Source organism: Marinobacter sp., from assembly GCF_014859525.1.
Classification (GTDB): Bacteria; Pseudomonadota; Gammaproteobacteria; order Pseudomonadales; family Oleiphilaceae; genus Marinobacter.
The window spans coordinates 1-56,838 of sequence record NZ_JACUUB010000002.1 but is presented as its reverse complement, the minus strand read 5'-3'; the positions used below and the strand labels follow the sequence as shown (position 1 = coordinate 56,838).

At 58.3% G+C, this 56,838-nt stretch carries 54 protein-coding genes and 1 pseudogene (1 of these 55 only partly in view); 29 read left to right on the top strand and 26 right to left on the bottom strand.

The window, feature by feature from the left end; all coding sequences use genetic code 11:
- The 5 genes from metW to IBX51_RS01035 all read left to right on the top strand — a co-directional run.
- A protein-coding gene (metW, locus tag IBX51_RS01055) for a methionine biosynthesis protein MetW (RefSeq protein WP_291827759.1) crosses the window boundary here: on the top strand, positions 1-470 show its 3' portion. It extends 136 nt beyond the left edge of the window; 470 of the gene's 606 nt are visible here — the last part of the coding sequence; the start codon falls outside the window, past its left edge; it ends in the stop codon at positions 468-470.
- Positions 467-913, top strand: a complete 447-nt coding sequence (locus IBX51_RS01050; RefSeq protein ID WP_291827756.1) for a DUF4426 domain-containing protein — start codon at positions 467-469, stop codon at positions 911-913. The genes metW and IBX51_RS01050 overlap by 4 nt, the downstream gene beginning before the upstream one ends.
- Positions 914-917: 4 nt before the next feature.
- Positions 918-1,517 (top strand): RdgB/HAM1 family non-canonical purine NTP pyrophosphatase, encoded by a 600-nt coding sequence (gene rdgB / locus IBX51_RS01045; RefSeq protein ID WP_291827753.1) that lies wholly within the window; start codon positions 918-920, stop codon positions 1,515-1,517.
- Positions 1,518-1,521: 4 nt separating this feature from the next.
- Positions 1,522-2,670: a radical SAM family heme chaperone HemW gene (gene hemW / locus IBX51_RS01040; RefSeq protein ID WP_291827751.1), complete on the top strand. Its 1,149-nt coding sequence runs from the start codon at positions 1,522-1,524 to the stop codon at positions 2,668-2,670.
- A gap of 77 nt (positions 2,671-2,747) precedes the next feature.
- The gene (locus IBX51_RS01035) at positions 2,748-3,221 is read left to right on the top strand and encodes a hypothetical protein (RefSeq protein ID WP_367166328.1); all 474 of its coding nucleotides are present in this window, start codon (positions 2,748-2,750) and stop codon (positions 3,219-3,221) included.
- A 21-nt stretch (positions 3,222-3,242) separates the two neighbouring features.
- Here the strand turns inward: IBX51_RS01035 and trmB are convergent, their stop codons facing one another.
- The 3 genes from trmB to IBX51_RS01020 all read right to left on the bottom strand — a co-directional run bounded on the left by trmB (position 3,243) and on the right by IBX51_RS01020 (position 5,896).
- Complete coding sequence (trmB, locus tag IBX51_RS01030; RefSeq protein WP_291827748.1) at positions 3,243-3,968, bottom strand: tRNA (guanosine(46)-N7)-methyltransferase TrmB; 726 nt, start codon at positions 3,966-3,968, stop codon at positions 3,243-3,245.
- Between the two features lie 72 nt (positions 3,969-4,040).
- Positions 4,041-5,573 carry a YifB family Mg chelatase-like AAA ATPase gene (locus IBX51_RS01025; protein WP_291827745.1) on the bottom strand — a complete coding sequence of 511 codons (1,533 nt, stop codon included), beginning with the start codon at positions 5,571-5,573 and terminating at the stop codon, positions 4,041-4,043.
- A gap of 71 nt (positions 5,574-5,644) precedes the next feature.
- Positions 5,645-5,896: an accessory factor UbiK family protein gene (locus IBX51_RS01020; protein ID WP_291827744.1), complete on the bottom strand. Its 252-nt coding sequence runs from the start codon at positions 5,894-5,896 to the stop codon at positions 5,645-5,647.
- 385 nt (positions 5,897-6,281) lie between these two features.
- On the opposite strand from IBX51_RS01020, the gene glnK reads away from it, so the two are divergent.
- Together glnK and IBX51_RS01010 are read left to right on the top strand one after the other, a co-directional pair.
- Positions 6,282-6,620 (top strand): P-II family nitrogen regulator, encoded by a 339-nt coding sequence (gene glnK, locus IBX51_RS01015; protein WP_004578958.1) that lies wholly within the window; start codon positions 6,282-6,284, stop codon positions 6,618-6,620.
- A 71-nt stretch (positions 6,621-6,691) separates the two neighbouring features.
- Entirely contained in the window at positions 6,692-7,939 is a 1,248-nt protein-coding gene (locus IBX51_RS01010; protein ID WP_291827719.1) for an ammonium transporter, read from the top strand.
- Between the two features lie 143 nt (positions 7,940-8,082).
- On the opposite strand, the gene speE is transcribed toward IBX51_RS01010, so the two are convergent.
- Positions 8,083-8,964: a polyamine aminopropyltransferase gene (speE, locus tag IBX51_RS01005; protein WP_291827716.1), complete on the bottom strand. Its 882-nt coding sequence runs from the start codon at positions 8,962-8,964 to the stop codon at positions 8,083-8,085.
- A gap of 139 nt (positions 8,965-9,103) precedes the next feature.
- Here speE and speA point away from each other — a divergent pair, with 139 nt between their 5' ends.
- Positions 9,104-11,014 (top strand): biosynthetic arginine decarboxylase, encoded by a 1,911-nt coding sequence (gene speA, locus IBX51_RS01000; RefSeq protein ID WP_291827714.1) that lies wholly within the window; start codon positions 9,104-9,106, stop codon positions 11,012-11,014.
- 3 nt (positions 11,015-11,017) lie between these two features.
- Here the strand turns inward: speA and IBX51_RS00995 are convergent, their stop codons facing one another.
- On the bottom strand, positions 11,018-11,239 hold the full coding sequence (locus IBX51_RS00995) for a helix-turn-helix domain-containing protein (protein WP_291827712.1): 222 nt from the start codon (positions 11,237-11,239) through the stop codon (positions 11,018-11,020).
- A gap of 236 nt (positions 11,240-11,475) precedes the next feature.
- Between IBX51_RS00995 and IBX51_RS00990 the strand changes: the two genes are divergently transcribed.
- Both IBX51_RS00990 and IBX51_RS00985 read left to right on the top strand, forming a co-directional pair.
- Positions 11,476-12,075, top strand: coding sequence for a sigma-70 family RNA polymerase sigma factor (locus tag IBX51_RS00990; RefSeq protein ID WP_291827710.1), 600 nt, complete (start codon positions 11,476-11,478; stop codon positions 12,073-12,075).
- Positions 12,072-12,710, top strand: coding sequence for a ChrR family anti-sigma-E factor (locus IBX51_RS00985; protein WP_291827708.1), 639 nt, complete (start codon positions 12,072-12,074; stop codon positions 12,708-12,710). Before IBX51_RS00990 ends, IBX51_RS00985 begins: the two co-directional genes overlap by 4 nt.
- A 54-nt stretch (positions 12,711-12,764) precedes the next feature.
- On the opposite strand, the gene IBX51_RS00980 is transcribed toward IBX51_RS00985, so the two are convergent.
- Positions 12,765-13,502, bottom strand: a complete 738-nt coding sequence (locus tag IBX51_RS00980) for an SDR family NAD(P)-dependent oxidoreductase (RefSeq protein ID WP_291827704.1) — start codon at positions 13,500-13,502, stop codon at positions 12,765-12,767.
- Between the two features lie 190 nt (positions 13,503-13,692).
- On the opposite strand from IBX51_RS00980, the gene IBX51_RS00975 reads away from it, so the two are divergent.
- Both IBX51_RS00975 and tcdA read left to right on the top strand, forming a co-directional pair.
- The gene (locus tag IBX51_RS00975; RefSeq protein WP_291827701.1) at positions 13,693-15,468 is read left to right on the top strand and encodes an acyl-CoA dehydrogenase C-terminal domain-containing protein; all 1,776 of its coding nucleotides are present in this window, start codon (positions 13,693-13,695) and stop codon (positions 15,466-15,468) included.
- Between the two features lie 246 nt (positions 15,469-15,714).
- The gene (gene tcdA / locus IBX51_RS00970; RefSeq protein WP_291827698.1) at positions 15,715-16,512 is read left to right on the top strand and encodes a tRNA cyclic N6-threonylcarbamoyladenosine(37) synthase TcdA; all 798 of its coding nucleotides are present in this window, start codon (positions 15,715-15,717) and stop codon (positions 16,510-16,512) included.
- On the opposite strand, the gene IBX51_RS00965 is transcribed toward tcdA, so the two are convergent.
- From IBX51_RS00965 to IBX51_RS00950, 4 genes are all read right to left on the bottom strand, one after another.
- Entirely contained in the window at positions 16,509-17,489 is a 981-nt protein-coding gene (locus tag IBX51_RS00965; RefSeq protein ID WP_291827695.1) for an NADP-dependent oxidoreductase, read from the bottom strand. The two genes, tcdA and IBX51_RS00965, sit on opposite strands and share 4 nt — an antisense overlap.
- A 78-nt stretch (positions 17,490-17,567) precedes the next feature.
- Positions 17,568-18,038 (bottom strand): thioesterase family protein, encoded by a 471-nt coding sequence (locus IBX51_RS00960; protein ID WP_291827692.1) that lies wholly within the window; start codon positions 18,036-18,038, stop codon positions 17,568-17,570.
- Complete coding sequence (locus IBX51_RS00955; RefSeq protein WP_291827909.1) at positions 18,031-19,122, bottom strand: SMP-30/gluconolactonase/LRE family protein; 1,092 nt, start codon at positions 19,120-19,122, stop codon at positions 18,031-18,033. The genes IBX51_RS00960 and IBX51_RS00955 overlap by 8 nt, the downstream gene beginning before the upstream one ends.
- 108 nt (positions 19,123-19,230) lie before the next feature.
- Entirely contained in the window at positions 19,231-20,022 is a 792-nt protein-coding gene (locus IBX51_RS00950; RefSeq protein ID WP_291827689.1) for an alpha/beta fold hydrolase, read from the bottom strand.
- A gap of 386 nt (positions 20,023-20,408) precedes the next feature.
- On the opposite strand from IBX51_RS00950, the gene IBX51_RS00945 reads away from it, so the two are divergent.
- Genes IBX51_RS00945 through IBX51_RS00935 form a run of 3 tightly spaced genes read left to right on the top strand, consistent with a single transcriptional unit; the run spans position 20,409 to position 22,185 of the window.
- Entirely contained in the window at positions 20,409-20,597 is a 189-nt protein-coding gene (locus IBX51_RS00945; protein WP_291827686.1) for a hypothetical protein, read from the top strand.
- A complete protein-coding gene (gene cls / locus IBX51_RS00940; protein ID WP_291827684.1) occupies positions 20,594-22,030 on the top strand; it encodes a cardiolipin synthase in 1,437 nt (478 codons plus the stop codon). The genes IBX51_RS00945 and cls overlap by 4 nt, the downstream gene beginning before the upstream one ends.
- Before the next feature lie 20 nt (positions 22,031-22,050).
- Positions 22,051-22,185: a hypothetical protein gene (locus IBX51_RS00935; RefSeq protein ID WP_291827681.1), complete on the top strand. Its 135-nt coding sequence runs from the start codon at positions 22,051-22,053 to the stop codon at positions 22,183-22,185.
- Here the strand turns inward: IBX51_RS00935 and IBX51_RS00930 are convergent.
- Entirely contained in the window at positions 22,182-24,359 is a 2,178-nt protein-coding gene (locus tag IBX51_RS00930; RefSeq protein WP_291827678.1) for a patatin-like phospholipase family protein, read from the bottom strand. The two genes, IBX51_RS00935 and IBX51_RS00930, sit on opposite strands and share 4 nt — an antisense overlap.
- Positions 24,360-24,399: 40 nt before the next feature.
- On the bottom strand, positions 24,400-25,002 hold the full coding sequence (locus IBX51_RS00925; protein WP_291827675.1) for a hypothetical protein: 603 nt from the start codon (positions 25,000-25,002) through the stop codon (positions 24,400-24,402).
- Positions 25,003-25,237: 235 nt separating this feature from the next.
- On the opposite strand from IBX51_RS00925, the gene IBX51_RS00920 reads away from it, so the two are divergent.
- On the top strand, positions 25,238-25,600 hold the full coding sequence (locus IBX51_RS00920; RefSeq protein WP_291827672.1) for a hypothetical protein: 363 nt from the start codon (positions 25,238-25,240) through the stop codon (positions 25,598-25,600).
- An 18-nt stretch (positions 25,601-25,618) separates the two neighbouring features.
- Here IBX51_RS00920 and IBX51_RS00915 read toward each other — a convergent pair whose 3' ends face one another.
- Positions 25,619-28,387 carry a transporter substrate-binding domain-containing protein gene (locus tag IBX51_RS00915; RefSeq protein ID WP_291827670.1) on the bottom strand — a complete coding sequence of 923 codons (2,769 nt, stop codon included), beginning with the start codon at positions 28,385-28,387 and terminating at the stop codon, positions 25,619-25,621.
- A 96-nt stretch (positions 28,388-28,483) separates the two neighbouring features.
- On the opposite strand from IBX51_RS00915, the gene IBX51_RS00910 reads away from it, so the two are divergent.
- Complete coding sequence (locus IBX51_RS00910) at positions 28,484-28,717, top strand: DUF2789 domain-containing protein (protein ID WP_291827668.1); 234 nt, start codon at positions 28,484-28,486, stop codon at positions 28,715-28,717.
- A 9-nt stretch (positions 28,718-28,726) separates the two neighbouring features.
- Here IBX51_RS00910 and IBX51_RS00905 read toward each other — a convergent pair whose 3' ends face one another.
- The 7 genes from IBX51_RS00905 to IBX51_RS00875 all read right to left on the bottom strand — a co-directional run bounded on the left by IBX51_RS00905 (position 28,727) and on the right by IBX51_RS00875 (position 37,217).
- On the bottom strand, positions 28,727-30,124 hold the full coding sequence (locus tag IBX51_RS00905) for a GGDEF domain-containing protein (protein ID WP_291827666.1): 1,398 nt from the start codon (positions 30,122-30,124) through the stop codon (positions 28,727-28,729).
- 11 nt (positions 30,125-30,135) lie between these two features.
- Entirely contained in the window at positions 30,136-31,107 is a 972-nt protein-coding gene (gene xerC, locus IBX51_RS00900; RefSeq protein ID WP_291827663.1) for a tyrosine recombinase XerC, read from the bottom strand.
- Positions 31,104-31,856, bottom strand: a complete 753-nt coding sequence (locus IBX51_RS00895) for a DUF484 family protein (protein WP_291827659.1) — start codon at positions 31,854-31,856, stop codon at positions 31,104-31,106. The genes xerC and IBX51_RS00895 overlap by 4 nt, the downstream gene beginning before the upstream one ends.
- Positions 31,857-31,873: 17 nt before the next feature.
- Positions 31,874-32,788, bottom strand: coding sequence for a diaminopimelate epimerase (gene dapF, locus IBX51_RS00890; RefSeq protein WP_291827656.1), 915 nt, complete (start codon positions 32,786-32,788; stop codon positions 31,874-31,876).
- 14 nt (positions 32,789-32,802) lie between these two features.
- Positions 32,803-34,053 carry a diaminopimelate decarboxylase gene (gene lysA / locus IBX51_RS00885; RefSeq protein WP_291827653.1) on the bottom strand — a complete coding sequence of 417 codons (1,251 nt, stop codon included), beginning with the start codon at positions 34,051-34,053 and terminating at the stop codon, positions 32,803-32,805.
- Between the two features lie 50 nt (positions 34,054-34,103).
- A complete protein-coding gene (locus tag IBX51_RS00880) occupies positions 34,104-34,295 on the bottom strand; it encodes a lipoprotein (RefSeq protein ID WP_291827651.1) in 192 nt (63 codons plus the stop codon).
- Between the two features lie 72 nt (positions 34,296-34,367).
- The gene (locus IBX51_RS00875) at positions 34,368-37,217 is read right to left on the bottom strand and encodes a class I adenylate cyclase (RefSeq protein WP_291827648.1); all 2,850 of its coding nucleotides are present in this window, start codon (positions 37,215-37,217) and stop codon (positions 34,368-34,370) included.
- Positions 37,218-37,347: 130 nt separating this feature from the next.
- Here IBX51_RS00875 and IBX51_RS00870 point away from each other — a divergent pair, with 130 nt between their 5' ends.
- A complete protein-coding gene (locus IBX51_RS00870; protein WP_291827645.1) occupies positions 37,348-39,801 on the top strand; it encodes an EAL domain-containing protein in 2,454 nt (817 codons plus the stop codon).
- A gap of 65 nt (positions 39,802-39,866) precedes the next feature.
- Here the strand turns inward: IBX51_RS00870 and argH are convergent, their stop codons facing one another.
- Complete coding sequence (gene argH / locus IBX51_RS00865) at positions 39,867-41,276, bottom strand: argininosuccinate lyase (protein ID WP_291827643.1); 1,410 nt, start codon at positions 41,274-41,276, stop codon at positions 39,867-39,869.
- A 101-nt stretch (positions 41,277-41,377) separates the two neighbouring features.
- On the opposite strand from argH, the gene IBX51_RS00860 reads away from it, so the two are divergent.
- The 6 genes from IBX51_RS00860 (at position 41,378) to IBX51_RS00835 (ending at position 47,401) form a co-directional block, all read left to right on the top strand.
- Complete coding sequence (locus tag IBX51_RS00860) at positions 41,378-42,448, top strand: sensor histidine kinase (protein ID WP_291827906.1); 1,071 nt, start codon at positions 41,378-41,380, stop codon at positions 42,446-42,448.
- A gap of 10 nt (positions 42,449-42,458) precedes the next feature.
- A complete protein-coding gene (locus tag IBX51_RS00855; RefSeq protein ID WP_291827641.1) occupies positions 42,459-43,214 on the top strand; it encodes a LytTR family DNA-binding domain-containing protein in 756 nt (251 codons plus the stop codon).
- Between the two features lie 85 nt (positions 43,215-43,299).
- Positions 43,300-44,244 (top strand): hydroxymethylbilane synthase, encoded by a 945-nt coding sequence (hemC, locus tag IBX51_RS00850; RefSeq protein WP_291827638.1) that lies wholly within the window; start codon positions 43,300-43,302, stop codon positions 44,242-44,244.
- Positions 44,225-45,064 carry a uroporphyrinogen-III synthase gene (locus IBX51_RS00845; RefSeq protein ID WP_291827636.1) on the top strand — a complete coding sequence of 280 codons (840 nt, stop codon included), beginning with the start codon at positions 44,225-44,227 and terminating at the stop codon, positions 45,062-45,064. Before hemC ends, IBX51_RS00845 begins: the two co-directional genes overlap by 20 nt.
- Positions 45,051-46,163 (top strand): uroporphyrinogen-III C-methyltransferase, encoded by a 1,113-nt coding sequence (locus IBX51_RS00840; protein WP_291827634.1) that lies wholly within the window; start codon positions 45,051-45,053, stop codon positions 46,161-46,163. Before IBX51_RS00845 ends, IBX51_RS00840 begins: the two co-directional genes overlap by 14 nt.
- The gene (locus IBX51_RS00835; protein WP_291827632.1) at positions 46,160-47,401 is read left to right on the top strand and encodes a heme biosynthesis HemY N-terminal domain-containing protein; all 1,242 of its coding nucleotides are present in this window, start codon (positions 46,160-46,162) and stop codon (positions 47,399-47,401) included. Before IBX51_RS00840 ends, IBX51_RS00835 begins: the two co-directional genes overlap by 4 nt.
- A gap of 18 nt (positions 47,402-47,419) precedes the next feature.
- Here the strand turns inward: IBX51_RS00835 and IBX51_RS00830 are convergent, their stop codons facing one another.
- The 3 genes from IBX51_RS00830 to rho all read right to left on the bottom strand — a co-directional run bounded on the left by IBX51_RS00830 (position 47,420) and on the right by rho (position 51,435).
- Complete coding sequence (locus IBX51_RS00830) at positions 47,420-48,412, bottom strand: 2Fe-2S iron-sulfur cluster-binding protein (RefSeq protein ID WP_291827630.1); 993 nt, start codon at positions 48,410-48,412, stop codon at positions 47,420-47,422.
- Positions 48,413-48,425: 13 nt separating this feature from the next.
- Entirely contained in the window at positions 48,426-49,913 is a 1,488-nt protein-coding gene (ubiD, locus tag IBX51_RS00825; RefSeq protein WP_291827628.1) for a 4-hydroxy-3-polyprenylbenzoate decarboxylase, read from the bottom strand.
- A gap of 259 nt (positions 49,914-50,172) precedes the next feature.
- Positions 50,173-51,435 (bottom strand): transcription termination factor Rho, encoded by a 1,263-nt coding sequence (rho, locus tag IBX51_RS00820; RefSeq protein ID WP_291827626.1) that lies wholly within the window; start codon positions 51,433-51,435, stop codon positions 50,173-50,175.
- Positions 51,436-51,799: 364 nt separating this feature from the next.
- Between rho and moaB the strand changes: the two genes are divergently transcribed.
- Genes moaB through IBX51_RS00800 form a run of 4 tightly spaced genes read left to right on the top strand, consistent with a single transcriptional unit; the run spans position 51,800 to position 54,311 of the window.
- Entirely contained in the window at positions 51,800-52,372 is a 573-nt protein-coding gene (moaB, locus tag IBX51_RS00815; protein WP_291827623.1) for a molybdenum cofactor biosynthesis protein B, read from the top strand.
- A 13-nt stretch (positions 52,373-52,385) separates the two neighbouring features.
- Entirely contained in the window at positions 52,386-53,600 is a 1,215-nt protein-coding gene (gene glp / locus IBX51_RS00810; RefSeq protein WP_291827621.1) for a gephyrin-like molybdotransferase Glp, read from the top strand.
- Positions 53,601-53,602: 2 nt separating this feature from the next.
- Entirely contained in the window at positions 53,603-53,863 is a 261-nt protein-coding gene (gene moaD, locus IBX51_RS00805; protein ID WP_291827619.1) for a molybdopterin converting factor subunit 1, read from the top strand.
- A gap of 1 nt (position 53,864) precedes the next feature.
- A complete protein-coding gene (locus IBX51_RS00800) occupies positions 53,865-54,311 on the top strand; it encodes a molybdenum cofactor biosynthesis protein MoaE (protein ID WP_291827616.1) in 447 nt (148 codons plus the stop codon).
- Between the two features lie 126 nt (positions 54,312-54,437).
- On the opposite strand, the gene trxA is transcribed toward IBX51_RS00800, so the two are convergent.
- Positions 54,438-54,764: a thioredoxin TrxA gene (trxA, locus tag IBX51_RS00795; protein ID WP_011784020.1), complete on the bottom strand. Its 327-nt coding sequence runs from the start codon at positions 54,762-54,764 to the stop codon at positions 54,438-54,440.
- 333 nt (positions 54,765-55,097) lie between these two features.
- Between trxA and ppx the strand changes: the two genes are divergently transcribed.
- The gene (ppx, locus tag IBX51_RS00790) at positions 55,098-56,585 is read left to right on the top strand and encodes an exopolyphosphatase (RefSeq protein WP_291827904.1); all 1,488 of its coding nucleotides are present in this window, start codon (positions 55,098-55,100) and stop codon (positions 56,583-56,585) included.
- Positions 56,586-56,588: 3 nt separating this feature from the next.
- Here ppx and IBX51_RS00785 read toward each other — a convergent pair.
- Positions 56,589-56,838 (bottom strand): annotated as a pseudogene (locus IBX51_RS00785) (ABC transporter ATP-binding protein); the annotation flags it as partial.

The window sequence follows — 56,838 nt, the reverse complement described above, 5'->3', positions numbered from 1 at the left end:
ACCCGGACCACATCACCACCTGCATGAGCCGCGGCGTCAGCGTTATCGAACAGAACCTGGACACCCAGGGTCTGGACAACTTTGACGATGGCATGTTCGACGTTGTCCTGATGACCCAAGCCCTGCAAGCCGTTCGTCGTCCGGATAAAGTGATTGAAGAAATGCTTCGGGTCGGTCGCGAGGGCATTGTCACCTTTCCCAACTTTGCCCATTGGCGCTTACGTTGGGGACTGACCCTGAAAGGCCGTATGCCCGAATCCGACGCACTTCCGTATAAATGGTACAACACCCCCAACATCCGGTTGTGTACCTTTAAGGATTTTGAGGCCCTGTGCCGGCAAAAAGGTATTCAGGTTAAAAGCCGGAGGGTGGTAGACGGTCAGCACCAGAACAGCTGGCTGGCTCGACTGTGGCCCAATTTGCTGGGGGAAATCGCTATCTATCGCATCACACGGGAGCAATCAAAATGATCACTCACCTCATAACACGGTTTTTGATCCTGACCTTTGGAATTTTCATGCTGGCCCAGGCTCATGCTGGCCAGGAAGATTTTGGCGAATATCAAGTACACTGGAGTGTCTTTCCCAGTACGTTCCTGACCCCTGAGGTTGCCAGAGACAACAACCTCCAGCGCAGCCGGAGCATAGGGACCATCAACATCTCCATCATGACCGAAGGTGAACACGGCCAGATTCGCACCGTTGGCGGGCAAATGGAAGGCCAGGTTGCCAACGATATTCAACAAGTGAACTTTCTGGCGTTCCGCCGTATCCAGGAAGGCGACTCCGTTTATTTCATTGCCCAGTACCAGCATCGCCCCGGCGATCTGATGACCTTTAATATAAAAGCCCGCCCCAGCGGCCATAATCGCGATCTTCAGGTTCGCTTTTCACACACCCTGTTTAATGACTAACGCCATGAACCAGACACTCGTCATCGCCAGCAACAACAAAGGCAAGATCACCGAGCTGAGCGACTTGCTCAGCCCCTTGGGCCTGCAACCGGTGGCGCAAGGCGAACTGGGCGTCAGCGAAGCTGAAGAGCCCGCCGTTACCTTTGTTGAAAATGCCATCCTCAAGGCTCGCCACGCTGCGAGAGTCACGGGGCTGCCGGCGCTGGCAGATGACAGCGGGCTGTCTGTGGATGCGCTGAATGGCCAGCCCGGCGTCCGCTCAGCCCGCTATGCCGGCGACAACGCCACCGATGCCGACAACGTTCAAGCTCTGTTGACCGCCATGCAGCAGGTGCCCGAAGGCCAGCGCAGTGCGCAGTTCCACTGCGTGCTGGTCTACCTGCGGCACGCCGATGACCCGACACCGATCATTTGCCATGGCCGCTGGCCGGGGCAAATTCTGACCAGTCCCCGGGGCGACGGCGGCTTCGGCTACGACCCGGTGTTTCTGGCACCGGAACACAACTGCAGTGCCGCCGAGTTGACCCGCCAGCAAAAGGGCAGCATCAGCCATCGCGGCCGGGCCTTGGCCAGCCTGCTGGCTCAGCTTCAGACGGAGACCTGACGGCATGACAGCCACTGCGCCTGCGGTGGTCTCTCCGCCACTGAGCCTCTACATCCATGTACCCTGGTGCGTTCGCAAGTGCCCCTATTGCGACTTTAACTCCCACGCCCTTCAGGGTGCGATTCCGGAAACCTCCTATCTCGACGCGATTCTGGAAGACCTGGACCAGGACCTCCAGTTTGTTCGGGCCCGCTCCATCGAAAGCGTGTTTATTGGTGGCGGAACGCCCTCGCTCATGAGTGGAGAGTTTTATCAGACACTGTTTAAGAGACTGCGCCAGCGGCTGACCTTTTCAGCAGACGCCGAGATCACACTCGAGGCCAACCCCGGCACACTCGAAGCCGGTCGTTTCGAGCACTTTCGCGAGGCGGGCATCAATCGCTTGTCGATCGGAGTACAAAGCTTTCAACCCGAACATCTCAAGGCGCTTGGCCGGATTCACGATCAGACCATGGCACATCAGGCGATTGCGACTGCCCGATCGGCCGGTTTTGATAACGTCAACATTGACCTTATGCATGGATTGCCTGGCCAGACGCCAGAGCAGGCTTTAACCGACCTGCGTGCGGCGCTCGCCCATCAGCCCACCCACCTGTCCTGGTACCAGTTAACCATTGAGCCGAATACCGAATTTTTCTCGCGCCCACCGGAGCTGCCGAATGATGATCGGCTTTGGGATATCTACCAGCAGGGCGCTGCCTTACTACACGAGGCAGGGTTCACCGATTACGAGGTATCAGCCTGGAGCCGGCCGGGATCAGAGAGCCGCCACAATCTGAACTATTGGACGTTCGGCGACTATCTGGCCTTGGGTGCGGGCGGCCATGGCAAGGTTAGCCTGGCCGACGGTCGTATTCTGCGTTACTGGAAAACCCGACAGCCAGACGCCTACCTGAACCGCATTGGTTCCCGAACCGCCGGCAGCGAAGCCATCGAACCCGAGGACCGGGCGCTGGAATTTATGATGAACGCGTTACGGCTAAAACAGGGGGTCACGGAGGATGTGTATTTTGCTCGTACAGGTTTACCCTTGTCGTCTGTTGCGGTACAACTTGACCATCTACGAAAACAACAACTGCTGACCGCCGATCGCATTCAGGCGACGGAACATGGGCAGCGTTACCTGAACAGCTTGCTGGAATATTTTCTCTGATGGACACCACTCAGCACTCTTCTGACCCCCAACCCCGAGCTATGCGGCGGTCAATAAAAATCTCCATTGCAGTTGCCGTGACGCTGTTCCTGGTGCTTATGGCGATCAACCAGCCTCTGAAAACCGGGTCAGCCCCGCAGGGTATTGTGAGCTTTCAGCTGGCAGGCACTGCCGAGCAATCGTATGCCATTATCCGGAGCTGGCGAGACGGCAAACTGATGTGGGTACAACTGTCCCTGTGGCTGGACTTTGTATTTATCCTGGCCTATCTGGCTGCTTTGCTGCAGCTGACACGGCACTTAACGCGGGACCGGCCGGGCATCAGGGAGCGCATGGTTGCGCGCTGGGTGCGATTGCTGTTCGTGATTGCTGGCGTGAGCGATGTGGCAGAAAACATTGTCTTGCTGAATAACCTGAGCCCGCCAACCGACTCCATGAGCATGACGGCCACCATACTGGCCCTGATCAAGTTTACCGGGATTGTGCTGGGCATAGCAGGGCTGGTGATCATCCGGGCCGCCAGGCGGCACCCCCTCAGTCATTCATCCTGAGCGGGGAGCTCTGGCAGGGCGTTAATTGGTCCGGTAGAACAGCAAATCCCAAACACCATGCCCCAGTTTTTCGCCACGCTTTTCAAACTTGGTGACCGGGCGATCATCCGGGCGCGGTGAAAAGCCACCCTCTTCCTGAGTGTTGGCAAAGCCCTCAGAATCCGCCATTACTTCCATCATATGTTCCGCGTAATTCTCCCAATCCGTTGCCAGGTGAAGAATGCCACCTACCCGTAATTTGTGGCGGATTCGCTGAACAAATTCATGCTGGATCAAGCGCCGCTTGTTATGTTTCTTTTTGTGCCAGGGATCCGGGAAGAACACCATCACCCGATCCAGGCTGGCATCCGGCAGGCACAGATCAATGACGTCATTGGCATCAATACTGTATACACGGACGTTCTCCAGTCCCCGGTCTTCCACATCCTTCAGCAGAGCCCCGACACCGGGCAAGTGCACCTCAACACCAATAAAATCCTGTTCCGGGGCAGCTTCGGCCATGTCTGCCAGCGACCTGCCCATGCCAAAACCAATCTCCAGGTTCAGCATGTTGTCCCGGCCAAATACCTCCCGGGGATCTATCATTCCATTTTCCCGGCTCAGTCCGTATTTAGACCAGCTACGTTCGTAGGCTTTTTTCTGGCCTTCGGTCATCCGGCCCTGGCGCAGCACAAAACTACGCACTCCGCGGCGGGTCGTGACCGGATTATCTCCGGAGGCGTCGGGGGTCTCGTTCTGGTCTGTCATCTGTCATCCTCAACCGTCGGTATGGATCTGATTATCGGAAATTTACCCATCAGTTTACCAGAGTCTGCCGGCTCAGGAGGAGACAACCGAGCTGTGCCCATGTTGACGATCCAGCTGCCGATAGCCCAGCGCCTCAATCAGGTGCTTGCGCGAAAGCTCCGCCTGGCCCTCCAGATCGGCCAGGGTTCGGGCTACCCGCAAAATCCGATGCAAGGCCCGGGCAGACAAGCCCAGCTTTTCCATGGCACTGGATAACAACCGCTCGCTGTCGGCATCCAGGCGGCAGGCACGATCAAGCGCTCGACCCGCCAGCCCCGCATTAAGAGCACCCCGCTGTTCTTGCAGGGCCCTGGCCTGAAGCACCCGCTCCCTGACACAAGCGCTTGATTCGCCCGCCTCGCCGGAGCCCAACAGCACCTTCCCTGACTGAACGGGCACCTCAACATGAAGATCAAAGCGGTCCAGCAAGGGGCCGGAAATTTTCGATCGATAGCGCATAATCTGCGGCGGTGTACACTGACACTCAATCGTCGGATGGCCACTGTAGCCGCACGGGCAGGGATTCATCGCGGCAACCACCTGAAACCGTGCGGGAAAGGTGACCTGGCGAGCGGCACGACTGATGGCGATTTCGCCGGTTTCCATAGGCTCTCGCAACACCTCCAGAACCCGGCGCTCAAACTCCGGCAACTCATCCAGAAACAGAACCCCACGGTGAGCCAACGAGATTTCTCCTGGTCGTGGACTGCTACCGCCACCCACCAGCGCTACCGCAGAGGCAGTATGGTGGGGCGCCCGGAACGGCGGCTGGCGCCAGCCACCCGCCTTGAGGGGCAATCCGGCTACAGAATGTACGCTGGCCACCTCCATGGCTGACGCGTCGTCGAGGGCGGGCAGAATGCCCGGCAGCCGGCCGGCCAACATGCTTTTCCCCGTTCCCGGAGGTCCAAAAAACAACAGGTTATGCGCGCCGGCGGCGGCTACCTCCAACGCCCTGCGTGGCACCTGCTGGCCCCGCACATCGGCCAGATCCGCTGCATCGGCAGCGGCGCCGGCGTCAGCGCCGGAATCGCCACGCCCAAGCGGCACCAGCCGGGCCCGACCCGCCAGATGCTCACACACCATCAGAATGTGGCTGGCCGCCAACACGTCGCCATTACTGGCCAGAGCGGCCTCTTCGGCGTTGTCTTGGGGCAGCACAAGCGATCGCCCTGCCTCACGCGCCGCTAACACCGCTGGCAATACGCCTTTGAGAGGTCGTAGCGCGCCATCCAGAGAAAGCTCACCGATAAACTCGAGGTCTTTGAGGCTCTCGCCTGCAATCTGGCCAGAGGCAGCCAGAATGCCAAGGGCAATGGGCAAATCGAAACGACCGCCCTCTTTAGGCAAGTCGGCTGGAGCCAGGTTGATGGTAATTCGGCGAGCAGGGAACTCGAAGCCGGCATTCAGCAGCGCACTGCGCACCCGGTCTTTGCTCTCCCGTACACCGGTTTCAGGCAAGCCAACAATCGAAAGCGCAGGCAATCCACCGGACAGGTGCACCTCGACGGTAACCGCAGGAGCAGAAACGCCAATAATGGCGCGGGAATGGACAACAGCAAGCATGACAACCTTCCTTGGCAATGTTTAAATTCGAGGCCCAAATGCGCATCCTGCGCTCGGGCTCAATCAGCAAATCACGACTGGATCCGCTTCTCCAGATCGGCAACGCGCTTTTCGAGTGCTTCGACCTTTTCACGGGTTTTCATCAATACCGCTTGCTGGGCGTCGAATTCTTCACGGGTAACCAGCTCCAGCTTTGACAGAACGGTCATCACGGTTGCCCGAGCCTGAGCCTCAAAATCGTCTTTCGCAGCTCGCGCCATATCCGGAACAAACTGGCCAAACTGACCCTGCAACTGAGCAAAAAAATCTTGTGGGCCTTTCATGCGACACCTCTTCAATAATCAGTTTCCCGGCAATATCAGACCATTGGCCATGCCGCTTACGATGCTCACGGGAGTGTATCACACCGCTGCCCCTGCCATACTGTACCCCGTCGGCATTATAATAGTGGCGGCCAGAGACACCGGCAGTGCGCTGTTTTGAGACAATGGCGGGCACTACGCACTACATTGGTGCAGGTAATTGCGCTACTCTGGCGCAAGCAATACCTATATTATTGTTTCTGTTATATTTTTTTGCGTTGGCACACCCGATGCTATAGCTCTCGTACGCAATCCGCACAATTGACGTGCGAGGTGGCAGCATCCCGAACTCAACAACCGGCCGATGGGCCCTCACTGTTGGGACGGCTTTACCAAGGAGAAAGCAATGAAACTTGTGACAGCGATCATCAAGCCTTTCAAATTGGATGATGTCCGTGAGGCACTATCCGAGATTGGCGTACAAGGCGTAACCGTCACTGAAGTCAAAGGCTTCGGACGGCAAAAAGGCCACACGGAACTCTACCGTGGCGCGGAATACGTGGTGGATTTCCTGCCCAAGGTCAAGGTGGAAGTTGCCATTGGCGACAATCTGCTGGACCAGGTCATTGAATCCATTACCAAAGCAGCCAATACCGGAAAAATCGGTGACGGCAAGATCTTTGTGACCGAACTGGAACAGGCCATCCGGATCCGGACAGGCGAGACCGGGGAAGAGGCAGTCTGACACCGGACTGACCTGGCAACTAGCCAACGCAAAAAACTTATAACCTAAGAGCCTTGTGCGGAGGGCCTCCTATGGAAAGCACTGTCTTTGAGATACAGTTTGCACTAGACACATTCTATTTCCTCGTTTGTGGCGCATTGGTCATGTGGATGGCAGCTGGCTTTGCCATGCTCGAATCCGGCCTTGTACGCTCCAAAAACACTACTGAAATTCTGACCAAAAACGTCGCCCTGTACGCGGTTGCCTGCACCATGTACATGATCTGCGGCTACGCCATCATGTATGGCGGCGGTATCTTCCTCAGCGGCATCACTGACATGGGTGTTGAAGAAGGCTTTGTGTATGAGGCTGAAGCAACCTACGCCCCATCCGCGGACTTCTTCTTCCAGGTTGTGTTCGTAGCCACTGCCATGTCCATCGTATCCGGTGCCGTCGCTGAGCGCATGAAGCTGTGGGCATTCCTGGTCTTCGCGGTGGTCATGACCGGTTTCATCTACCCGATGGAAGGCGCATGGACCTGGGGCGAGGCGGACGTCTTCGGCCTTTACAACCTCGGCGATCTTGGATTTAGCGACTTTGCGGGTTCTGGCATCGTTCACATGGCTGGCGCAGCAGCCGCTTTGGCGGGTGTTCTGTTGCTGGGCGCCCGTAAAGGTAAATACGGTCCGAATGGTGAAATTCGCGCCATCCCTGGTGCTAACCTGCCGCTGGCCACACTGGGTACGTTCATCCTGTGGATGGGCTGGTTCGGCTTCAATGGTGGCTCAGTCCTGGCTACTGCGAGCGCAGAATCCGCTAACGACGTCGCCATTGTTTTCATGAACACCAACGCGGCAGCAGCTGGTGGCGGTCTGGCAGCCCTGATTCTTGCCCGTCTCATGTTCGGCAAAGCCGATCTGACCATGCTGTTGAACGGCTCGCTGGCTGGCCTGGTAACAATCACTGCCGGTCCGGACACACCTACTCCGCTGTTGGCGACCATTTTCGGTGCGTTTGGCGGTCTGCTGGTGGTCTTCAGCATCGTCACTTTGGACAAGCTGCGCATTGACGACCCCGTTGGTGCCATCTCTGTTCACGGTGTTTGCGGTCTGCTCGGCCTGCTGCTGGTGCCGATCACCAACGGCGACTCCAGCTTCAGCGGCCAGATCATCGGCGCCCTGACCATCTTCGTCTGGGTATTTGGTGCCAGCTTGATCGTCTGGGCCATCCTCAAGGCGGTCATGGGCATTCGGGTTTCCGAAGAGGACGAGTACGAAGGTGTGGACTACTCTGAATGCGGTATGGAAGCCTATCCGGAGTTTGGTGGCGGCAAGCAGTAATATTGCCATAACACTGCAAACAAGAAGGGCGCCAATTGGCGCCCTTCTTGTTTTATGGGAGGTCGACGTTATTCAGCAGCCTGATACAAAGCGTCGTCAGCGTGTCTAATTTAGCCAAACCTCAGGAGCTGTCCATTTTCTGATCAGACTTCTTCTGGACGAATCTCATCCTCCAGTGCATCGACCATGAACTGCGGCATGGCCAGTGCGCCGTGATGAACGCCAGCGTTGTAATAGCGGGTTACGAACGGGCGGTTATTGGCGTCGTCTTCCCGGAAATACTTCAGCGGGTTGGTTTTACTGGCCATGGTGCAGCTCCACCAGCCGGTGGGGTAGACCGGCTGCGGGAATGGCAGCGTCTGTACATGGCCGAAACCAGCTTTACGCATATCGTGGTGGATCGTTTTGATGATGGTCTCGGTGTGCAGCAGCGGCGATTCGCTCTGCTGAACAATAATACCGCCCTCCCGAAGCGCAGCCATGGCATCCCGATAGAAGTCCAGGGCAAACAGGCCTTCGGCCGGGCCAACCGGATCAGTGCTATCGATAATGATCAGGTCCACGCTGTTGGGCTCGACTTCCCGCATCCACTGGATACCGTCGCCAAAAAAGAAGTTGGCGCGGGGGTCGTCGTTGGCTTCGCACAGTTCGGGGAAGTATTTTTCTGACATACGGGTTACCCGCTCGTCGATTTCTACCTGCCAGGCCTCGTTTACGCCCGGGTGCTTCAGCACTTCTTTCAGCGTGCCGCAGTCACCCCCGCCGACAATGACCACCTTTTTCGGGTCTTTGTGGGTGAACAAGGCCGGGTGCGTCATCATCTCGTGATACAGAAAGTTGTCTCGGGTTGTGAGCATGACACAACCGTCGAGGACCATCAGGTGACCGAAGGTCTCGGTTTCATATATTTCCAGCTTCTGGAACGGGGTCTGCTCCTCGTGAAGCTTCGCCTTTACCTGCAGCGAAAAAGCCGTACCCTGATCCTGGAATACCTCGGTAAACCAGCCTTCGTTCAATGTTGTCATGTCTGTCTCCCACTGTGTGCCGCCGCAACATGCCCGGACATCTTGAAAGGGGCGTATTGTAGGGGCACCGGTCAACTCCTACAATGCAGCCTGTTACCGGCCTGCCGGCCGCCCCGGGTTCCCTGACAGGATAGCAATAATGGCTGAAACCACAGCATCACCTGCCCACAAGGTTTATAACATCGCGCACTGGAGTGACGGCTACATTACCGTCAATGGTCAGGGCGAGGTGGAAATGTGCCCGGATCGGGGTCGCACCGAAGCGCGAATCAACCTTCCGAACCTGACCCGGTCGCTGGCTGGCGCGGGCGTCGCCTTGCCCGTGCTGATCCGCTTTACCGACATTCTGCACGACCGGGTTAACAAGCTGTGCGATGCGTTCAATAAAGTCACCACCGAACAGGGCTTTCAAGGCCGCTACACGGCGGTCTATCCGATCAAAGTGAACCAACAGCGCCGGGTGGTAGAAGAACTTCTGGCCGCAGAACCGGCGGCATCCGCCGGTCAGGTAGGGCTGGAAGCCGGCAGCAAGCCGGAACTGATGGCGGTGCTGGCTCTGGCCCATCAACCTGGCTCGGTGATCGTCTGTAACGGGTATAAAGATCGGGAATACATTCGCCTGGCCCTGATCGGCCAGAAGCTGGGGCACCGGGTCTTTATTGTAGTCGAGAAACAGTCCGAACTGCCGCTGATCCTGGACGAAGCCAAGCACCTGGGCGTGTCGCCCCTGATCGGTGTGCGGGCTCGGCTGGCTACCATCGGCAAGGGCAACTGGCAGAACACCGGTGGCGAGAAATCCAAATTCGGTCTGTCCGCCAGTCAGGTCCTGGATGTGATCGACACCCTGAAGCAGGCGAATGCATTGGATACCCTGCAACTCCTGCATTTTCACCTGGGCTCCCAGATCGCCAACATTCGGGATATTCAGACCGGCCTGCGCGAATGCGCGCGCTTTTACAGCGAACTGCATCAACTGGGCGCACCCATCGGCACAGTCGACATCGGCGGAGGTCTGGGCGTCGACTACGAAGGCACCCGTTCGCGCAGCAGTTGCTCCATGAATTACAGCGTTTTTGAGTACGCCTACAATGTGGTGCATGTGCTGCAAGCCGAGTGCGACCGTCAGGGTATTCCCCATCCGGACCTGATCAGTGAATCCGGCCGCGCATTGACCGCCCACCATTCGGTACTGATCACCAACGTGATCGACCGGGAAGCGCCAGATCACCGGGAGCCCGTGGTGCCAGCCAAAGGCGCACCCGCTCCGCTGGCGGATCTGTGGCGCGACCTGGAAAGCCTGCAAGACGAACACTCACCGCGCTCGCTGGCGGAAATCTACCATGACGTACTGCACGCCATGACCGACGTGCACGCGCAATTTGCCCACGGTTTGCTCTCGCTGGTCGAACGGGCCCAGGCAGAAACTCTCTATACCTGCTGTTGTCGTCTGTTGAGGGACCAGCTGGACAGTGCCAATCGAGCACACCGGGAGATCATCGACGAACTCAACGAGAAACTCGCGGAAAAGTTATTCGTAAACTTTTCACTGTTCCAGTCACTGCCGGATGTCTGGGGCATCGACCAGATCTTCCCGGTCATGCCGATCAATGGCCTGAACCGGCCCCTGAACCGCCGGGCGGTGATTCAGGACATCACCTGCGACTCCGATGGCCGCATTGATCAGTACGTGGACGGCCAGGGCATTGAGACCACCCTGCCTCTGCCAGAGGAAGTCCCCGGTGAGCCTTTATTGATGGGGTTCTTCATGACCGGCGCCTATCAGGAAATTCTGGGCGACATGCACAACCTGTTCGGCGACACCCACTCGGTGGATGTTCGCCTGAATGCCCGGGGGGAATATGACATCGGCACGCCCATTACCGGCGACACAGTGGCCAAGGTACTGCGTTACGTAAACTTTGAGCCAGACAATTTACTTGCGGCCTATCAGGCCAAGTTTTTGGCCAGTGCACTGGACTCCGAAACCCAGTCTCAACTCATGGAGGAGCTCAGGGCGGGCCTGGAAGGCTACACCTATCTGGAAGAATAGCCTTTAATCTGCCCGATCTTGCAGTAGCCCGCGCCAGGCAGAGGGTGATATACCCTTCCACTTGCGAAAGGCCCGACCAAAATTGGACGGGTCGCTGTAGCCCAGGTGATTGGCGATTTCGTCGATGGCCATATGCGTGCTGAGCCTGAGCAAATCCAGCGCACGCTGGTGACGGACAGTTTCCTGAAGGGTCTGCAAGCGAGCCACCGGGTTCGACAGTGACATCGGCAACGCTGGTCGATGTCGATGTTGGTATGAACAGACAAGCGCCCGCCTGATAATCCAGCAATTACTTCACTGACACATCTTTTACAACAACTGAGCCAGAAACATTTTGTTGATCCTGGCAATCCGGTTTTTGCAATGGCGCGTACATAAGTCAACTGACAATTCGGCGACGAGTGCATAGAATGATGATGACGATAAAAAGCTCAAATCATGCGACTGTCAAGGAGCGCCCGGTGACAACACTGGAGCAGCAAAAAGCAAAGCCTGAGGGTCGTAAGGATCCCTGGGGGCCTCTGCTGGAAAAAGTAGGCAAAACTCAAGACAGAGCGGCTTATCATGCTCTGTTCGAGCACTTCGCCCCGCAGATCAAGTATTACGCGATCTCCAACGGTTTGGCGAGCCATGCCGAAGAGCTGGTGCAGGAAGTCTTTATTTCGATCTGGCGTCGTTCCTGTCTATACGACTGGCGCAAAGCGGCAGCATCGACCTGGATATTTACCATTGCCCGAAATCAGCGCATTGACATGCTGCGCAAGATGAAAAGAAGCAGCGCGGAAATGGCGATAGAAACAGAAGACCTCTGGCAAATTCCGGGCGATAACGAAGACGAACCAGTCACATCATTGCACCGATTGATGTCTGAGCGCCGAATCCGGGAATCTCTGAGCCTGTTGCCGGAAGAACAGATTACAGTGATCGCCAAAGTCTATATGGAGCACAAATCTCACCAGATGGTGGCGGACGAACTCGAGATCCCATTGGGAACGGTAAAGAGCCGGGTAAGACTGGCTTTGAACAAACTGAAAGTGATTTTGCAGGATCAGAACGTATGACACGGCATCATCCCGATAGCCTCAGCCTGATGGAATACAGCGCAGGCAACTTGAGCCAGCCTCATGCTTTGTGCATAAAGCTGCACCTGGACCAGTGTCCCCACTGCCGAAGCAGAGTCGACACCCTCGATAGCCTGGGTGCCGTTATGATGGATCAGCAACCCAAGGTGTCTGTATCTGATACAAGTTTCGAGCAACTGCTTGCGCGAATCGATTCGGTACCGGCGGAAGCCGCACCGGCAGCCAAGACACCTCGCCTGAGCCCGCTGCAGAAGCTGCTTGGAGAAGACATCAACCAGCTACCCTGGAAGCGTCAGCTGGGCGACGTCAGCGTACTGGACATTTCCGACAAATTCCCCGAGCAGAACGAGCGGGTGGTACTTCAAAAGCTGGTCGCCGGCGGCAAAGCCCCGGCACATACGCACCGAGGCAACGAAACCACCATCGTGCTACAGGGCGCATTCGCGGATCAGAAGGGCGTTTTCAATCAGTGGGACTTCGTGGTTCTGAATGAGCAAGACGAACACAAACCCGTTGCGGTTGGTTGTGAGGATTGCATCACCTTGTCGGTATTGAGTGCGCCTTTGAAGCTGACCGGCACCTTTACCCGAATGCTTAACCCGTTTATCCGCTAACAAACTATTGCGTTGCAGGCCTCTTGCCTGCAGCGCCTTTTTTCCTCGAATGCCTCACCACGGCAAATCCCTGCCATCCCAGCTGATAAAGCGACCATTGTCGGCCTCCGACAAAGATTGGATAACGCCAAACAGATTATCCGCCGTTTCTGAAGGCTCATGCACCATCAACTTTGCCAATGACTGACTGAAAGGCTCGCTTAATGCCGATCGCGTTGTACCCGGGTGCAGTGCCACGCAGGCAACCGGGGCATATCGTCTGGGCAGCTCCACCGACAGGTTCTTGACCATCATATTCAACGCCGCCTTTGAACACCGGTAGGCGTACCAGCCTCCCAGCTGGTTGTCGGTGATCGAGCCGACCTTGGCGGAAACCGCCACCACCCGTTTTAAATGCTTGCCCCGCAGGCCTCCAGCCAATGTCTTGACCAGCATCCCGAAACCGATGCAGTTGACTTCAAACGCGCGCGCCAGATTATCCGGATTCAACTCATCCAGACGTTTTTCCGGAAACAACCCATCGTCATGCAGCAGCCCGGCGGCATAGATCAAATCCTCAACACCACCGCCGGCGTCAAGCAATGCCTGAAGACCTTGCTCCATCAACACCTGTCCCTGCGAATCTGCACTCCACGCCAACAAGTGCACCCTGGAATCCTGTCGCAGTGCCTGCGGCACCCGCTCCGGATGCCGACACAGGCCAATCAGCGACTGCTCCGGCCGAGCCTCAAGATAACGCTGCGCCAGCGCACTGCCGATAGCGCCAGAAACACCTGCGATGACCGTCGCCATGCTTTATTCCCCCTGTATCAATGAATTCCACTCTGGTAATACGAAAAATCAATCCATTCAGGCTGTCTTTCGGAAAACCAAACTCTTCAAACGCCCGTATGAATCATCACCTTTCTTTTGCACAACAAACTCTGCACCGCAGAAATCAACAGGCAGTTAATGCCGAACCCGTATTAACAGGAGAGTGACCATGCAATACCAGGCGCCTGCAAACGACCTTCGCTTTTTGCTGTTTGATGTATTGGGAGCAGACAAACTGCACGAACTGGAAAAATACGCCGATGCCACGCCAGATCTGATCTCAGCGGTCATCGACGAAGCCGGCAAGCTGGCCGCGGAAGTCATCCAGCCCACCAATCAGGTCGGCGACCGACAGGGCTGTAGCTACGATCCACAAACCAAAGCCGTGAAAACGCCAGACGGTTTCAAAGAAGCCTACGACAAATTCGTGGAAGGCGGCTGGACCGCACTGGATGCCCCCATCGAATTTGGTGGTCAGGGCCTGCCTCACACCCTGAAATTTGTGGTGGATGAAATGGTCTGTTCCACCAACCTGTCACTGGGCATGTACCCCGGCCTTACCCACGGTGCGATCAGCGCCCTGTACGCCCACGGCTCCGATGAGCTGAAAAACACGTACCTGGAGAAGCTGATCTCTGGCGAGTGGACCGGCACCATGTGCCTGACCGAACCCCAGTGTGGTACCGACCTGGGCCTGATACGGACCAAGGCCACACCCAACGACGACGGCAGTTACGCCATCGAAGGCACCAAAATCTGGATTACCGGCGGTGAACACGATCTGGTCGACAACATTGTGCATCTGGTATTGGCAAAACTGCCTGGCGCGCCAGACACCACCAAAGGCATTTCGCTGTTTGTGGTACCCAAGGTCCTGCCGGATTCCGGCGAGCGCAACCCAGCCTTCTGTGGCGGCCTGGAGCACAAGATGGGTATCAAAGGCTCCGCCACTTGCGTAATGAACTTCGAGGGTGCCAAGGGCTGGCTGGTCGGCGAGCCCAACAAGGGCATGGCAGCGATGTTCACCATGATGAACGAGGCTCGCCTGATGGTCGGCATGCAAGGCCTTGGCCTGGCTGAGATGGCGTATCAGGAAAGCCTGGCCTTTGCCAAAGATCGCCTGCAAAGCCGTTCGCTGAGTGGTCCTAAAAACCCGGACGGCCCGGCTGACCCGATCATTGTGCACCCGGACGTTCGCCGCATGCTGATGCGCCAGAAGGTTCTTAATGAAGGTATGCGTGCCATGGCACTGTTTACCGGTCATCAGCTGGACCTGTCGGTGGCTCACGGCGACGAAAGCGTTCGTGAAAACGCCGATGATCTGGTGCAACTGCTGACGCCGGTGGTCAAGGCCTTCCTGACCGACGAAGGCTACAACAATGCCAACTGGGGCCAACAAGTGCTGGGCGGCTCCGGCTTTACCCAGGACTGGCCTCTGGAGCAGTTAGTGCGGGACGGCCGTATTGCCCGGATTTACGAAGGCACCAACGGCATCCAGGCCATGGACCTGGTCGGCCGAAAGCTTTCCCTGAAGGGCGGCCAGCTGGTGCGCGCACTGTTTACAGTGCTGACCGGATACCTGAAAGACAATCCGGATGCCCCGCACCGTGAGGAGCTCAAGGGCGCTATCAAGAATCTGGAGCAATCCACGATGTGGCTGGCCCAGAACGCTCCGAAAGATCCGGAGCAGGCCGGCGCCGCAGCAACGCCTTATCTGCGCGTGATGGCACTGACCGTCATCGGCTACTTGTGGTCTCGCATGGCCGGTGTAGCCAGCCGTCAGCTGGCCGCCGGGGAAGGCAACACGCCGTTGCTGGAAAGCAAGGTTGCCTCAGCCCGTTACTACTTTGAAAAGTTGCTGCCAGAAGTGGATTGGCTGGTTAAAGACATTGAGACTGGCAAAGACAGCCTGATGGCACTGAACGATGATCACTGGGTAGCTTAAACGGCGGCATTTCCGGTCAGGACAAGAGTTCTGGCCGGAAATGACCAACGATTGGCAAGTTTTGACCTTCATCAACACAGAGCAGGGCCTGATAATGGCCTGGATGATTAGTGTCTCTGAACTAGTCCAACCCGCCTCTTGTCGAGCCGGGTACCTTCTTGAAGCCACGCGTTTGCGTGGCTTTTTTTATGGTTCCGGCTGCGACAGGTTACAATGCCGCCTTTGGTTCACCCAACCGGAGGCTGAATGACCGCCGACGATTACGAATTCCGCTTTGGCGGCATAGAAAGGCTTTACGGCCGCCGCGCCCTGACCGCTTTTCGCAACTCACACATGGCTATTGTTGGTTTGGGCGGCGTGGGCTCCTGGGCCGCCGAGGCGTTGGCTCGCAGCGGCATTGGCACGCTCACCCTGATCGACATGGACGACATCTGCGTGTCCAATACCAACCGGCAATTGCATGCCCTGACCGGCCAGTACGGTCGCACCAAAACCGACGCCATGGCAGACCGGTTGCGGGCCATCAATCCCCATGCAGACATCCGCGTGCATTTTGGTTTTCTGACCACCGGGAACGTTCAGGAATTGATCACCGAAGACATCACCGGGGTGGTGGATGCCATCGACAGCGTCAAAGCCAAAGCGGCGCTGATTGCCCACTGTCAGCGACGCAAGATCCCCATCGTCTGCTCCGGTGGAGCCGGCGGCCAGATAGACCCAACCCAGATTCAGGTGGCCGATCTGAGCAAAACCACACAAGACCCACTATTGGCAAAGGTGCGCAACCTGTTGCGCCGGGAATACGGATTCTCCAGAAATCCGAAGCGGCGCTTCGGCATTGAGGCAGTGTACTCGCTGGAACAGTTAACCTACCCCGCTCCGGATGGTGAAGTCTGCTTGCAAAAGCCCGCCACCGAGGGTCCGGTCAGGCTGGACTGCGCCTCAGGATTCGGCGCCGCCAGCCCGGTAACGGCCAGCTTTGGTTTCTTCGCGGCGTCTCGCCTGCTCAACCGCATTGCCCGCAAGGCCAGCCAGACAGACTAGCGGCAATCGAGCACCAGCTTGCCCCTGACGTGCCCTGCTTCAAGCAAATCGTGCGCATCGCTGACCTGATCCAGAGCGAACACCCGGTCGAGATGAACTTTAACGTCGCCATCTTCGATTAACTCAGCGATCTCTTCCAGATGAAAGGCATCTGGACGAGATCTCATGCCGTGAGCCCGCACCCCCAACGCCTCTGCGGCACTGATTACTTCGTCTGCGGTATTGGTCGGAATGGTAACCAGCACACCGGATTCTGCCAACGTGTGCAACGCTCGTTTACCCGTGTCGCCACCGACCAGATCAAGCACCACGTCCAGTCCGTAGCATTCATCACCTATGTCGGTGGTGTGGTAATCAATCACCTCGTGCACGCCCAGGCCTGCCAAAAAATCCCGGTTGTGAGCAGAGGCCGTGGCAATCACGTGAGCGCCCCGCTCCAGCGCAAACTGCACCGCAAAGTGGCCAACGCCACCAGCGCCCGCAAGAATGAGAATTTTCTGGCCAGCTTCGAGGTGAGCCACTTCAAACAGTGCCTGCCAGGCGGTCAACGCAGCCAGCGGGACCGCAGCGGCGGCCATCAAGTCCAGCTCTTCCGGCACGATGGTCAAGTCTTCCACGTTGGCAACGGCATACTCAGCGTAGGCACCGCCTGAGGTGGGAAAACCAATCATTCCCATGACTCGATCACCCGGCACCAACGTGGTGACATCGTCTGCCACCGCAACCACCTCGCCTGCGGCGTCATAGCCCGGCGTCCACGGCAAGCTGTTTTCAATCTGGCTGGCCACAAAACCCAGACCCAGGCGGGTTTTCCAGTCAATCGGGTTAAGGCCCGCTCCGTGCACCCGGATAAGCACCTCGCCACCAGCCGGCACGGGCACAGGTGACTCACTCACCCGCAGCACATCACGCTCGCCAAAACGCTCGTAAACCACGTGGCGCATGGTACCGGATTCAGTCAGATCAGATGATTCCATGGGAGTCTCCAGACAACAGTAGAGCGGCGCCGTTCCCGGCTTCAGTTTCTAGACTAGCAGAATTCTGCCTGGCCGGCCTCAGCCACTCAGCCCCCGGCCACCAGCAACCAGTGCAGCGGATAACACATCCACAAACTCTTTGGGGGCTCGGGACGGCCGTTGCGACTTCATGTCGACACAGGCATGGGTAGACATAGCCCGCAGCAGCGTCTTGCCATCGGCCGGACGAATCAGCTGAAACTGCCGCGCAGACCGGAAGCGCCCGTCCCAGTCAGTAAGCCAGGTGCCCAGAACCAGCTCATCACCGGCATTGGCAGAGGCCAGGTAATCCAGCTCGGTGCGCGTTATGGCCATGGCTTTACCGGTTTCCTCGTGAACCGCCCAGGTCATACCCAGACTGTCGATATGAGCCCAGCTAACCTCTTCAAGCCAGCGCACGTAAACCACGTTATTGGCATGACCAAGCCGGTCGGTGTCTTCCGGGCGAACGGTGATGGCAAGGGTGAAAGGATCAGGCAGATCCCAGGCCAACGGGTGCCGCTCAGTCATGGTTGCTCTCTCCAAGGCCAGGAATGGCCTGCAACGGTAACCGGCCAATACGATCGTTGTGAAGTGAACCAAAGTATAGAACACCGTCGTGTGGGTTGACCGACGTAATCTCCTGCAGGTGACGACCACGGGTGTCGTGCAGGCTGACCAACATACGACCGCTGGCGTCAAACGCCACCACCAGACCGTATTCCTGAGGTTTTGGCTGGAAGCTCTCAGGCAATTTAGCTATCAGGTTCTTCAGCCAGGGCCTCAGGTGCATGCTGTCGACCTGGGCATTGCGGAGTGTTGGAAATGCCACCCAATAACGCCCCTCATCGTCCACCGCCAGGTTGTCAGGGAATCCTGGCAGATTGTCGGCAAACACCTCAGCCTGGCCGGCATTGGGGCCGGATATCCAGTATTTCAGAATGCGATACTTCCAGGTTTCGTTGACCAGAACGTAATCTCCGGCCGGCGACACCGCCACACCATTGGCAAAGTGCAGGTTGCCCAGCAACACCTCGGTTCTGCCTGTGCGAGGGTTATATCGAAGCAAGCGCCCGTGGGGCCGCATTTCGAGCAAGTCCAGAATGTAATCCGGCTGATGGAAACGGGAGCTGGCATCGGTAAAATAGAGGCGACCGTCCGGTGCAATGTCTACGTCATCGGTAAAACGGAAGGGCGTGCCCTCGGCCTCCCGGGTCAGCACCGTGATCTCGCCAGCCGGGGTGACCGATAGCAGACCTTTCCAGGCATCGGCGACGATCAGGTTTCCCTGCCCGTCAAACACCATGCCCAAGGGCCGACCGCCGGTGCTCAGCCAGTTCTCCACCCGACCATCCGGAAACACCCGCACGATCTTGCCGTCCTGGGTGCCTGTGTAGAGTACGCCGTGTGCATCGACCGTTGTGTCTTCCGGGCCATAAACTTCTCCCCTGGCCAGAAGATCCGCCAGCCTGAGGCGCTCGTTCGGCGCCAGTACACCGGTCATGGCCGGTGGCGAGGGCGCCTGCCATACCTTGCTGTCGATGGGCGACGGTGTCAGCAGAAAACTGCCCAGCAACAGAAAGGCGGCCAGCAAGGCGATCAACAACCATTTCATCATGAGTGCCCGATCCGTTTATCGTTCTGTCTTTGCCCGGAGGCGATGTCAAAGCTCCCTCACCTTAGCAGACATTGCCGGGTGTCTGACAACGCCGTGGCCGGGCCACTAGGACTCCAGAAAGTTCCGACACAGGGTGGCAAAGGTATCCGCTTTCTCGGCGTGCAACCAGTGACCCGTGCCTTCGATGATCTTCAGATCGGCAGCGGGAAACCGTTGACGAATAGTGTCCTGATGCTTGTCCTGAATATAGGCAGAATCGGCCCCCTTCAGGAACAACACCGGCCCGTCGTAGGAGCCCTCACCCTCAGGCGCCGCTGCAAGATTCTGATAGCAGGCATCGATCACTGGCAGGTTAATGCGCCAGCGAAAGATCTGTTCCTTATCGGTCACCTGATCCTGGGGGATACGCTCCAGGTTTTTCAGCAAAAACTGCCGAACACCGGGAATGTCGACGAACGCCTCAAGGCGCTTGTCGGCTTCCTGGCGCGTTGTGACACCTTTCAGATCCAGGCTCTTCATACCGTCCAGCACCGCATCATGGCGGGCCTTGTAGGTAACCGGCGCAATATCCGCAACAATGAGGGCCTTAACCCGGTCCGGGTAATTCAGTGCTACCTGCATCGCGACCTTGCCACCCATGGAATGGCCAAGCACAACCGCCTGATCGATACCTTGAGCATTCATATAGGCAATCACATCCGCCGCCATGGTCGGGTAATCCATGTCGTCAGTGTGCGGGGAGCTGCCGTGGTTACGCTGATCCAGCGCGTGAATCTGCCAGCCATCCTCCAGACGACGGGCAATACCGCCTAGGTTTTCAAGCGACCCGAACAGCCCATGCAACAAAATCAGAGGTTCGCCCTCACCGGAAATACGATTATTGAGTGTCACGGTCATACGTTGGCAGCCTCGGTTGTGGGATTAAACCGAATACACTACCACCGTCAGCACGACGGGCAAGGGGGAAATGAACGCGACGGATTTCAGACCGAAAAAGGCCGGGAAAACCCGGCCAGATGGTCACAGGCATTACGCCTGAAAAATCAGCAGTAGTAGATGCTGTTCAGGTACTCGGACAACGCAAGTACGTTTTTACGCTCAATTTCGCTATGGGGTACAAAGATTTCACGTGCCATAAAACACCTCCGGTTTTGTTTACTGGCTACTTCAACCTGATGTCACCATGCTATCGTTGAATCTGATACAAGCCGTTGACTGACCGTGCCAGTCGTTTGACATTTTGTACCAGGATGACCTTCACTCATCGGGAGCCAGATACCGGCATGCATGCCTCACCGGACCCAACAGACACACCGCAGGTAGCCGCCGCCAGCACGCTGGCTCTGGTGCATTACCTCAATACTCTTGGCGTGATGGATGATGCCCGGATTGAGGCGGTAACCGGCGTTACCCTGTGGACCGGCACTGCCCCGGCTCAGTTTCGGGCTAATCATCAGAGCCAGCGCCGATGACCGGAGACAACCTGTCACTACTCGCCATTCCTCTGGCCATTCTCTATTTGGCCGCGCTGGCGTGTATCTACCGGATACTGCTCAGCTACCGAACTGCCCAGGGGGCTATTGCCTGGATCATTGCGCTGATTGGCTTGCCCTACCTGGCGGTCCCTCTGTTTCTGCTGTTCGGCCGCAGTCGTTTTGGGGGCTATATCAAGGCCCGTCGCATGGGCGATCAAGCTCTGACCAGCCTGCTTGATCGTTTCGAGAAACAGACTACCTCAATATCCAACCCTGGCCATGAGCACTTCAGTGACGAATTGCAGGTGTTGTGCAAACTTAGCCGACAACCATTTACCAGCGGCAACCGGTGCACGCTGCTCCGGGATGGCGAGGCGACCTTTGAGGCACTGTTCGAAGCCATGGAAGACGCAACTCATTACATCCTCATGGAATTCTACATTGTACGTTCCGACAAGGTCGGCCAGCGCATCAAAGCAATCCTGGAACGCAAGCTGGCCCAGGGTGTGGAGGTCTGGTTTCTGTATGACGACATCGGTAGCGTATTTTTATCACGCCGATGGCTGAACGAACTGTCTGCAGCCGGTGCCCGGATTGCCGCCTTCGGTAACGGCAATGTGCGCCGACGACGGTTTCAGATCAATTTCCGAAATCACCGTAAGTTGCTGGTTTGTGATGGTCATGTAGGGTTTGTCGGCGGCATCAATCTGGGCGACGAGTACCTGGGCACGGTCATTGATCAGGAACCCTGGCGTGACACCCACTGCCGAATCGAGGGGCCAGCGGCTACCGGCTTGCAATTGGCGTGGCTGGAGGACTGGCATTGGGCCAGCAACATTCGCCCGGAGCTGAATTGGCACCCTGACATCAAAAATCATGGCGACCAGCAGGTGTTGGTGCTGCCGACTGGCCCTGCCGATACCTGGGAAACCTGCACGCTATTTTTTCTCAACAGCATCAATAACGCCCGCACCCGAATCTGGATCGCCTCACCTTATTTTGTGCCGGACTTTCAGATAATGAACGCCCTGCAACTGGCCGCCTTGAGAGGCGTCGACGTTCGCATTCTGATCCCTGAAAAATCTGACAGCAGGCTTATACGCCTGGCCGCGTACTCCTACCTGGTCCAGGCCAGCCAGGCAGGCATTGGCATTTACCAGTACCAGCCCGGCTTTATGCACCAGAAGGTGGTGTTGGTGGATGACCGCTACGCCGCTGTCGGGACAGCCAATCTCGACAACCGCTCCATGCGCCTGAACTTCGAGATCACTGCCATCAATACCAGCCAAGAGTTTGTTACCTCGATCGACAGCATGCTCAGGGAAGATCTGAAACACTGCCAGCGGATGACCGAGGGCGATTACCAGGATCGATCGATCCTGTTCCGACTCAGTTGCCGCGCCGTGCGCCTGCTGGCACCATTGCTGTAACGGACTGTCTGGCTCGCACCATGACATTTGCCGACAATTACTTTATTAATGCCGCTATTGATGATCTCTGGCCGTCGGCCAAACGCTGTGCGTTTGTTGCGTTCCGCCAAGGCGGAGCCCGGGTACTGCAAGACAATCTGGCCCATTACATCTAATAGAACAGCTGGGTAAACGAGAACCCGATATTGAGATAGGCGGCCCAGTCGTCTTCGTTGTTATAGGCAACCGACACCTGGACCGGTCCCAGCAGCGTGTCCACCCCGGCAAACAGGCTCCACGAACGAACCACTTGGCTCCAGCGAGCGTCACTCATGCTATCCCATGCGTTACCGGTCTCAAACCCAGCACCGGTAAACCAGGGCATCACCGGCCCACCGAATTCCCGGCGCGTATACACCGACGCCAGCAAGGCATCGTTCCCGGTGATCTCACCCGGGGCATAGGCAGACAGTTGCCGAAAACCGCCCAGACGGGCTGCATTTTCGATACCCGCATCTCCGCTGAGCACTTGCCGGGTATACAACAGGCCGGTCAGGTTGTAGCGCTCCCACGTACTGGTACCCAACAACATCGCGGTGACGCTGTCAAAGCGCCGATCCGAACCCAGGTCTTCCCTCTCAACTCTCACCCGGACACCGGCAAAAGCACCGGCTTTAGGAAAAAAGGCGTCGCTCAGCGAATCATGCACCAGTTGCAGACTGACACTGCCCTGATGAACATCACCCTCTGGTGCCACCGGAACACCGACCTCATCCTCCACCGTGGCATAACCACGCATATAGATCAGCCTGGCCTCAGCATCGCCACCCAATTCCATGCCCAGCGCCACATCCACCTGTCGAAACGTAACATCTACCTCAGAAATGCGCTGGCCCTGGTCATAAATACTGTAATCATCTCGCCGGTATTCCACGCCCAACACCGCAAACCGGTCGTAGCCAAAGGTCATCGGTTGATACCACTGACTGCGCACCCAGGGCTGGGTGCCCAACTGAACCCCCGTCATCCACTCTCCACCCAGCCGGTTCAGCTCGGTCATGCGCAGGCCAGCCGCCAGATTGAATCGGGTATTGCCCTCAAAGTTATCTTCGTAGTTAAGCCCGAAAGACAGATAGTTTGGACCCCAGCTTTTTTCCCGGGCCCGAATCACCAACACCGGTCCGTCGCTGGTTGGCCTCAAGGACCAAGCGACAGATTCGTAATAGCCCAACCCGTATATCCGCTTCAGGTCCGTCTCAAGTGCCTCGACGTCCAACGCCTCGCCCGGCTGCTGTCTGATTCGCTCACGCAGGAAGTCGGTGGCAAGGCGATCACCCTGGGCAATCTCAACCCCGGCAACTGGCCCAGGCACCCAGCCGCTGGCAGCCCGACGGGACTGGTAGGCGGCCCACGACGCTTCCGACACCACCAATCGGTTCAGGGCAACGGCATGATCTCTTGCGGCAGTGGCGCCCAACTCAAACAGCAGCAGTCCCTCATAGAAATCGGCAGACCCCAGCCCCTCAAGATTCGGACGTATCAGTACATCCTCTGACGTCAAAAGCGCCAACTGGGCATCGGTATTGGTTCGAGTCATCAGGGTTGTCAATTGGCCAACCACAGACAAAGCCTCACGCATTTGATCCGCGGTCATCAGTGGGTCGGTAATATCCACTGCAATAACGATCTCGGCGCCCATGTCACGGGCCACGCTAACCGGAAGGTTGTTGGCAACGCCACCATCCACCAGCAAGCGACCATCCCGCTGAACCGGCGCATACACTCCCGGGATACTCATGCTCGCGCGGATGGCCTCGGCCAGGTTGCCACCGGCAATTATGACCGGCTCGCCGGTTTCCAGATCGGTGGCGACAGCCCGGAACGGCACCGGCAACTGGTCAAAGTTCTCGACCAGCGCAGCATTACGGGTCAGCTCGTTCAGTATCAGCCCCAGATTCTGACCGGTCACCAAACCGCCCCCCAGATGCAGCCCTTCCGAGCTGACCCCCAGCCCCGGCACCAAGGGCAGGCGCCAATCATCCTGTTTTCGACGCACCGGCTTGTAAGCCCGGCCCGGGTCATCCCGAAAACTGGACAGCCAGTCCAGTTCAAGAAAACGACGCTCAATCTCATACACCGACATGCCGGAGGCATAGAGCGCAGCCACCGCAGCTCCGGCACTGGTACCCACCACCACATCCACTGGTACCCGCATTTCTTCCAGCACGCGCAACACACCGACATGGGCCATACCTTTGGCCCCACCGCCACTGAGCACCAGGCCCACCCTGGGTCGGTGTTCAGGCTCAGCGGATGCCACTGGCGCCCACAAAAGGGGCGCCAGCGCCATCACAACACACGTAAACAACCGTAAGCCGCGCAAGGAAGGATTACTTCTGACCAGAATGCTTGTCATCATCCGCCAGCGAAAGGTGAGACACGTCAGGGACTATGGGGGGCGGCAGATCTCGCTTCACCCCCAGGTCTGAGCCCTGCGGCGCCAATGACCAGTCATCAAGGTGCTCAAACATCGGAGTTTCTGCGTCCTGGTGCTCGGCCAGCGTTACGCCGACCGGGTCCAGAGTCAGGCCAGAACCCGCCAGAATATCGTCTACTTTGTCACCAGCCACGGGCAGGCGATCACCGGGCTCGGGCTCCGGCGCTTTGCCGCTGTGCGCCACACGCGCAGGCGCTGGTGAACGGGAGGTTTGGGGCTGAGGTGCGGGCGCCGGGCCGGGTTCCGATGGCGGCGTGCTGGCTTGTGCAGCGCCGGCCATCGGTTGCACATGCGCAACCATGCCGTGCTTTTTAAGCACCGCCAGATACTTCTCGGCCTGAACCTGTTCCAGCTTGTTCCGAATGACCACGGGTTGACCGCTAAACATCCGGTCCAGCTGCTCAACACTGGCCTTGAACAGGGTGCGCGCATTGTTACGGGCGGTTTCCAGGTCGGTACCCGGCGTGCACTCTCCTTTGAATACAAGCTGGAACATGGCTATCCCTCTCTATTACCGAATGGTTCTGGTTCCATCATAGCGGAATTCCCTCCTGGGGGCAGGCTGGCATGACTCCAACCAAGCCGACCGAGAAGAATAGTCGCCAGAATGCAAACAATTGAAAAATACCAGTCTCAACTGGCGAAAATTACGACACTTCCTGCAATAATCATGTAACCAATCTTTACAATTGGTTACATGGAATGTGTTTTATCAGTTTTGGGAGTGACCTATGCGCGCCAAACTCTATGCCCTACTACCTGCTGCCATCCTGGCGCTGGCTACACCAGCGCACGCAGAGAACCTCGATGTGCTTATGAGTCAGGTATTCCCAAACCATGAAGCCACCTACATCGGCTATGAAAGCGTGGAGCGGGAAGACATCCCTGAACTGGCGGCGGTTGACCGCAAGTACCTGATCGTAGACTTTCGCTTCACCGAGCCACAACCTGCCGTCGAGTATCTGCAAGCGGGGGTTCACAAAGTTTGCATGACACTGCTCAAAAATGAGGGCCTGGTGCGTTCTTTGTCCGATTCCGGTTACGACATGGTGTCGGTCGCCTTCGATCGCCAATCGCAATTCGACTGCCTTTGATCCGGCTGGCCGGTTCAATCAATTCTGGCCCAACAACCGCGGGAATGCGTCCAGTGCCGTGTTGACGGCATCCAGATTAAACGCATCCACATCCGCCAGCAGTTTTTCACCATAACGGGTCACCGATGGCGATCGATGGCGCTGGCCCCACTCAACCATCCTTGAGGCGAAGTCCTTCATCTGCTCCGGATCGCCGCTCTCGCGAACATCCTGCCACTCATGCCCGAAATCTTCGGCCAGTTTTTCCCGCAACCAGCCTCGTTCCTGCATGCTCATGGTCTGGGCCAGCAAGCGCTCGGCTTCCTCTGGCGCACCGTCATCTTCGGCCTGCTCTACCGTTGCCGCCACTTTTGGTAACACCAGAGTAAAAGTGGAGCCTGATTCCGGTTCGCTTTTCACAGTCAGTTCTCCGCCCATCATTTCCGCCAGTTTCCGGCTGATCGCCAGGCCAAGGCCGGTGCCACCATAGCGCCGAGAGCTCTGACCTTCCTGCTGCTCGAACGCATCAAAAATGCGGTCCTGCTGATCCGGTGCGATGCCAATGCCGGTGTCGGCGACGGTGACTTTCAAACGGTAGTAACGAACGTCGGAATCCTGATCGCCTGCGTCACTCAGTTCTTTTGCCACCGCTCGAACGGTTACTCCACCGTCATGGGTAAACTTGATGGCATTACCCACCAGGTTAAACAGCACCTGTCGTAACCGGGTTTCATCCAGCATCATCGCCGAAGGCATGCCTGAGCCAACACTCACCTCAAGGGTAATGCCCTGCTCCGTGGCTCGCAGATCGAAGATATGACGCACATCACTGAGCAGCCGGCGAACCGAAACCGGGCCAAAGTCCAGCCGCATTTTGCCGGCCTCAATTCGCGATAAATCCAGAATGTCGTTAATCAGCATCAGCAGGCTGCGACTGCCTGCGCGAATTGCATTCAGGTAGTTACGCTGCTGGGGATCGGTCACCGAGTTGTAGAGCAGGTCGCTGTAGCCGATTACCGCATTCATCGGCGTTCGAATTTCATGGGACATATTGGCCAGGAACTCACTTTTAGCCCGACTGGCCGTTTCCGCCTCCCGGGCCAACCGTTCGGCCTCCAGCTTGGCAGCCCGCAGGTCGTCTTCGCTGCGTCGAAGGGCGTTCTCGGAGCGAATTCGTTCATCCACTTCCAGTGACAGCTTCCGGTTCCAGTACAGGAAAATCAGCACCACGGCGATGGCGATCAGGATGATTCGTCGAATCACCGTGTAATCCGTCTCCTGCTCGATGTCGAGGTGGATCCAGCGATTGTAGACTGCCTCGGTTTCAGACGGCGGTAAACTGCTGAGAGCCTTGTTCAGGATGCGGTGCAGCACCGGGTTGTCTTTATCAACCGCGAGGCGCAAATCGTACTGATAGGGCGTGATACTGGTAATCCGGAGGTTGGACAACCCCAGCTTGGCAACGGTGTAGCTTACCGCCGGTATGTGAGTCACCATCACGTCCAGGTCACCGTTAGACAGGGCGATCAGCCCTTGTTCAACGTTTCTCTGGGGGTAGAGGTCAAGATTCGGGTGATTGATCAGCAAATAGTCGTGGCTGGCCTGACGATTGACCACACCGACACGCTCATCACGCAACTCCCTCAAATCACCAATGAAGCGCCCGGTATCGCGAATGGCCAGCGCCACCGGCACCGTCACATACGCCCGGGTAAACAGAAACTCACCTTCGGTTCTTGGAGTCCGGGACAAGCCGGGGAGTATATCCACCTCACCGCTTTTCAGCTTTTCCTCCGCTGTCAGCCGGGACGCCACCATCACCCGGTTGAACCGGACATCCAGATTTTCCTCCAGTCGCTTGACCAGATCAGAGGCCAGTCCGGCGGCCCGGCCATCCTGTTCAAATTCAAACGGCGGCCAGTCGCTACGCATACCTATCTTCAGCCCTGGATTGCGTTTCAGCCACTCCAGTTCGGTGGCTGTCAATGCAACACCGCGGCCCTCCAGCGCTGGCATTTCGGCCTGCAGCCAGGATTGGCGAATATCTCTGTGCTCATTGTGGCTAACGGCGGTGATGGCGCGATCAAACACCCGGAACAGCCTTTCGTTGCTCGTCGGCACCTGCAATACCACGTCGACAGGCCGCCCATCCAGCAACACCGCCAGACCGATGCCGTTGATCATGGCCGACTCCAGATAATCCGAAACCACCGGCACCGGGCCAAGAAAGGCATCGGCTTTGCCAGACAACACCAGACTGATGGCATCGCCCAGACTATCGGCCGAAACCGGAGAAAAGTTATCAATCGGGTCCAGTAACGGGAACTGATTCGGGTCTTCGCCAATGATCGCCACATTGGCCGATTCCAGATCCGACAAGGTCCGGTAAGCCGCATCGCCGGAATTAACGAAAATACCGTATGTCAGGGACATTAATGGCGAGGTGTGCCGAACACCAGGAATAACCGGGGATCCGGGGATCCGGGTGGTCAGGATCAGGTCTGCGTCGCCATTCCCGAGGCCTGCAGGGCCATTTATCATGAACGGCTCAATTGGCAGCTGAAGCTTTTCGGACAACCGGGCCAGGTAGTCAATCCAGATGCCCGCCAGGCGATCGTCACCGGTGTCAAAAACCAACGGAACCTGACTGTGCCGCACGCCCACCCGAAAGCTATTCTGCTGGTCCAGCCACTGTAAATCTTCAAGACCCAGCACCGGTGCCGGAGACGCCTGCGGCGGATCGGCCCAGACTACCCCATGAAACAGCAACAACAGGAGGCAATACGCTAACGGTGGAAGAGACTTCACTGGATATCCTCGGTGGTTCCACTACATTTCAGGGAACAATACCTGCAAATGTCGCAGATTTCATAGTGCCACACCGTTCACAGGAGAACTTCCATTATGGACACCAGTACCCACAGCATGCGCACCCTGTTTGAACAACTCGGCCTGCCCTCAGGGCATAAGGAGATTGAAGGTTTTGTTACCCGCTATTCGCCCTTGCCCTCAGAGATCGCCATTCAGGACGCGCCCTTTTGGTCGGCAAGCCAATCACAGTTTCTGGAAGAGGGGTTGGAGGAGGACAGCGACTGGGCGGAAACCATTGACGAACTGGATGCCCTGCTCCGACACTGAACCCGGCACTCAGGCAACCAGGACCTGATTACGGCCCGCGCCCTTGGCTTGATAAAGGGCGCGGTCTGCCCGATCAAATACTGCATCTTCGGCATCACCATCACGGAACTCGGAGACACCGGCAGAAAAGGTTATAGCAACCCGCTTTCCGCCAAAATGGAAGGGTAATTTGCCGACGTGCCCTCTGAACTCGTTCACGACGCTGCGAGCGTCTTCCAATCCGGTCTCCGGCAGTAACAACACAAACTCCTCACCGCCGAACCGGGCAATAAAATCGGTATTGCGCAAACGCGCCTTCATTTCACGGGCGACCAGCTGCAACACCCTGTCGCCGGCTTTGTGGCCATATGAATCGTTGACTCTCTTGAACAGATCGATGTCGATCACTGCCATACTCAAGGGGTGTCGATAACGTTGCCAACGATTATATTCAAACGCCAACCGCTCTTGCCAGGCTTCACGGTTAGGCAACTGGGTCAACAGATCGGTCAGGGCCCGCTCGCGTTCTCGGCGCACCTGTGCCTGCATCTGCTCGGAGTGGGCCTCCATGGCCGCGACTTTTTCTTGCATGGCCGCCAGCTGTTCAGCCAACATTGCTTCTCGCTTGGCATCCCGGGAACGGAACCGCTCAAGCACGCCACCGATGAATTCCAGGCGTTTGCTCACTGATTGCTTCAGACTCTGCAAGTCCTGGCCGCTGAGCAGCTCATCACTGACCCGGCCCAACTCCTCACGAATTTCCCGGTCCAGCGTGGCGGTGTCGTCTTGCCGGGTCAGCTGGGCGTCGGACTGCTGGGAAAAATGCTGACGCAGGGTTTCCAAACGCTCATCCAGGCGCTTAAGAAACACCTCAAACTCGCGCTGGCTGCGGGTGACCGCCTCAATCACTAGCTCGGCCACCTGATTGAGACCTTCCCGAAGGATGCTCCAGTCGTTGGTGGAAAGCAGCGTTTGCTGAAGCGTTCTGGCCTGAGATTCCACTTCGGCTTCCAACGTCACCTGATTGAGCAGCTGCCCCAGCAATTGCCCGACCCGGCGGGCAATCCGCAGGCGATGACCGTCCTCGGCAAGATCTGTGTCATCGCTGGACGGGGCGGGGGAAGTTGATATCTGATGCGGTGTGTCCGGGGTCGTTCTCTGGTCATGCTCATCGAGTTTGGTAATGGCCCGGTCGATCTGATCCTGCAGCGTTCGCCAGGCCTCAACATCGATCTTCTGCTTGCGTAAATCGGATCTGATGCGGGTGAGCAGACTGTCCAGTTCCGGCGTTTGTCCCTCAGACGCGAGACTGGTCCGCACCAGCATGCGCTCGAGTACGTTGCGCTCGGCCTGCCATTGCTTATCGCGCTGGTCTGCCTCGTCCAGTTCCCGAAGGTACTTCTCCTTCCAGGACTCTTCAGATGCCATGAAACGCTCCCCTAAGGTACGGTCTGATCGTGGTCATTGTTATCGTGATGCCTGCCCCGTCGTCGTTTTGCGCGCGGGTGGCTCTGATCGTAAATTCGTGCAAGGTGCTGAAAGTCAAGATGAGTATAGACCTGCGTGGTCGCAATGTCCGCATGACCAAGCAATTCCTGAACAGCCCGAAGATCGCCGCTGGACTCCAGCATATGGCTGGCAAAGGAGTGCCGGAGCAAGTGCGGATGCAGGCGCTGATCGGCGCCATGCAGCACACCCCAGCGGGCCAATCGAGCCTGAATACTGCGCCGGCTCAAACGATCCCCTCGCTGACTGACAAACACGGCAGGCTCAGCTTCGCGGGCAAGCGCTGGCCGCTGCGCCAGCCACAACGTAAGTGCCGAAACCGCTTTGCCGCCCACCGGCAAAATCCGCTCCTTGTTGCCTTTACCCAGCACCCGGATTTCGCGGGCACGCACATCGAGTGAGCTCAGATTCAGACCCGCCAGTTCCGCCAGCCGCAGGCCGGAGGAGTACAGCAGTTCAAACATGGCGAGATCCCGCACGTCCAGGGGGTTGTCCGGGTTAACGTCCAACAGTTGGCTGAGCTGATCGACATCCGCCACTTTCGGCAGGCGGCGGCCGCTTTTGGGGGCGCGGATATCAAGGGCCGGATTGTCCCGGGCCATACCCTCGCGCAATAGATATTGATAAAAGCGGCGAATGGCGGACAAATGCCTGGCAATGCTCCGACCACTCAGGCCGTCTCTGCTGAGTGTTGCCACATAGCGACGCATGTCATGGATTGACAAAGCGTTCCAGTCATCGGCACCGGTGGCCATAAACCAGGCCAGCAGGCGCTGAAGGTCTCGTTGATAGTGTTCACAGGTACGGGGAGAATGGCGTTTTTCAGACGCAAGATGCCGCGCAAAGCCGTCGAGGGGCGCCGTGAGCGCCTCTGGATGGCCGGCTGTTTTACCCTGAGCGGTCACCCCTGACCCGTCTCCACGGTAAGGTCGGAGACCGGTGTTCCAGACGCATAACGCTTAAGCATCGGAGGTAGCAGCCGGCTCAGGGTGTCGCTGATGTAGCTGAGAAATAACGACCCCATACTCTGATCAAAATAGCCCGGCTCACAGCTGCCGACCGCGAAGACGCCCACCAGACCTTCATGGCGCAACGGCACCAAAGCCACCGAGGCGATCGGTTCGTCCCGGTCCGGGAACAGGAACTGTCTTTCACTTTCCCGGAACTGACCGCATACAGCGCGATCACCTTCGAGCAAGGCACCCAGCCGTTTCTGGGCCTGGCCACGGTCAACGATGTGCAACGCGCCTTCGGCCTGAGCCGGCACTTCGGCATCGCTGAATAACAGCACCGTGGCCGCGTCCAGTCCGAAATCACCGCGAATGCTGTCATCGATGGCGGCGGCCATGTCATTGAGCGTTTTCGCCTCAATCACTTGCATCAGCAGGCGTTTGCTCTTCTCGAACAGACGGTCGTTGTGGCGGGCGATCGACACCAGTTCGACCAATTCACGCCGCAGAGTGTCGCGCTGCTCACGAAACAGATGAACCTGACGTTCAACCAGCGAGATGGCGCGACCACTGTCATGGGGCAAGGTCAAACTGCGCAGCAGTTCGTCCTGCTCAAGAAAAAAGTCAGGGTTCGCGCGCAGGTAGTCTGCAACCTGATCATCAGTAAGTTCGCCGGCCTTCTGGCGGGCCGTTTGTTCTGTCATCGTGTTCTCCTGAGCCGTCAGGATCGTGTTTTTGGCGTTCGCGGGCCCTTGCGGCGGCGCGCGGGCAGATCGCCCGGCAACCGCAACTGGCCTTCAAACACGGTTTTTGCGGGGCCTTCCATCATAACAGGGGTACCATTCCCCTGCCATTCGATCACCAGAGTGCCACCACGCAGTTCTACCTCGACCCGCGCATCCAGCAAGCCTCGTAACTGGCCGGCAACCACCGCAGCACAGGCACCGCTGCCACACGCCAGGGTTTCACCGGAGCCCCGCTCAAACACCCGCAAGCGGGCGTGACCGCGGTCAACTACCTGCAAAAACCCGATGTTGGCCTTGGCCGGGAAGCGTGGATGCTTTTCCAGCAGGGGGCCAAGCGTGGCCACCGGTGCGGTGTCTACATCGTCCACCAGCAAGACGCCGTGGGGATTGCCCATGGAGACCGCAGACAACTCCACCGTGTGACCGTTGGCATCAACGGTGTAGACCGTCTTCTGGCAGTCTGCAGCGAAAGGGATGGCCGGCGGATTCAGCTCCGGCACTCCCATATTCACCATCACCATGCCGTCTTTGCCCACTTTTAGCTCAATCACACCCTTGGCGGTCTGAACCCGAAGGATGCGCTTGTTGGTCAGGCGCTGGTCCCGCACAAACCGGGCAAAACATCGGGCGCCGTTACCACACTGCTCCACCTCCGAGCCGTCAGCATTGAAGATCCGGTAGCGGAAATCGACATCCGGCAGACCGGGCGGCTCAACCACTAACAGCTGATCGAACCCAACCCCCAAGTTACGGTCCGCCAGCTCCCGGATTGCTTCAGGCAACAAGCGAAAAGGCTGGCTGATGGCATCCACCACCATAAAATCATTGCCCAGCCCATGCATTTTTGTGAACCGAAGCAACGGGCCCGTGCCTCGTCTTTGTGAGTTCATCTCACGCTCCATACTCATTCCGGCAGACAACTTTCAGGGCCCAACTGATCTTCAAGCGTTTCCCGGCGGCGAACCACGTGCACCTGATCGCCATCCACCATCAATTCGGGCGGCCGGTTACGGGTGTTGTAATTGGACGCCATGACAAAACCATAAGCACCTGCCGAGCGAACCGCCAGTAAGTCCCCCGCTTTCAGGCGCAACCTTCGATCCTTGCCCAGAAAATCGCCGGTTTCACAGACCGGACCGACCAGATCCCACGATTTCTCGTCACTGTCCTGGTGAGGCTGCACCGGAATAATCGCCTGCCAGGCGCTGTATAGAGCCGGGCGAATCAGGTCATTCATCGCCGCATCAATGATCGCGAAGTTTCGGTGCTCGGTGCACTTGAGGAACTCCACCCGGGTCAACAGAATGCCCGCGTTGGCGGCGATTGAGCGGCCGGGCTCCAAGATCAGCTCCAGTTTACGATCGCCCAGCTTTTCAGCCACGGCTTTAACGTAGTCACAAGGTTGCGGCGGTTGCTCTTGATCGTAGGTCACGCCCAACCCGCCGCCCATATCCAGATGGCGGATATGAACGCCCTGCTGCGCCAACGTATCAATCAACGCGAGCACCCGTTCCAAAGCATCCAGAAACGGCGACACAGAAGTCAGCTGGGAACCGATGTGACAATCAACGCCGTGCACATCCAGATTGGGCAAACTGGCCGCGCGGGCGTATACCTGCGGCGCCTCGGCAATGTCGATGCCGAATTTGTTCTCTTTCAGTCCGGTGGAAATGTACGGATGGGTGCCGGCATCCACATCCGGATTCACTCGCAGCGACACCGGCGCCTTGACTCCCAGCTCGCCCGCGACGGCGTTGAGGCGATCCAGCTCGGTGTCAGACTCCACATTGAAGCACCGCACGCCAGCCTGCAGCGCACGCCTCATTTCCCACTCTTGCTTGCCCACGCCGGAGAACACCACTTTGCCCGGGTCACCACCGGCCCGCAGCACGCGCTCCAGCTCACCGGCAGAGACGATGTCGAAACCGGCCCCCAGGCGAGCCAGCACGTTCAGTACCGCCAGGTTACTGTTGGCTTTGACGGCATAGCACACCAGATGGGGGCGCCCGCTGAGCGCCTCATCGTAGGCGCGATAGTGGCGCTCAAGCGTGGCGCGGGAATACACGTAGGCCGGGGTACCAAAACGTTCGGCAATGTCGGCAACCGGCATATCTTCGGCGTACAACTCGCCATTACGGTAATTGAAGTGATCCATTTTGTTCCTGACTGTCTGGGCAAGGTTGTGAGCAGGTTCAACCACGACTCTCAGCGCTGAGCTGAGGCCTCATCGTCGGTCGATGTTCCGGCTTGACCAAACGGCGCCTCCACGCTGGCTGATCCGGCCTGCGGTGCCGCGTCGTCGCGATACAACGAGCCCTTCTGGCCACACCCGGAAACCATCAGAACAACCAGTAACAAAGCCGCAAACCGTGGCCGGCAACATGGTCCAACCTGCATACCCATACCCCTGAGTGAATAATGCCCGAAGTATACCCGACACCCGCCCTGCACCGCGAGAGAGGCGTAAACTCAGGGCAAGTAACTGTTCAGCGCATCCTCCAGCCTGGAGCGATAGTACAGGTATTGACCGGTCTGGATATCTCGCTGATAAAGGGTTGGCGCAAGGTCGTGGGGAAGGTGCAGGTCGGTCAGGTAAACCGGATAGGATTCGCCACCCGAGCGTAACGAGCGGATGTAGTGGGCCACCGCCGGGATAAGCCGGTCGCCGTACTCCTGAACACTGAACTCCTGATCATTACAGTAGATGTCGAACCTGAGGGTGCCATCGCCTTGTTGAATGCCGATGGCTTGCACTTCCAGACTCGACGCCGGCACCCTGGCGTCTTGCCGGGGCCGGAGCTCGGCCAGCCAACGGCCATCATGGCGAACCATTTCATAACAACGAATGTCACCGACCGCATCCAGATTGTCGGCCCGGCGCAACAGGCGCCGCTCGACCAGGTTGTCGAGAAAACGAAGCAGCGGTCCGAGCAGATGGTTGCGGTGGCCTGCCCGAACTGAACGCGTCCACAGACTGCCCTGTTCGTCCACCACCCAAAGCTGTCCTCTGTCACCCTGGAGCAACCAGAACACCTGAATGTTTTCAGCTTCCGAAGCCTGACAAACAACCCTCAACACCGGTTCATCCTGCAAGGCATGACGGTCTGGTACGGCTGGCAAGTACTGTTCCTGAGGCTGAAGCAACGCCTCCATCAGAGCCTGGCGATCGGCCAGCGCCACAAATCCGGGCTCCGCACCGCTGAACTGCAACAGAAAGTAGCGGCGGTCGATCTCGATGATGTAGCGCAACGGGTGCGGCCCTGTGCCGCCGGCAAAGAACTGGCGTACCACGTCGCCAAACAGCTCCCGTACCCGGCGCGCAATGGCCTGACCATGGCCGCGACTGGGCGCGGCAACCCGAATGTCCGGAAGTTGCGCTGGATGCAGCGCCACCGACGCCAGTACGTTCTTCAGGCACTGAATCAAGGTATCGCCTGCGGCATAATGCTGCAGACTGACTTCGTGCCAACTGTTCAGGTTGATCTGGTCGATGGTGATCACCAGATTGTCGCGACCACCACTGAACCCCAAGGAATCCGAACGAGCGCTGAGTTTGTGCAAGCCTCGCTCTGTCAGGTGCGACTGGGGATCAACGGCCACATTGATCAGTAACAGATTCTTCAAAGGACGAACGGCCCGGGACAGCGCTGCCCGGGGTGCAGGCGCCATCGGCAACGGCAAAAATCCCGACAACACGTCCAGAAGATCTTTCAGTTCAGCGACCGAAGCCACGCTTGTGCCTGAGCGAACATTGAGCCTGGTGGCCCGGCTCAGCAGTCCGTTACAGTAACTCCACACCAACAACTCGGCAAGATTGCCGGCACGGCGGATCACCGGTTGCCAGAAGGCGTCGGACGGGTCTTCAAGATCCCGATACAGAAGCCAGCCGTCGCCCGCGCCACCCTGTTCCGATTGGTGGTGAAAGGACAAATTCTCTTCCGCCAGCGAGGGCACCAGCCCGGGATTAACCAGCTCTACTTTTCCTGCCTTCCGCTGGAAAGCCGCATACAACTTCCGGCCCAGCAAATTGATGTCATTCGCAGTGATCGCGGCCTGGGCATGCTGCTCTCTGGCCAGCCGTGACAACAGGCGATAACTGTGGGTCAACTCCGCCACCACCTTTCGGCGCAGTCCGGTGACCTCCTCTGCCCGCCAGCGCTGGCGGTCGTCCAGTGACTGCACGCGGGCGTCTGACCAGCCCCAGTCCTGAACCAAATGACGCAGCAGTTCGATGCGCCACTGATCACCTGCCATACCCGCCCGGGTCAAGGGCAGCCCCGCCTTCAGGTACAAGCTGCGACGGACCAGATCCAGTCGCTCGGGTGTCTCGCTGTTCAGCAGCCACTGTTCAAGGCGCCGATACAACATAATGTAGGGGTCCAGAGCATCTGCACAAGTCTGGCCCTGATAGATGGCCTCTTTAAAGCTCGCCGACAACAGTGGCTGCGACTGATCCATGGCGTAGCATTCAATCAGTAACAACTTGAGAATGGCTTTCCAGGGCGCATCGATGCCCTTGTAAAGCTGCCAGATACCGGCACCCGGGAACTCTTCAGGCGGAATAGAGGGTACCGCACCGAAATCAATGAATTCGTTGGCTTTGATAAAGCGGCATTCCACCAGGCGCTGCCGGCAGTGTTCGTAATCAGCTTCGGCGCCCGCCGGTATCAACCACCACAGAGGAAATTGCCCGGCCAGATGAATACTGGTCCGATAGAACTCATCCAGCAACAGAAAGTGCTGGGCACTGCCGCAGTTTTCACCGGTCACCTCAGCCCGCTGCCGGCCCGCCCGCCAATCGGCCGCAGAGAACACAAACACGTGCAGCTCCACCCCCAATGTCAACGCCCATTGCGAGAGGCGTTCCGCCTTTCGCTCCAGACACCGAATACCGTGCTCAGGCAAATCTTGCCGATGACACAGCCAAACATCCAGGTCACTGGCCACCGAGTGGCCCAAGGTACCCGGGCTGCCCATCAGAAACAGGCTGTCCAGATCCGCCTTACGGCGCCCCTGATCGCGGTAACTGAAACTACGAGCGAAGCGACGGGCGGCGTCCAGCACCTCACGCTCCGGCGTGTAACCAGCAATACCCTGCGGGCAGTCACCATCCAGATAACCTGGCAAGGAAGGATGATTGAGGTGAAAAACAAGAGGCAACAGCTCCAGCACCACCCGCTGCCGATAGGTTAAAGCCGAACCGGCACGTTCCCAGCGCTGGCGGTTAACCAACAGAAACCGGTCCCGCAACCGTCGCAGGGTTTTGCGATCAATGCCGTCCTCGAAATCGAGAACGATGGGCGAGGCGTGAACGGTCAAGGCAGCTCCGGTGAATGGTTATTTTCAGCAAGATAGTCAGTATGATGACCGAATCGTGGCAAAACCGGTAAAAAAATAAAAGGATGACCGCTTTACGGCAACCGCCGCAAGCGGCTGATCCAGACGAGGCATGAGGGCTGTGAAAGAATTCCTGATTCAACGCTATCGACCGGACCCGGCCAGCCCGGTCATTCACCCTACCCTGCTGCGGGTGGACGACGACGGTTGCATTATTCAGACCGACCGTCATGCCGAATCCATGTTTGGCTACACCGCCGACGACCTCACCGGGCACCCGGTGCAGCGGGTGCTGGCATCCCGGCAGGACGACCCATTCGCGCCAGCGCACCGACATCATCTCGATAACGGCCAGACCGTGCTGGTGACCTTCCGCCACAAAGACGGTTTCTTTTTTACCGCCAGCCTCGGCCTGCGCATGGAAATGCGCGACTCCGACCGGGCCGCCAACGCGGCCATCGCATTCAAAGACAGCAGCGAGATGGACAGCCGCCTGCTCAAACTGGCGGAACAGGGCGCCGGCTTCGGACTGTGGGAACTGGACCTGCCCACCAACGAAATCAGCTGGTCGGACGGCATGTACCGGTTACTGGAACTGCGCCCCGGCACCGAGCTGACACCGGAGCAGGCACTGTTCTACTGCCAGGCCGGCCAGAACCGGGTGCGCGCGCTGTTCCGCCGCTGCATACGCACCGGGCAGTCGTTCAGCCTGGAGCTGGTCATGACCACCGGCCGGCAACGACTGCAACGGATAACCCTGGCCGGCCGCGCCCTGAAAAACGGCGGCCGGGTGCAGAAACTCGGCGGGGTAATGGTCAATCACAGCGAAGCCATGCGCCATGACCACGCCCGAGAACAGGCCCAGCGCATTCTGCAAGCCACCGCGAGCGCCACCCCCGATCTGGTGGTGGCGGTCGACAGCAGCCTCAACCTGCTGCATTTCAACACGCCCTGGGCCGCCCAGTTCAGCAGCGCATTCAGTCTGCAACCCAGGCCCGGAGACAACCTGACAACCCTGCTCAAGGAGTTTCCCAATGAGCGCCGGCTGATTGAGCGTCTGTGGCAACGGGCCTTTGACCGGGGGCACTTCATTGCCGAGATGCCGCTGAATCGTCAGGGCGAAGGGTTGCCGGTTTACGAATTCCACTTCCAGGATATCCGGGGCAGCCAAGGTGAGGTGATCGGCGCGGTGCACGTAGCCAAGGACATCAGTAAGCGCGTGCAGCACAGTGGCAGTGGCGACTACCGCATGCGCCACGATCCGATTACCGGCCTGATGAACCGGCGCTCTTTCGTCGAGCACCTGGAACGGGCCATGAAGCACAAGCTCAAACGCCAGTCCGTCGATGGCCTCCTGCTGGTCGACCTCGACAATTTCGAACACTTCAATGAAGACGCCGGCAGCGGCACCTGCGATCGGTATCTGCGCGAACTGGCTGGCCTTCTCGGTCTGCGGGTGCGCAACCGAGATGCCCTGGCGCGGTTGTCGGGCGACACCTTTGCCCTGTTCATCGAAAACTGCCCGGAACCCCGAGCCCGCAAACTGGCCGAAGAAATCCGCGAGCAGATCGCCCAGTTCCGGTTCGAATGGCAGGGCCGCCAGTTGCAGACCACCGCCAGTGGCGGCTTGCTGATTCTGAGCCAGGACGCACCCGATGCGCCCGAGCGGCTGCTGACGCAGGCGGCGGACCTGTGCCACACCGCGAAGACCTCCGGCCGAAACCGCATTCACACCGCCGCGGCGGTGACCGGCGAGCTGGCCAGTAGCGGCAGCGACCAGCAGCTTGAACAGTTACGGCAGGCACTGGATAACGGCGAGCTGATTCTCGAATTCCAGGACCTGAAGCCAGTCGCCAGTGTGACCTGGGGTGATCACATCGAGATCCTGTGCCGGGTTCCGGGGGCGGGCGCACAGGATGCGCCGCTGACGCCGGATCAGTTCCTGCCCATTGCCGAGCGCTTTGATCTGGCCAAGCGTCTGGACCGACAGGTCATCCGGCAGACGCTGGACTTTCTGGGCCAGTACCGCCTGCTCGAACCGCGCCTGAAATACTGTGGCTTTAATCTGTCGCTGGCGACCCTGCTGGATGACACCTTCGCCGACTTTATGGAACAGGTGCTGGCGCACTCGCCATTCCAGGCTCAGTGCTTCTGTCTGGAAATCCGCGAGTCGCACGCCAGCCAGTATCCGGATGAAGTGGCCGTGCTGTGCGATGCCCTGCACCAGGTCGGCTGCCGGGTGGCACTCGAAGGTGCCGGCGCCTCGGTGGAAAGCTACAGCCTGGCGGCCAACCTGCCGGTCGACATCATCAAGCTGGACCGGCGCATCATGAGCGATCTGGCCAGCGATCCGGTGCAACAGATCATGGTGGATGCCCTGCACCGGATTGCCGAGGCCGCCGGCAAGGAGACCGTGGCCACCTTTATCGAAAACGACGAAACCCTGAGGAAGGTGCGCACGCTGGGCATTCACTTTGGTCAGGGGTACCGGTTATCGCGGCCCCGGCCTCTGGCGGAACTGAAGCCTGCGGCGGTCAATCTCAGTACCGGGCGCATTGGCGGCTGAGCATCACCGGTGCGACACTAACCCGCGCCGGTGACCATTGCTTGCGGTTATGGCAGGGGCTCGGGTTATTTCAACGCCTGTCGGGCTCGGGCAACGGCAGCGCGCACCTGATTGGGTGCGGTCCCGCCCAGGTGGTCTCGGGCCTGCACCGAGCCTTCCAGGGTCAGCACATCAAACACATCCTCGCCGATCACCTCGGAGAACTGGCGCAGTTCGTCCAGCGTCATCTCGGACAGGTCACGGCTTTCGGCCACACCGAAGGCCACCGATTTACCGACAATTTCATGGGCATCGCGGAACGCCACACCCTTCTTGACCAGGTAATCCGCCAGGTCGGTCGCGGTCGAGAAGCCACGCTTGGCCGCCACTTTCATGTTATCGGCTTTTGCCCGGATCGCCGGAATCATATCAGCGTAGGCTCTTAAACAGCCCTTGATGGTATCAACGGTGTCGAACAGCGGCTCTTTGTCTTCCTGGTTGTCCTTGTTGTAGGCCAGCGGCTGGCTCTTCATCAGGGTCAGCAGGCTGATCAGGTGGCCGTTGACCCGGCCGGTCTTGCCGCGCACCAGTTCCGGCACATCCGGGTTCTTCTTCTGGGGCATGATCGAAGAGCCGGTGCAGAAACGATCTGGCAGATCGATGAAATCGAATTGAGCCGAGGTCCACAGCACCAGCTCTTCACTGAAGCGGGACATGTGGGTCATCAGCAGCGCGGCAAAGCTGCAGAACTCGATGGCGAAATCCCGGTCACTGACCGAATCCAGCGAGTTCTCGGAGGCCCGATCAAAGCCCAGCAGTTCGGCGGTCAGGTTACGGTCAATCGGGTAGGTGGTACCGGCCAGAGCGGCCGCGCCCAGGGGCATGATATTGACCCGCTTGCGGCAGTCCTGCAGGCGATCAGCATCGCGCACCAGCATCTCGTACCAGGCCAGCAGGTGGTGGCCAAAGGTGACCGGCTGAGCGGTCTGCAGATGGGTAAAGCCGGGCATGATGGTGTCGGCTTCGCGCTCGGCCAGATCCAGCAAACCCGCTTGCAGACGCTTCAGTTCCTCGGCGATGACGTCGATTTCATCGCGCAGATACAGGCGGATATCGGTGGCCACCTGATCGTTCCGGCTGCGGCCGGTGTGCAGCTTTTTACCGGTGATGCCGATGCGGTCGGTCAACCGGGCCTCGATGTTCATGTGCACGTCTTCCAGGCTCACCGACCACTCGAAGCGACCGGCTTCGATGTCATCCTTGACGCCGTTCAGACCCTCGATGATCTGGTCCCGCTCGGCGTCGGTCAGCACACCCACTTTCGCCAGCATGGTGGCATGGGCAATGGAGCCGGTAATATCATGGTGGTACAACCGCTGGTCAAAACCGACCGAGGCGGTAAAGCGCTCGACAAAGGCATCGGTGGGTTCGCTGAAACGGCCACCCCAGGGTTTTTCGGAGGATGTGGTCTGGTCAGACTTTTTCTGATCCGTCATGGTCTATCTTTCCTGCTAACGGCCCGGCATCATCACGCCGGCCATGGATAAGTGAAAATTTGCGGCAGTATAGCATTCCAGCCACGGTTAAGGAGACACCCCTGAACCCCGACAAAGGCATCACCAGAAAGCAGCCCGAAGACTTCTACGTTCCGGATCTGTGCCGGGTCCGGGCGGTGTTCCTGTTGCTGATCACCAGTGAGCTGCTGGTATTGGTACTGGCCATTGTTCAGGCCGAGCGCAGCTGGATTGACTGGAACTACTTCGGGTTGTTGTCTCTGTTTGTGCAGTGGACCACCCTCACCAGTGCCGCCTTGATTTGCCTGCTACGCCCCTGGCTGGCGCGGTTATCGGTTACCCGCGCCACTCTTGCGATTGTCGCCATCGTGCTACTGGACGTTCTGGCCTTCAGCCTGTTTGCCGACAGCGTGCTGCACCCGGAGCCTGGCATAGCCCTGTGGCAGGGTATTGCCAAAAAACTGTTGCTGGCTCTGCTTATTATTTTGATGGTGCTGCGCTATTTTTACCTGCAGCACCAGTGGCAGCAACAGCAGGAGGCGGAAATGCAGGCTCGCCTGACCTCGCTGCAGGCGCGGATTCAGCCCCACTTTCTGTTTAACAGCATGAACACCATCGCCAGTCTGATCGCCACCAATCCGGAGCAGGCTGAAGACGCCGTACTGGATTTGTCTGAGCTGTTCCGGGCCAGCCTGCGCACCGATGATCAACTGGTCCCACTGAGCCATGAGCTCGACCTGTGCCAACGCTATCTGACCATAGAAGCCTTGCGCCTCGGCGACCGATTAAACCTGGAGTGGGATATTCAGTCAGGCCTCGAACAGCAGGCCATACCGCCGCTAACATTGCAGCCGCTGGTTGAGAATGCCATTTACCACGGAATTCAGCCACGGCCAGAAGGCGGCACCGTTCGCATTGAAATTACCACCAAAGGTCATTTTGTTTATTTGATGGTGCAAAACCCGAAACCGGAACGCACTGGCCCACAACACCAGGGTAATCAGATCGCTCTGACCAATACCCAAGCCAGATTGCGGGCACTGTTTGGTGAACCGGCCGTGCTCAAGCACAGCCAGCAAAACAATATCTACACCGTGACACTGCGGCTGCCGAAACGAACCGTCAGTCAGTCGAACATTACGGCCCGACGATAGCAGGACAACCATGACCTCAATTGCGCAGCGTATTCTGATCGCAGACGACGAACCACTGGCCCGGCAACGCATCCAGCGGCTGCTGGACGCGTTGCCGGATTACACGGTCTGTGGCGAAGCCGTGGATGGCAACGACACCCTTCGCAAGGTCGCAGAACTGGAGCCCGACATTTTGCTGCTGGATATCCGCATGCCGGGCATGGACGGCATGGCAGCTGCAGAGCAACTGAGCCAGCTTAACAACCCGCCTGCGGTCATTTTCTGCACCGCTTACGATCACCATGCGATCAAAGCCTTTGAAGTGCGGGCAGTGGCGTATCTGCTGAAACCGGTGCGCCGCGAGGCGCTGACGGATGCGCTGGCCCGGGCCGGTAAAGTCAATCGTGTACAGCTTCAGGCGCTGACTCAGAGCGCCGATGCAGGGACCGAACAGCTGGCCGTTCGCACGTACCGGGGCACCGAATTGATCGATCTGGCCGATGTACGTTATTGCGAGGCCGATCAAAAATACGTCACGCTGCATCACAGCCGGGGCGAAACCGTCTGCGACTATACCTTGAAGGAGCTTGAGCAGGCGTATCCGGGCCAGCTACTGCGCATTCACCGGCACACACTGGTGGGCGTGCGCTTTATCCAGGCACTGCGCCGAAATACGGATGGCCAAAACCAGCTCATATTGAACGATTCCAGCACCTCTCTACTCGTGAGCCGGCGCCACGCCAGCCATGTCCGGCAATGGCTGCAGGAACACCAACCCTCCCCCTGACGGGGTAGACGCCCTGCCGCCGCGGGACTTTTTTGCTGCCACAAGGTAACCTTGGGGCACATTTTTCCCAACGACAGTGAGTGCCATGTCAACACGTACCCTTCGCATTGCAACCCGCAGCAGCGCCCTGGCGCTTTGGCAGGCGGAATTCATCAAAGCCGAACTGGAAAGGATGCACGATCACCTCACCGTGGAACTGGTGAAGATCAAAACCCAGGGCGACAAGATCCTGGATGTGCCCCTGGCCAAGGTTGGTGGCAAGGGGCTGTTCGTTAAAGAGCTGGAAGAAGCCATGCTGGATGGCCGTGCCGACCTGGCCGTGCACTCGATGAAAGACGTGCCCATGGAATTCCCCGAGGGCCTTGGCCTGGTCGCCATTTGCGAACGTGAAGACCCCACGGACGCCTTTGTCAGTAACCACTATGACAAACTTGAGGAGCTACCCCAGGGCGCTGTGGTGGGCACCTCCAGCCTGCGTCGGGAAACCCAGCTTCGGGCCAACCGTCCAGATCTGCAGATCAAAATGCTGCGCGGTAACGTTAACACCCGCCTGGCCAAGCTTGATGCGGGTGAATACGACGCCATCGTACTGGCCAGTTCCGGCCTTAAGCGCCTGGGCTTTCATGATCGTATCCGTTACGGCATGCCCGACACCGTGTCTTTGCCGGCCGTTGGCCAGGGTGCCCTGGGCATCGAATGCCGGCTGGCCGACAGCGAGCTGCAGCAACTGCTGGCGCCGCTGAACCACGCCGACACCGCTGACCGGGTCAAAGCCGAACGAGCACTGAACCGGCGCCTTGAAGGCGGTTGTCAGGTGCCGATCGCCGCCTACGCACTGCTGGAAGATAACGACACCACCGTATGGCTTCGAGGTCTGGTTGGCGCCGTTGATGGCAGCCAGATTTTCCGGGTTGAAGGCCGCGCTCCCCGAGCCGATGGCGAGCGCCTGGGCAGAGAGCTTGCCGAGCAACTGCTGGCACTGGGTGCCGACAAGGTACTGGCTGAGATCTATGGCCACACCCCACGCTGAGCCCGAGCAGCATGCACCATCATTAAAAAGCCGGAGAATACTGATCTGCCGGCCAGAACCGGAAGCTTCGCGCCTGGCGACCGCTTTTCTCGGCGCCGGAGCTGAGGTGCGGCTGATGCCGTTGGTCGCCAGAGAGCCTCTGCCGGAAACTCCGGAGCGTCGATCCCTGCTGCTGGAGCTCGACAGCTTCAGCCATATTATCGCTGTCAGTCCCTACGCAGCCAGATTGCTGCTCGACGAAATCGAACAATGGTGGCCACAGATGCCTATGGGAATTCAGTGGTATGGCGTTGGTGCAGGCACCGCTGCCGTCTTTTCTCAACATGGGATAAGGCCGCGCATGCCAGCCCATGGCTGGACCAGTGAGGCGCTTCTGGCGCTCCCGTCTTTACAACGACTCGAACACCAGAGGGTGCTGCTGGCCCGGGCCGAGCACGGGAGAGAGCTGATTCGCCAGACTCTTGAGCAGCGGGGTGCCCGGATAACGGTCTTGCCGCTGTACCGACGCTTCAGACCGTACTATCCTCCAGAACAGGTTCAAGACAATTTTGACGCCTTTGAGCCAGAGGTGATCATTGTGCTTTCAGGGGAAACCCTGAACAATCTTATCGAAACCGGCACTGATCACCCTCAGATGCTTGATAAGGCGCTGCTGGTTGTTCCGGCAGACCGTATAGCGGAACAGGCTCGTATCGCCGGCTTCAGCAACGTTCTGGTTCCTGAGGGCCTGACCGATCCGGAGCTGCTGGCCAGCGTGGCCGCCCGGCTGGCGCAGGGGGCCGCTGATAACGGAAAACCAAGTAAGGATGCCCGTGACTGAAACAACAAAACAACTGCCCGCACCCGTAAGCCCGAATAAAGCCGAGCGCTCGCGCCTTTGGCCAATCTGGGTAGTCGCGCTCATCGCCCTGGTTCTGGCGGTCACTCTTGCCGTGTGGAACTGGCAGCAGTGGCAAACCCATAAAGCCACCGTGCAGGTGATCCAGGACCTCCGGCAAGACACCGCGAGACTGGAAGACCGCTATGGCAGCCGAGGTAACGAACAATCCCAGCGCCTGCAGGCTGTAGAGGGCAAGCTGTCTGATCAGCGCGAGCTGATTGCCACCCAACAACGCCAGATTGATCACAATGCCCGCGAACTGCTTGAAGCAGGCAATCGAACGCGGACCGATTGGCTGCTGGCAGAGGCAGAATACCTGCTGCGAATCGGCAACCAGCGTCTGTTGATCGAAAAAGATATCCGGGGCGCCCTGGCTGCTCTGGAATCCGCCGATGAAGTGCTGCGAGAATCCGACGACATCGGGGTCTACCCAGTGCGCCAGCAACTGGCCCGCGAAATCCTGTCATTGCGCAGCATTCAGGGCGTTGATCGCACTGGTCTCTACCTGCAGCTGGAAGCTGCCATTGCCAGCATCCACGAACTCACCGATCAGGCGCTGATTCACGATCAGGCGCCGAGCTTTCGGATGAGCGAAGACTCCAATGCCCCGGCCGATGGCCGCAACATGTTTGTGCGGGGCTGGAACCGTTTTCTAGACACCCTGCAGCAGGTTGTGGTGGTGCGCCGCCTGGACGAACCCGTAAAGCCGCTATTGTCGCCAGACCAGAGCGCCTGGGCCCGCCTGAATCTGCAGCTGATGCTGGAAGAAGCCGAAATGGCCGTCCTGCGGGGCAACCAACCCCTGTACGAGCGCGCGCTGAGCAAGGCGATTAACACCGTCAACGACTGGTACGACAGCACCAATCCAGCCATCCGCGGGCTTTCCGACTCCCTGAATGAGCTGGCCAGCCACGATGTTGACCCAAAGCTGCCAGACATCAGTCAGTCTCTCGGGCTATTAAAAGAACGCCTGGCCGGCCGGCTTGCAACGGATAACGCAGACCGCTCCGGATCGGAACGCGGGGGCCAGGACTCATGATCCGATTGCTGGTTATCCTTCTGGTCGCACTGTTGATCGGTACCGCTCTGTCACTTGGACTAAGCTACGACCTCGGCTACATCCGGGTCAGCATTGGTCACTACCTGATTGAAACCAACTTCTGGGTCGGCCTGGGGTTGATCATTGTCCTGGTGGCGCTGTCGGTATTCTTCTTCAACACCCTTCGGCGTTTTCGCCACGGCACAGGTCTGGTGGCCAGTTGGGTTGCCCGCGGCAACGAACGCCGAGCCCGTCGGCGAACCACTCAAGGCCTGCTGGCTCTGGCTGAGGGCAATTGGCCCAGGGCCCGGAAACTACTCGCCAGTTCCGCCGACCGGGCTGACACCCCGCTGATCAACTACCTTGCAGCGGCCCAGGCGGCATTTGAATCAGGTGACCATGCCGCAGTGGACGATCTTCTGCGCAAAGCCTACGAGAGCACGCCCGGCTCCAGCATGGCGGTCGGCCTGACCCAGGCCCAGCTGCAACTGGCCGGCAACCGACTGGAGCAGGCGCTGGCCACACTGCTCAGGCTGCGCAAAGACTCGCCTCATCATCCGTTTGTCCTGAAGTTGCTGAAGAACACCTATTTACGACTGGAAGACTGGCGCGAGTTGTCAAAGCTGACGCCGGAGCTGCGCAAACGCAGCGTGTTACCCGAGAGTGAAATTGACAACCTGGAGCGGCTGGTCTGGCACAACCTTCTGGAGCAAGCCGCAGAAAGCACTGAACGCAAACTCAAAGACAACCCCACCGCATCACTGGAACCGTTAACCCGCCTGTGGGATGAACTACCGGGGTTTGTACGCCGAGACGAACTCACCATTCGGGACTACGCCAGACTGTTGGCGCGACTGGGCGATGAAGCACAGGCAGAAACCCTGTTGCGGAAAGTACTCAGAAATCATTGGAGTGACGAACTGATCAACCTTTACGGGCGGATCAAGGGCCACCAACCGGAAGAACAGTTGCTGATCGCCGAGCAATGGCTAAAGGATCGCCCCAACAACGCCGAACTTCTGCTGGCCTTGGGGCGGCTCAGCCTTCGCAACGAACTCTGGGGTAAAGCCAGGGAGTACTTCGAAACCAGCCTGAGGCTACGTCGCAGCCGGGAAACTTTGGCAGAACTGAGCCGGCTCAACGCCCATATGGGCGAAGAAGAAACCAGCGTTAAGTTACTGATGCAGGGATTGGCAACCGACCACGGCCTGCCAGAATTGCCCATGCCTCGGGCCTGAGACTCCAAGAACGCCGCCTCACCCCCGAGGCGCGTACTCGAGCACATCCGAGAAAAACGCCTGCTTGGGCAACCCTGCCGCCAGCAGCGCATCCATCAGGGTATACACCATGGCCGGCGAGCCACTGGCGTGTACTTCAACGTTTGTCCAGTCAAAGCCTGACGCCAGTACCGCACGCACCAGCTGATCGTGATGACCACCCCAGTCATTATCTTCATCATCGCCAACCACCGGCTGGAACGTAAACGGCGCCCAGTCAGTTTGCCACTGCTGAGCCAGCGAGCGCAGGTACATGTCTTCATGCTTGCGAACGCCCCAGAATAGCTTCACCGGATGGTTGAAGTCCGTCTCCTGGAGGTACTCCACCAGGCTTTTCATCTGCGCAAAGCCAGTACCCGCTGCCACCAACGCCATGGGTTTGGCAGGCGCCGCTGCGAGGCATGCCTTGCCGTGGGGCAATTCCACACTGACATCCTGGCCGGACGTCAGTGCATCAATCACTTTCTGTGCCGAAAGCCATTCCGGCGAGGCCTGAATATGCAGCTCGATGTTGCTAACGGACGGGCGGCTGGCAATGGAAAAGTAACAGGGATCCGCGCCCGGCAGATTTACCGCCAGATATTGCCCGGCATGAAAGGCCACATCCCGGCGCGCCGGCAACTGCAGCTCAACCCGATAAACATCATGGCTGAGGGAGCGGACGTCCACCACTTTGGCCTGAAACTTCCGGGGCTGATAATTTCCTGATGCCATAACGGCAGGTATCTCCAATTCTAGATCGGTCAGGGCCTGCGCCCGACACATCATCAGGCGCTGACCAACCGGTATGGGTTGCTGATTACGGGTATTCAGGACCTGGCCACTGAGCAGTCGGGCCTCACAGATCTCACATACGCCATTCCGACAGGCTGCCGGAACCCGAATGCCGGAGCTTGCTGCGGCCGATAACAGATCAACGCCTGCCGGTACCTGAAACGCAATACCGGAGGGCTGCAGTCGGACCCAAGACAACCCCGTGCGCCTGTCAATCAGGGCGAGGTGCCGGGATTTCAATGCCCAGGCTGTCCCACAGGTCATCGACCCGTTGTTTGACTTCATTGGTCATCGCAATCGCCGTGCCCCACTCCCGGTCGGTTTCCCCGGGCCATTTGTTGGTGGCATCCATCCCCATCTTCGAACCGAGCCCAGACACTGGCGAGGCAAAATCCAGGTAATCGATGGGAGTGCTCTCCACCAGGGTGGTATCCCGGGCAGGGTCCATACGGGTTGTCATGGCCCAGATCACATCTTCCCAGTTACGGGCGTTCACGTCGTCGTCGGTAACAATGACAAACTTGGTATACATGAACTGCCGAAGAAACGACCATACGCCCATCATCACCCGTTTGGCATGGCCCGGGTACTGTTTCTTCATGGTGACGATGGCCAGCCGGTAGGAACAGCCTTCCGGGGGCAGGTAGAAATCGACAATTTCCGGGAACTGCTTTTGCAGGATCGGAATAAAGACTTCGTTTAGCGCCACGCCCAGAATGGCAGGCTCATCGGGCGGGCGGCCGGTGTAGGTGCTGTGATAGATCGGATCGCGACGGTGGCTGATGCGCTCCACGGTAAACACCGGGAATTGGTCCACTTCGTTATAGTAACCGGTGTGATCACCGAACGGGCCTTCCGGCGCCATATCATCCGGATAAATAAAGCCTTCCAGGACGATTTCGGCACTGGCCGGCACCTGCAGATCGCTCAGCTCGGCTTTCACCAGTTCCGTACGGGCGCCACGTAACAAGCCAGCGAACGCGTATTCAGACAGGCTGTCCGGCACCGGCGTAACGGCACCGAGAATAGTAGCCGGATCGGCACCCAGGGCCACCGCCACCGGGTATGGTTTGTCCGGATTGGCTTTGCGGAATTCCTGATAATCCAGCGCCCCGCCCCGGTGGCTGAGCCAGCGCATGATCAGCCGATTGCGGCCGATCACCTGCTGCCGATAGATGCCCAGATTCTGCCGTTCTTTATTGGGGCCTCGGGTGATCACCAGCGGCCAGGTCACCAGCGGGCCGGCATCCCCGGGCCAGCAATGTTGTACCGGAATCTGGTACAGATCCACCTTATCTTTTTCGATCACCACATCCTGGCAGGGTGCGGAGCGGAGCACTTTTGGGCTCATGCGCATCACCTGCTTGAAGATCGGCAGTTTCTCTAGAGCGTCTTTGAAGCCCTTGGGGGGATCGGGTTCTTTCAGAAAGGCAAGCAGTTTACCTACGTCTCTGAGCGCGGCCACGTCGTCTTGCCCCATACCCAGTGCCACCCGTTTGGGCGTACCGAACAAGTTGGCAAGCACGGGCATGTCGTAGCCTTTCGGATTTTCAAACAACAACGCCGGCCCACCTGCCCGCAACGTGCGGTCGCAGATTTCGGTCATTTCCAGGTGAGGATCGACTTCCACGCTGATGCGTTTGAGCTCGCCCAGCTTTTCCAGCTGGCCGATGAAGTCTCTCAGGTCGTTGTATTTCATGCTGTGCTCCGCTTCTGGTCTACGGTACTACGGAGTTTGGGCGGTTCTGGACTGCCCTTTTCTTGCTTCTCTCTGGCGCTTTTTTTCGGAGTCAGCACGAAGCAGGGACTTCGAACGGCGTTATCGGGGGCTTCCTCCGGAGACCGTGCTTGCCAGGGATGGCAAGACCGAGCCCCCAGGGATGGGTTCACGGCGTGTCTCCGGAGGAAGTCCCCGGTAACGCCCGCCCCCGAAAGTCAGACGCGCATAGAAACCAGTATCAACGACGCTTCATAGACTGGAAGAATTCGTCGTTAGTCTTGGTGTCGCGCAGCTTGTCCAGCAGGAACTCCAGTGCAGCGGTGTCGTCGTCCATGGAGTGCAGCAGTTTGCGCAAAATCCATACGCGCTGGATGTCCGCTTCCGTCATCAGCAAGTCTTCACGGCGGGTGCCGGAACGACGAATATTGATGGCCGGGTAGACACGCTTCTCGGCGATTTTCCGGTCCAGATGGATTTCCATGTTACCGGTGCCCTTGAACTCCTCGTAGATCACCTCATCCATCTTGGAGCCGGTATCCACCAGAGCCGTGGCCAGGATGGTCAGGCTGCCGCCTTCTTCGACGTTACGGGCCGCGCCAAAGAAACGCTTCGGCTTCTCCAGCGCGTGAGCGTCGACACCACCGGTCAGAACCTTGCCAGACGACGGGATGACCGTGTTGTAGGCCCGGGCCAGACGAGTGATAGAGTCCAGCAGGATGATGACATCTTTCTTGTGCTCGACCAGGCGCTTGGCCTTTTCGATCACCATGTCTGCCACCTGGACGTGACGGGCCGGCGGCTCGTCAAAGGTGGAGGCGATGACTTCGCCACGCACGGTGCGTTGCATCTCGGTCACTTCTTCCGGACGCTCGTCGATCAGCAACACGATCAGATGACATTCCGGGTTGTTGCGCACGATGGACTGGGCAATACCCTGCATCAGCAGGGTTTTACCGGCCTTGGGCGGAGATACGATCAGACCACGCTGACCTTTACCGATCGGTGACACCAGGTCGAGTACCCGCGAAGTCAGATCTTCGGTACTGCCATTACCGGCTTCGAGAGACAAGCGCTCATCCGGGAACAGCGGGGTCAGGTTTTCGAACAGAATCTTGTTACGGGCGTTGTCCGGCTTATCAAAGTTAATCTCGTTAACTTTCAGCAGAGCAAAGTAACGCTCGCCGTCTTTGGGGGGCCGGATTTTGCCAGCGACGGTGTCACCGGTCCGCAGGTTGAAGCGGCGGATCTGGCTGGGCGACACATAGATATCGTCAGGTCCGGCGAGGTATGAGGCATCGGCAGAACGCAGAAAACCGAAACCATCCTGCAGAATCTCCAGGACACCATCACCGTAAATGTCTTCGCCGCTCTTGGCGTGCTTTTTCAGGATGCTGAAAATAACATCCTGTTTGCGCGAACGAGCGAGGTTGTCGAGGCCCATTTCTTGCGCGATTCCGAGCAATTCGGGCACAGATTTCTGCTTGAGTTCAGTAAGATTCATAATTTGTAGGATTTATCAGGAATGGAGTAAACGAAAGTTGGTATGACAGGGGTGCCCCTGAACGCATTGATCAAAATAATTAAAACAAGGTGCTGGCTAGGTGGAGCAACCGGTAACGATGAGTGCCGGTCATATGTGCTGGAGCCAGAGAGTGGGAACAACCGTTCACCGGGCAGTCAGCATAATCGAACACCTTCAAGGCGCGTGTCAAGGCTTCTGACTAAAATTAAGCCAGATTCATGATAAACATTTGCCTGGCGCTGCCCGCCAACTCCCTCTGATGGGTTACCCCCTTCCCATCCGTGGCACCGATCCGGATACTGACTATATTATACTGTTAATTGAATTATTACGGAGCCATTCCATGAGTATTGATCTCACCAGTGAACTCACACCTCTGAATATTGCTGTTCTGACCGTCTCCGACACCCGGGGCATCGACGAAGATACCTCTGGGCAATTCCTCGAAGACAGCGTCATCGAGGCCGGTCATCGACTGGTGTCGCGTCGAATTATTCCGGACGACATCTATCTGGTGCGCGCCCTGATGTCGCAATGGATTGCCGACCAGCAGGTTCATGCCGTTATCATCACCGGCGGCACCGGCTTTAATGAGCGGGACAGCACGCCCGAGGCAGTAGGGCCGCTGCTGGACAAGACCATCGAAGGTTTTGGCGAGGAATTCCGACGCCTGTCAGCCTCGGAAATCGGCACCTCGACCATTCAGTCCCGTGCCTTTGGCGGAATGGCCAACAACACGGTGATTTTCTGTTTACCCGGCTCCACCGGCGCCTGTCGTACCGGCTGGAACGGCATTCTGAAAGCTCAGCTGGACAGCCGTCACGGGCCCTGCAACTTCTCGGCCCTGGTGCTCAGAAAGCCGGAGCGTGCCTTCAGTCGTACCCAGGAAGTGATTGGCTACCGCGCAGAACGATAACCCAGGAGACCCCATGGCAAGCACCGATCTGATTTCTGTAGATGATGCACTGGCGCACATACTGAGCCATGCGACCCCGGTGACCCGAACCCAGGCGGTCCCGCTGACCGAATGCCTCGGCCGTGTGCTGGCAGAACACAAGTATGTGCCGTCCGATGTTCCGCCGGCCGACAACAGTGCTGTGGATGGCTATGCGGTCCTTCACTCCTGCGTGGTCGCCGGGCGGGCGCTGACGGTCTCGGATCGGGTGCCGGCGGGCACGGCGCCGAAACCGTTGCAGCCTGGCACCGCGGTGCGAATTTTTACCGGGTCGGAAATCCCTCAGGGCGCCGATGCGGTGGTTATGCAGGAGCAAGTGGAGCGCACCGGCGACGATGTTCTGATACTGACGGAGGTCAGCCAGGGGCAGAACATCCGGAAGCAAGGCCAGGATCTGTCCCAGGGTGACTTGGCACTGGCCCGGGGCGTGCGCATCCGCCCACAGGAAATGGGACTGCTCGCCTCAATGGGCATGCACCAGATTCCTGTTCTGGAAAAGCTGCGGGTGGCCGTGCTCAGCACAGGCGACGAACTGGTAGAACCCGGAACCCCGCTCAACCCAGGGCAGATATACAACACCAACCGATTCACCCTGATGGGCCTACTTGCGGAGGCTGGCTGCGAAGTAGTTCTGTGCGAGACCCTTAAAGACACCCGCGAAGCCACGCGCAACAAGCTGGAACAGGCCGCCGCCAATTCCGACCTGGTCATTACCAGTGGCGGCGTATCCGTCGGTGAAGAGGATCACGTGCGCGTGGTGCTCGAGGAAGCCGGCAACCTGTCGCTGTGGAGGATGGCCATCAAGCCCGGCAAACCCCTTGCCTTCGGCGCTATCAACGGCACGCCGGTGCTGGGGCTGCCGGGCAATCCGGTGTCGGTACTGGTCGCGTTCATGGTGATCTGCATGCCCTTCATCCGCAAATGCCAGGGCCGGACCGACGCAGCCCCTGTCGGGGATTATCTACCCGCAGGTTTTGAGGTTACCTCGCCGTCCACGCGGCGTGAATTTGTGCGCGCCCGCAAGGACGGCTCTGGTGCCGGAGCCTCAGTATTGGCCTTCTCCAATCAAAATTCCGGCGTACTCAGTTCGACCTGCTGGGCTGCTGGCCTGGCGGTGGTGCCAGAGCACACCACGATCCAGCCTGGTGATCCGGTTGCCTATTACTCTTTTACTGACCTGTTGAGCTGATCATGACTGATGCGACCCTGACCATTCGTTTTTTTGCCCGGCTGCGGGAAGAGCTGGATACCGAGAGTCTGCAGCTGCCGGCCACGCCAGAGCAGACCGTCGCGGACCTGTTGTCAGAACTGGCGGCAAGAGGTGACCGCTGGGCCCAGCTGCAGGGCGACCAACCGGTGATGGTGGCCGTTAACCAGGCCATGGCAAAGCCGTCCACGCCGGTTAATGCCGGTGACGAGGTGGCGTTTTTCCCGCCGGTGACCGGAGGCTGAGATGATTTCAATCCAGGAGCATGATTTCGATGTCGGCGCGGAGTATCAGGCACTACGCGCCAGCGGTTCGGGTACCGGTGCGGTGGTGACCTTTGCCGGACTGGTGCGGGATTCCGGGGATCTGTCCGGGGTGACCGGGCTGTTTCTGGAGCACTATCCGGGGATGACCGAGCAGGTGATCCAGGGCCTGATTGATGAGGCATCGCAACGGTGGGATGTGCGCCAGGCACGGGTGATTCATCGGATTGGGCCGTTGGCGCTGTCGGATCAGATTGTCTTTGTGGGGGTTTGCAGTGCCCATCGCGGAGATGCTTTTGAGGCTTGCGCCTTCATTATGGATGCCTTGAAGACGTCGGCGCCGTTCTGGAAGAAAGAGATTTCCGGGGATGATGCGCACTGGGTCGAACAGAAGGCTTCGGATGTGGAACGAAGCCAGACTTGGGAGTAGACGAGCCGCCCGCCTCAACCCATGATCTGCATTAGGATAAGTCCGATGATTCTGTCTGGTCGGGTCATGGCCATAAAAAACCGCCCGTGAAACAGCGCTCAGGGGCGGTTTTTTGCAACACCTTGATTAAAGGTTGCTGTCTAGAAAGGCGGCCAGCTGTGACTTGGACAGCGCGCCTACTTTGGTGGCGTCGACGTTGCCGTTTTTGAACAGCATGAGGGTCGGGATACCACGGATATTGAACTTGGGCGGAGTCTGCTCGTTTTCGTCGATGTTGAGTTTGCAGACCTTGAGCTTGCCGTCGTATTCGTCGGCGATCTCTTCCAGAACCGGTGCGATCATTTTGCAGGGGCCACACCACTCAGCCCAGTAGTCTACCAGCACCGGAACGTCAGATTTCAGTACGTCCTGCTCAAAAGACGCGTCGGTGACATTAACGATATTTCCGCTCATTACTCTTTCCTGATTCAGGCGCTCCCGGACCGCTTATAGCCGGCCACGGCAAAGTCGCTGTTGACTGTAGCAGACGAGGTAAACCGTGAACGGTTTACCGCCTGCCCGGATTTCGTTAGTCCATTACTTTACGCGATTGCGCTCCTGAATGTGAAGCGGGTTATTCTGCCACCGGCGTTGATCCGCATCAGTAATGACCGCAGTCGGTTACTGACAGCCCCCCGGGCTTTCTTTTATAGTAGCGGCAACGGCACCAACATATTCACCCCACACAGGACGCCAACCAACGTGACGGCCGCATCTACCGCCGAGAACGCTGTACCTTCCCCGGATATGCTGGCAGCCATTGATATGGGCTCCAACAGCTTCCACATGGTCGTGGCCCGTCTGGTTCATGGTGAAATCCGTGCAATCGAGAAAATGGGCGAGAAAGTCCAGCTGGGTGCAGGCCTGGATCAATACAATCGTTTAACGGAAGCGGCCCAGGAACGGGCCCTGGAATGCCTCAAGCGCTTTGCTCAGCGGCTGCAAGGGATGCCTGCGGAAGGTGTGCAGATTGTTGGCACCAATGCCCTTCGGGTCGCTCGCAATGCCTACGACTTCATTGCACGAGCGGAGGAAGTGCTCGGCTACCCGGTTGAAATCATCGCAGGCCGGGAAGAAGCCCGTCTGATCTATCTCGGCGTTTCTCACACCCTGTCAGACGACCAGGGCAAGCGGCTGGTGATTGATATTGGCGGCGGCAGTACCGAGTTCATTATCGGGCAGCGTTTTGAGCCCCAGGAGCTGGAAAGCCTTCACATGGGCTGCGTATCTTTCCGCAACCGGTACTTTCCGGATGGCAAGGTGGCTCGCCGACAAATGGACAAAGCTATTATTCATGCCGAACAGGAATTGCTGAATATTCGCCAGCATTACCGGGCGGTGGGCTGGCAGAGCGCCGTCGGCTCGTCCGGTTCGATCAAGGCGATTTCCAGCGTCCTGGCCAATCTGAAAATTACCGACGGCACCATTACTCGCGATGCCATGGAAGAATTGCGCAAACGCCTGGTGGATATGGGCAAGGTTGAAAAACTGTCGGATCTCGGCGTGCGACAGGATCGCCAGAGTATTTTCCCCGCTGGCTTTGCCATTCTGCTGGCAGCGTTTCGTTCTCTGGACATCAAGGACATGACGTTTGCCGATGGCGCCCTTCGGGAAGGCCTGTTGTACGATATTGTTGGCCGCATCCAACATGAGGACGTGCGTGAGCGAACGATTGCCGCACTGCAGGAACGTTACCATGTGGACCAGGCCCACGGCGCCGCCGTGGAGAAGACCGCGATCGCGGCCTGGGCTCAAGTGGCGGATGACTGGGGCCTGCACACAGCGGCAGACGAAGACGTCTTGCGCTGGGCATGCCGGTTGCACGAGATCGGCCTGACTATTTCTCATAGTCAGTACCATAAACACGGCGCTTACCTGCTGCGTTACTCGGATTTGCCAGGCTTTACCCAGCAGTTCCAGCGCGACCTGGCAACACTGGTCCGTGGTCACCGCCGCAAGTTTTCGGGCACGGTGTTCGAAGGTATCGAGACAGAGGACAAACCCAGGCTTCGCTACTTGTGCGTGCTATTGCGCCTGGCCGTCCTGGTGCAGCACCCCCGCAACCTGGAAGACCCACCAGCGGTTATACTGCATGGTCACGAGAACAAGCTGGTGTTGGAGTTTCCGGAGGGTTGGCTGGACAACCGGCCGCTGACCCTCGCGGACCTGGAGAACGAGCGGGACTATCTGGCTCGCCAGGACTTCACCCTGGAGATCAGTGGCCGGTTAGCCTGAGTCTCAGCCGGCGAGTTCGGCCTCCAGGCTTTCCACGGTTTCGCTGACCTCCAGCCATTCAGCCTCGACCTCGTCCAGCTCTCGCTTCAGGCCGGTCTGCTCGGCCAGCAGTTCTTTCAGGCGAACCTTGCCTCCGTCCTCATAAACAGAAGACTCCCCAAGCGACACTTCCACTGCACCGAGTGCCTGCTGCAACTGGTCCATACGCGACTCCAGCGCACTCTGTTTTTTTCGCCACGGGCTCAGCTTTTGT

Bases quoted from the DNA above. Each gene is read 5' to 3' on its own strand.
- cls (WP_291827684.1), top strand. From the start codon at position 20,594: ATGACCGGAGACAACCTGTCACTACTCGCCATTCCTCTGGCCATTCTC.
- ppx (WP_291827904.1), top strand. From the start codon at position 55,098: ATGCTGGCAGCCATTGATATGGGCTCCAACAGCTTCCACATGGTCGTG.
- IBX51_RS00965 (WP_291827695.1), bottom strand. From the start codon at position 17,489: ATGGAATCATCTGATCTGACTGAATCCGGTACCATGCGCCACGTGGTT.
- IBX51_RS01025 (WP_291827745.1), bottom strand. From the start codon at position 5,573: ATGCTTGCTGTTGTCCATTCCCGCGCCATTATTGGCGTTTCTGCTCCT.
- speA (WP_291827714.1), top strand. From the start codon at position 9,104: ATGGCTGAAACCACAGCATCACCTGCCCACAAGGTTTATAACATCGCG.
- rdgB (WP_291827753.1), top strand. From the start codon at position 918: ATGAACCAGACACTCGTCATCGCCAGCAACAACAAAGGCAAGATCACC.
- dapF (WP_291827656.1), bottom strand. From the start codon at position 32,788: ATGAACTCACAAAGACGAGGCACGGGCCCGTTGCTTCGGTTCACAAAA.
- trmB (WP_291827748.1), bottom strand. From the start codon at position 3,968: ATGACAGACCAGAACGAGACCCCCGACGCCTCCGGAGATAATCCGGTC.
- IBX51_RS00840 (WP_291827634.1), top strand. From the start codon at position 45,051: ATGCCCGTGACTGAAACAACAAAACAACTGCCCGCACCCGTAAGCCCG.
- IBX51_RS01010 (WP_291827719.1), top strand. From the start codon at position 6,692: ATGGAAAGCACTGTCTTTGAGATACAGTTTGCACTAGACACATTCTAT.
- IBX51_RS00895 (WP_291827659.1), bottom strand. From the start codon at position 31,856: ATGACAGAACAAACGGCCCGCCAGAAGGCCGGCGAACTTACTGATGAT.
- lysA (WP_291827653.1), bottom strand. From the start codon at position 34,053: ATGGATCACTTCAATTACCGTAATGGCGAGTTGTACGCCGAAGATATG.
- IBX51_RS00960 (WP_291827692.1), bottom strand. From the start codon at position 18,038: ATGACTGAGCGGCACCCGTTGGCCTGGGATCTGCCTGATCCTTTCACC.
- trxA (WP_011784020.1), bottom strand. From the start codon at position 54,764: ATGAGCGGAAATATCGTTAATGTCACCGACGCGTCTTTTGAGCAGGAC.
- IBX51_RS00920 (WP_291827672.1), top strand. From the start codon at position 25,238: ATGCGCGCCAAACTCTATGCCCTACTACCTGCTGCCATCCTGGCGCTG.
- IBX51_RS00880 (WP_291827651.1), bottom strand. From the start codon at position 34,295: ATGCAGGTTGGACCATGTTGCCGGCCACGGTTTGCGGCTTTGTTACTG.
- IBX51_RS00975 (WP_291827701.1), top strand. From the start codon at position 13,693: ATGCAATACCAGGCGCCTGCAAACGACCTTCGCTTTTTGCTGTTTGAT.
- IBX51_RS00925 (WP_291827675.1), bottom strand. From the start codon at position 25,002: ATGTTCCAGCTTGTATTCAAAGGAGAGTGCACGCCGGGTACCGACCTG.
- glnK (WP_004578958.1), top strand. From the start codon at position 6,282: ATGAAACTTGTGACAGCGATCATCAAGCCTTTCAAATTGGATGATGTC.
- hemC (WP_291827638.1), top strand. From the start codon at position 43,300: ATGTCAACACGTACCCTTCGCATTGCAACCCGCAGCAGCGCCCTGGCG.
- speE (WP_291827716.1), bottom strand. From the start codon at position 8,964: ATGACAACATTGAACGAAGGCTGGTTTACCGAGGTATTCCAGGATCAG.
- IBX51_RS00945 (WP_291827686.1), top strand. From the start codon at position 20,409: ATGCATGCCTCACCGGACCCAACAGACACACCGCAGGTAGCCGCCGCC.
- IBX51_RS00995 (WP_291827712.1), bottom strand. From the start codon at position 11,239: ATGTCACTGTCGAACCCGGTGGCTCGCTTGCAGACCCTTCAGGAAACT.
- IBX51_RS00845 (WP_291827636.1), top strand. From the start codon at position 44,225: ATGGCCACACCCCACGCTGAGCCCGAGCAGCATGCACCATCATTAAAA.
- IBX51_RS00905 (WP_291827666.1), bottom strand. From the start codon at position 30,124: ATGGCATCTGAAGAGTCCTGGAAGGAGAAGTACCTTCGGGAACTGGAC.
- IBX51_RS00985 (WP_291827708.1), top strand. From the start codon at position 12,072: ATGACACGGCATCATCCCGATAGCCTCAGCCTGATGGAATACAGCGCA.
- IBX51_RS00950 (WP_291827689.1), bottom strand. From the start codon at position 20,022: ATGACCGTGACACTCAATAATCGTATTTCCGGTGAGGGCGAACCTCTG.
- IBX51_RS00980 (WP_291827704.1), bottom strand. From the start codon at position 13,502: ATGGCGACGGTCATCGCAGGTGTTTCTGGCGCTATCGGCAGTGCGCTG.
- IBX51_RS00910 (WP_291827668.1), top strand. From the start codon at position 28,484: ATGGACACCAGTACCCACAGCATGCGCACCCTGTTTGAACAACTCGGC.
- tcdA (WP_291827698.1), top strand. From the start codon at position 15,715: ATGACCGCCGACGATTACGAATTCCGCTTTGGCGGCATAGAAAGGCTT.
- glp (WP_291827621.1), top strand. From the start codon at position 52,386: ATGGCAAGCACCGATCTGATTTCTGTAGATGATGCACTGGCGCACATA.
- IBX51_RS00935 (WP_291827681.1), top strand. From the start codon at position 22,051: ATGACATTTGCCGACAATTACTTTATTAATGCCGCTATTGATGATCTC.
- ubiD (WP_291827628.1), bottom strand. From the start codon at position 49,913: ATGAAATACAACGACCTGAGAGACTTCATCGGCCAGCTGGAAAAGCTG.
- IBX51_RS01020 (WP_291827744.1), bottom strand. From the start codon at position 5,896: ATGAAAGGCCCACAAGATTTTTTTGCTCAGTTGCAGGGTCAGTTTGGC.
- IBX51_RS00835 (WP_291827632.1), top strand. From the start codon at position 46,160: ATGATCCGATTGCTGGTTATCCTTCTGGTCGCACTGTTGATCGGTACC.
- moaD (WP_291827619.1), top strand. From the start codon at position 53,603: ATGACTGATGCGACCCTGACCATTCGTTTTTTTGCCCGGCTGCGGGAA.
- IBX51_RS00855 (WP_291827641.1), top strand. From the start codon at position 42,459: ATGACCTCAATTGCGCAGCGTATTCTGATCGCAGACGACGAACCACTG.
- IBX51_RS00800 (WP_291827616.1), top strand. From the start codon at position 53,865: ATGATTTCAATCCAGGAGCATGATTTCGATGTCGGCGCGGAGTATCAG.
- moaB (WP_291827623.1), top strand. From the start codon at position 51,800: ATGAGTATTGATCTCACCAGTGAACTCACACCTCTGAATATTGCTGTT.
- IBX51_RS00955 (WP_291827909.1), bottom strand. From the start codon at position 19,122: ATGAAATGGTTGTTGATCGCCTTGCTGGCCGCCTTTCTGTTGCTGGGC.
- argH (WP_291827643.1), bottom strand. From the start codon at position 41,276: ATGACGGATCAGAAAAAGTCTGACCAGACCACATCCTCCGAAAAACCC.
- IBX51_RS00870 (WP_291827645.1), top strand. From the start codon at position 37,348: ATGAGGGCTGTGAAAGAATTCCTGATTCAACGCTATCGACCGGACCCG.
- IBX51_RS00930 (WP_291827678.1), bottom strand. From the start codon at position 24,359: ATGGCGCTGGCGCCCCTTTTGTGGGCGCCAGTGGCATCCGCTGAGCCT.
- hemW (WP_291827751.1), top strand. From the start codon at position 1,522: ATGACAGCCACTGCGCCTGCGGTGGTCTCTCCGCCACTGAGCCTCTAC.
- rho (WP_291827626.1), bottom strand. From the start codon at position 51,435: ATGAATCTTACTGAACTCAAGCAGAAATCTGTGCCCGAATTGCTCGGA.
- IBX51_RS01050 (WP_291827756.1), top strand. From the start codon at position 467: ATGATCACTCACCTCATAACACGGTTTTTGATCCTGACCTTTGGAATT.